We start from the raw sequence: 57,671 nt of genomic DNA on the forward strand, positions 1-57,671 counted from the left end.
TCGACGGGCCCTCGAAGCCGAAGACGTACGAGACACGGCCCGACGCGATGGAACCCGTGGCGCTGTTGTGGGCGTAGTCGTGGTACATCATCCCGGCGAATACGCCGGTCTTGCTGCCCTTCAACGTGGTGGGGTCGATGCCGGCCCGCTCGAACGCCTCCCAGGACGTCTCCAGCAGCAGCCGCTGCTGCGGGTCCATGGTCAGGGCCTCGTTCGGGCTGATACCGAAGAACGCCGGGTCGAACGTGTCTGCGGAGTGGAGGAATCCGCCCTTGTTGACGTAGCTGGTGTTCTGTCGCGCGCCGTCCGGATCGTAGAGGTCACCGAGGTTCCAGCCGCGGTTCCCCGGAAACTCGGATATGGCGTCCACGCCGTCGTTCACCAGCTGCCACAGGGCCTCAGGCGATTCGACACCACCGGGAAAGCGGCAGCTCATCGCGACGATGGCGATGGGCTCGCGAGCCACGGACGACAGTTTTCGGTTGTGGGCCCGCAGACGGTCGTTCTCCTTGAGCGACGCCCGCAGCGCGGCGACCAGCTTCTCGTCAGAATTACTCATCGGGGCTCTCACATTCCCTGCGTCGCGTCGTCAAGGCCGGATCCGTCGAGCGCCATGCTGATCAGGCTCTCGGCATCCATCGAGTCGATGGAGTCGGCAGAGGGCTCATCCATGCTTTGCGCCTCGTTCGCCGGCTCGTCGTGAGCACCGGCGAGTTCGAAGAGGACTTCCATCAGTCCCGCGTCCCTGAGCCGGCTCAGGGGAATTCCCTGCAGAATGCGTCGGACCCGCTCCTCTCCGACGGCCTCCTCGTCGGTGGGAGAGTCGGGGCGCAGTTCCTCCGCGAGGTACTGCGCGAGCATGCGGGAGTTCGGGTAGTCGAAGACCAGCGTGGCCGAGGGGCGCAGTCCGGTGGCCTGGGCCAGGCCATTGCGGAACTCCACCGCAGCCAGCGAATCGAACCCGAGCTCCTTGAACGCCCGGTCCGGCTCGATGGCCGAGGGGCCCGCGTACCCGAGGATGGCGGCCGCGTGGGCGCGTACGAGGTCGAGCACCTGGTCCGCACGTTCGTCGTCGGTCAGTGAGGTCATCCGCCGGCGGAACGCCGCAGCACCGGACGCCGACGCGTCGGTGGGCCGGTGGCCACTGGGCCGTACCAGTCCTCGGAACAGATCGGGCAGGTCGTCCGGCTCCGGGGCCCCCGCCCCGGTGAGATCGACCCGCATGGTGACGAGTGCGGTTCTGCCGGAGGTCTCGGCCGCGTCGAAGAGGGCGGTTCCTTCCTCACCCGAGAGCGGTTCGATGCCGGTCCGGCGCATCCGCTGGGAGTCGGCGCTCTGCAGGGTGTCCGCCATGCCGCCGTCCGCCCAGGGTCCCCAGGCGAGGGACTGTGCGGGGAGCCCTTCGGCCCTGCGGTAGGTGGCCAGCGCATCCAGGAACGCGTTGGCAGCCGCGTAGTTGCCCTGCCCCGGGTTACCGAGCACTCCGGCAGCCGAGGAGAAGAGGACGAAGGCGGCGAGGTCCATGCCCCGCGTCAGCTCATGCAGGTTCAACGCCGCATCCACCTTCGGACGCAGCACCGCCCCCACCCGCTCCGACGTCAACGAACCGATCACCCCGTCATCCAGCACCCCCGCCAGATGCACCACCCCCACCAACGGCCGATCCACCGGAATCGCCCCCAACACCCCCGCCAACGCATCCCGATCAGCCACATCACACGCCTCGACCACCACCTCAGCACCCCAACCCGCCAACTCCTCAACCAACTCCCCCACACCCTCAGCCACACCACCACGACGACTCGTCAACACCAACCGCCGCACCCCACGCTCCATCACCAAATGACGCGCAAACACACGACCCAACATCCCCGTACCACCCGTCAACAACACCGTCCCCACCGAACCGAACTCCACCCCGCTCCGGTCTCCCGCGGAAGGCTCGACGCGTTCCAGCCTGCCGACGTGCGCACGGCTCTCCCGCACCACCACCTGCGACTCACCCAGTGCAACCGCCCGTGCCACACCGGCCAGACCGCCCACACCGTCCAACTCGCCGTCCAGCAATACGATCCGCCCCGGATTCTCCGACTGAGCCGACCGCACCAACCCCCACACAGCCGCCCCAGCCACATCACCCACACCTTCACCGGACAGCCCCACCGCACCAACCGTCCGCACCACCAACCGCGACCCACCAAACCGCTCATCACCCAGCCACTCCTGCACCACCCCCAACACCTCACACACCGCATCCCGCACACCACCCGCAGAACCAGAGCCAACCCCAACCCCGCCGCCACGCACCGAATCGAACACCACCACATCCGGCACCACACCCCGACCCGCATCCGACGAACCCACCACATCGCTCCAACGATCCACCGTCAGACCGTCAACAGCACCCGCACCTGCGCCCGGCCATGCCACCTCCGGCCACTCCACCCCGAACAACGACCCCCGCACACCCGACTCCGCAACCGCCCGCCGCTCCCCGACCACCGAACGCAACACCAACGACTCCACCGACGCCACCACACCACCACCCACATCGGCCAACACCACCGACACCCGACCCTCACCCACCACCGACACCCGAACCCGCACCACCGACACACCCACCACACCCAACGACACACCCGACCACGCAAACGGCAACGCAGCACCCCCACCCACCGCACCCGACAACGCCACCCCATGCAACGCCGCATCAAACAGCGCCGGATGAAGCTCGTAGGTTCCCGGCTCGGTGCCTTCGGGGAGGCCGACCTCCGCAAAGACGTGGTCGTCGGTTCGCCAGGCTCCGTTCAGTCCACGGAAGGCCGGCCCGTACCGCAGACCGGCTTCCGCCATCCCGTCGTAGAAGCCGTCCAGATCGACCGGCTCCGCACCGGCCGGAGGCCACTGCCCGGCGCTCCACGCCACGTCCTCTGCACGGAGGGCATCGGCCGCAACGGCGAGCGAACCGGTGGCGTGCCGCACCCACGGCAGGTTCGTCCCCTCGCCCCGCGAGTGAACGGTGACTGCTCGTCGGCCGGAGTCGTCGGGAGAGCCGACGACGACCTGGAGGGCTACGCCACCGTGCTCCGGGAGAATCAGAGGTGTTTCGAGGGTCAGCTCTTCCAGGGTGGTGCAGCCGACTTCGCGTGCCGCTCTCAGTGCCAGTTCCACGAAACCGGTACCGGAGAAGAGGATGGCGTCACCGACAGCGTGGTCCGCCAGCCAGAGGTGAGATCCGGTGGACAGCCGACCGGTCAGTACCACGCTGTCCGTATCGGGCGAGTTCACCACCGCGCTGAGAAGGGGGTGGCCGGCAGATTCCTGTCCGATGGATTCGAGGTCCGTACCGCGCTGCTCGCCGACGATCCAGTAGTTCTGGTGCTGGAAGGCGTAGGTCGGCAGATCGACGCGACGAGCGCCCGAGCCCTCGAAGTACCGGGCCCAGTCCACCGAGACACCGGCCACATGCAACTGCCCCAACGCCGCGACAGCCGCCGCCACCTCAGGACGCCCCTTACGCACCAGCGGCGCGAAGACAGCCGACTCCGCGTCCACCGACTGCTGCGCCATCCCACTCAGCACACCATCGGGGCCCACCTCAACAAACGACGTCACACCCCGCGACACGACGAACGACACTGCGTCCGCGAACCGCACCGCCTCCCGCACATGCCGCACCCAGTACTCCGCCGAACCCCAGCCCTCGGCCAGATCACCCGACACACCCGACACCACCGGAATCGACGCGGCGCCGAACGACAACCCGGCCACCACCGCCCCGAACTCCGCCAGCATCGGCTCCATCAACGGCGAATGAAACGCATGCGACACCCGCAACACACTCGTCCTACGCCCCTCACCAGCAAACTTCCCCACCAGATCAGCAACCGCCGACTCCACACCCGAAACCACCACAGAACGCGGCCCATTGACCGCCGCAATCCCCACCTCATCACTCAGCAACGGAAGCACCTCAGCCTCCGCCGCCTCCACCGCCACCATCGACCCACCAGCCGACAACCCCTGCATCAACCGACCACGCGCCACCACCAACTCAGCCGCATCCGACAGCGACAACGCACCCGACACATGCGCCGCCGCGATCTCACCCACCGAATGACCCACCAGGAAGTCCGCACGCACCCCCCACGACTCCACCAGCCGGAACAACGCCGTCTCCACCGCGAACAACCCGGCCTGCGCGAACATCGTCCCGTTCAGGACCTCGGCGTCCTCACCCCACACCACCTCACGCAACGAACGCCCCAACCGGGCATCCAGCTCAACCAACACAGCATCGAACGCCGCAGCAAACACCGGGAACGCCCCATACAACTCCCGGCCCATCCCAAGCCGCTGCGCACCCTGACCCGTAAACAGGAACGCAACCCTGCCCGCCGGCCGCACCGACCCCCGCACGACCGAAGGCATCAACTCTCTCTCGGTCAGCGCCGTCAGGCCCCGTACGAGCTCCTCACGGTCCGACGCCGTCACCACCGCACGATGCTCAAGCACCGCACGCGACACCACCGACGAAAAACCCACATCCAGCAGAGAGGAGGAAGCACCTATCTGCTCCAGCAACTTCCCGGCCTGCGCCGACAGCCCTACCTCGCTCCGCGCGGACAGCACAACCGGAACCACCGGCAGTTCAGCAGTAGCGGCCGTTTCCGACTCCTCCACCACCGGAGCCTGCTCCACGATCACATGCGCGTTCGTCCCACTCAGACCGAACGACGACACACCCACCCGGCGCGCACGATCCCGCTCGGGCCACGCCCGAGACTCCGTCAGCAGCTCCACCGCACCCGCCGACCAATCCACCTGCGGCGTCGGTACATCCACATGCAACGTCTTCGGCAACACACCATGCCGAATCGCCTGCACCGCCTTGATCACACCACCCACACCCGCAGCCGCCTGCGCATGACCCAAATTCGACTTCAACGACCCCAACCACAACGGATCACCCTCCGGACGCCCCTGCCCATACGTCGCCAACAGCGCCTGCGCCTCAATCGGATCACCCAACCGGGTCCCCGTCCCGTGCGCCTCCACCAGATCAACCTGATCCGACGAAATCTGCGCATCAGCCAACGCCGCCCGAATCACCCGCTGCTGCGACGGACCATTCGGAGCCGTCAGCCCATTACTCGCACCATCCTGATTCACCGCACTGCCCCGCACCACAGCCAGCACTTCGTGCCCGAGCCGCCGGGCATCCGACAAGCGCTCGACCAGCAGAACGCCGACACCTTCCGACCACGCGGCACCATCCGCGGCACCCGCGAACGACTTGCACCGACCATCCTTCGCCAACCCACGCTGACGGCTGAACTCGACGAAGACCTCGGGCTCCGACATGACCGCCACGCCGCCCGCCAGCGCGAGGGAGCACTCTCCGGAACGCAGCGCCTGGATCGCGAGGTGCAGCGCGACCAGCGACGACGAGCACGCGGTGTCCACCGTCATCGACGGCCCTTCCAGGCCGAGTACGTAGGAGATCCGGCCGGAGGCGATACCGCCCGTGCTCGCGTTGTGGGCGTAGTCGTGGTACATCATTCCGGCGAATACGCCGGTCCGGCTCTCCTTGAGGGAGAGCGGGTCGATGCCGGCCCGCTCGAACGCCTCCCAGGACGTCTCCAGCAGCAGCCGCTGCTGCGGGTCCATGATCAGGGCTTCGTTCGGGCTGATACCGAAGAAAGCCGGGTCGAATCCGGGGGCGTCGTCGAGGAACCCACCACGGGCGACGTAACTGGTGTCCGGCCGGATGCCTTCCGGGTCGTAGATCTTCCGCAGGTCCCAGCCCCGGTCGGACGGGAAGTCGGAGATGAGGTCGGCTCCCTCGGTCACGGCCTGCCAGAGGTCCTCGGGTGAGCCGACGTTGCCCGGGTACCGGCACGCCATGCCCACAATGACGATCGGGTCGTCCGTGTGCGCGGCGGAGTTCGGGCTCACCGCGGCCAGGGCCGCTGTCGCGGGGGCGCCCGCCACCTCGTTCAGCAGGTGGCGGGCCAGGGCCACCGGGGTGGGGTAGTCGAAGACGACGGTCGCGGGGAGACGGAGCGCGACGGCTTCGGCCAGCGCGTTACGGAACTCCACCGCCCGCAAGGAGTCGAAGCCGAGGTCCTTGAACGCCTTCTCCGGTTCGATGGCCTGGAGTGAGCTGTATCCGAGAACGGAGGCGACCTGTTCGAGGACGACCTCCAGCATCGCTCCTTCCCGCTCGGGCTCGGCGAGCCGCGCGAGCCGCTGCTGGAGACCGTTCGCCTCGACGCGGCCCGTGGCCTTGCGCCGGGTGACGACCGGAACCAGGGTGCGGAAGAGTTCGCGGCTGCTGTCGCCCTGGGCCCGTACGGCGGCAAGGTCGAGCTGCACCGGAACCGCCACCGGGGTGTCCATCCGCAGTGCGGCGTCGAAGAGGGCCACTCCTCGTTCCGAGGAGATCGGGAAGACGCCGCCGACGGAGGAGATACGGGAGCGCTCGGCACCGGACAGCTTTCCGGTCATGCCGCTGGCCTCGTCCCAGAAGCCCCAGGCGAGGGAGTGCGCGGGGAGCCCTTCGGCCCTGCGGTGCGTGGCCAGCGCGTCCAGGAACGCGTTGGCGGCCGCGTAGTTGCCCTGGCCCGCGTTGCCGAAGGTGCCGGCCACGGAGGAGAAGAGGACGAAGGCGGCGAGGTCCATGCCCCGCGTCAGCTCATGCAGGTTCAACGCCGCATCCACCTTCGGACGCAGCACCGCCCCCACCCGCTCCGACGTCAACGAACCAATCACCCCGTCATCCAGCACCCCCGCCAGATGCACCACCCCCACCAACGGCCGATCCACCGGAATCGCCCCCAACACCCTCGCCAACGCATCCCGATCAGCCACATCACACGCCTCGACCACCACCTCAGCACCCCAACCCGCCAACTCCTCAACCAACTCCCCCACACCCTCAGCCACACCACCACGACGACTCGTCAACACCAACCGCCGCACCCCACGCTCCATCACCAGATGACGCGCAAACACACGACCCAACGTCCCCGTACCACCCGTCAACAACACCGTCCCCACCGAACCGAACTCCACCCCGCCTGCACCCTCATCGGACGGCGGCACCGCACGCACCAACCGGCCCACATGCGCACGGCTCTCCCGCACCACCACCTGCGACTCACCCAACGCGACCACCCGTGCCACACCGGCCAGACCGCCCACGTCATCCAACTCGCCGTCCAACAACACGATCCGCCCCGGATTCTCCGACTGAGCCGACCGCACCAACCCCCACACAGCCGCCCCAGCCACATCACCCACACCCTCATCCACACCGGACAGCCCCACCGCACCAACCGTCCGCACCACCAACCGCGACCCACCAAACCGCTCATCACCCAGCCACTCCTGCACCACCCCCAACACCTCACACACCGCATCCCGCACACCACCCGCAGAACCGGAGCCAACCCCAACCCCAACCCCGCCGCCACGCACCGAATCGAACACCACCACATCCGGCACCACACCCCGGCCCGCATCCGACGAACCCACCACATCGCTCCAACGACCAACTACGACACCACCGACCTCCTCCCCACCGGGCAACGCCACCTCCGGCCACTCCACCCCGAACAACGACCCCCACACACCCGACTCCGCAACCGCCCGCCGCTCCCCGACCACCGAACGCAACACCAACGACTCCACCGACGCCACCACACCACCACCCACATCGGCCAACACCACCGACACCCGACCCTCACCCACCACCGACACCCGAACCCGCACCACCGACACACCCACCACACCCAACGACACACCCGACCACGCAAACGGCAACGCAGCACCCCCACCCACCGCACCCGACAACGCCACCCCATGCAACGCCGCATCAAACAGCGCCGGATGAAGCCGGAAGTCCGTCGTGGTCGTTCCGGTGGGGAGGGCGACCTCGGCATAGACGTCGCCGTCGGCGCGCCACGCCGCATTCAGTCCTCGGAAGACGGGCCCGTACCGCAGTCCCTCCTGCGCCATGCCCTCGTAGAAGCCGTCCAGGTCCACCGGCTCCGCACCGGCCGGAGGCCACTGCCCGGCGCTCCACGCCACGTCCTCCGCACCGGGCGTTCCCGCGCCCGATGTCGTGGTGGCGGGCGCGACGACACCGGTCGCGTGCCGTGTCCACGGCTGGTCGCCGTCCTCCGTGCGGGCGTGCACGGTCACCGGGCGCCGGCCGGCCGGGTCGGCGGTGCCGACCGTGACGCGTACCGCCACACCGCCCCGCTCGGGGACGATCAGCGGGGCCTCCAGCGTCAGTTCGTCGATCACCGGGCAGCCGACCTGGTCACCGGCGTAGCCGGCGAGTTCCAGCTGTCCGGTGCCGGGGAAGAACGCGGAGTCGCCCACGCGGTGGTCGCCGAGCCAGGGGTGGGCGCCGAGGGACAGGCGTCCCGTCAGGCTGAGGGCGTCCGTGTCCGGAGCCGAGACCCGGGCGCCGAACAGCGGGTGGCCGGCCGGTTCGAGGCCCGCGGTCAGCACGTCCCCGGCGCCGGTGGGCGCGGTGACCCAGTAGCGCTCGCGCTGGAAGGCGTACGTCGGCAGCTCGACGCGGTGGGTGGGCGCGGCATCGTGGAAGAGGCTCCAGTCGACCGGGGCGCCGTGCACGTAGGCCTCGGCCAGCGACAGGGCGAAGCGGTCCGGGCCGCCGCTGTGGCGGCGCAGCGAGCCGACCGCGGTGGCGTTGGCCGAGCCGGCGGCGACCGTCTCTCCGAGGGCGATGAAGAGGCCCGGGTGGGGGCTGGCCTCCACGAAGAGGGTGAACCCGTCGTCGAGCATGGCCCGGGTGGTGTCCTCGAAGCGCACGGTGCGGCGCAGGTTCTCGTACCAGTAGCCGGCGTCGAGTGCGGTGGTGTCGATCGGGCCGCCGGTCACCGTGGAGTAGAAGGTCGTGGTGGACGGGCGGGGGGTGACCTCGGCGATCTCGGCCAGCAGGCGGTCGCGTATCTCCTCGACGAACACCGAGTGCGAGGCGTAGTCCACCGGGATGCGGCGGGCCTGTACGCCCTGCGTCTCCAGGTGGGCGTACAGCTCGTCCAGGGCTTCCGTCTCGCCGCACACGACGGTGGAGGAGGGGCTGTTGACCACGGCGATCTGGAGCCGGTCGCCCCATCCGCTCATCATCGATTCGGCCTGTGCGGAGGGCAGCGCGACCGACATCATGCCGCCGCGTCCGGCGAGGTCCTGGCGGATGATCCTGCTGCGGAGTGCGACGACGCGGGCGCCGTCCTCCAACGAGAGGGCCCCGGCGACGCAGGCGGCCGCGATCTCTCCCTGGGAGTGGCCGACGACGGCGGCGGGCTCCACACCGCACGCGCGCCAGAGGCCCGCGAGGGAGACCATGACGGCCCACAGGACCGGCTGGACGACGTCGACCTCGTCGAAGGTGGGCGCTCCCGGGCGCTGGTGGACGACATCGAGGAGGTCCCAGTCGGTGAAGGGCGCCAGGGCGTCGGCGCACTCGCGCATCCGGTCGGCGAACACCGGTGAGGAGGCGAGGAGTTCGACGGCCATGCCGGCCCACTGGGAGCCCTGGCCGGGGAAGACGAAGGCGACCTGGGCGGGGCCGGTGGCGGTGCCGCGGATCACGTGCGGCGCCTTGGTTCCGTCCGCGAGTGCGTCCAGGCCGGTGAGCAGAGAGGTGGACAGGGAGGTGGGCAGAGGGGTGGGGTCGTTGTCGTTCCCGGCGGCCGGGAGGGTGCCGGTGCCGAGGACGACGGCGCGGTGCTCGAACGCGGTGCGGGTGGCGATGAGGGCGTGGCCGATGTCCTGGGGGCGGGCGGCGGCGCCGGCTCCGTCCCGTACGAAGGAGGCCAGCCGCGCCGCCTGGGCACGCAGGCCCGCGGCGCTGCGTCCCGAGACGAGGAACGGGGCGACGGGTGTGGTGAAGGGAAGGGCCCGGGTGTCCTTGCCCGGCTGTCCCTCGTCCGGCTGCGCGCTCTCGCCGTCGCTCGTTCCGGTGGTCGCACCGGTCGCGCTGTCGCGGCCCGTCGGGGCGGGTTCGGCGGCGGGTTCCGGCGCCGGGGCCTCCTGGAGGATCACGTGCGCGTTGGTGCCGCTGAGCCCGAACGCCGAGATGCCGGCGGTCCGCGGGTGACCGTTCTGCGCCCAGGGTTCGGCCTCGGTGAGCAGGCTGACGTGGCCGGAGCTCCAGTCGACGTGGGTGGAGGGCTGCTCGACGTGCAGGGTCCTGGGGAGCAGGCCGTTGCGCAGGGCCATCACCATCTTGATGACGCCGCCGACGCCGGCCGCCGCCTGGGCGTGGCCGATGTTGGCCTTGAGCGAGCCCAGCCGCAGCGGCTGTTCGGCGGTACGGTCCTGGCCGTAGGTGGCGAGCAGGGCCTGCGCCTCGATCGGGTCGCCGAGGGTGGTGCCGGTGCCGTGCGCCTCGACGACGTCGACGTGGGCGCCGGGTACGCGTGCGTTGGCGAGGGCCTGGCGGATGACGCGTTGCTGGGACGGGCCGCTGGGGGCGGTGAGGCCGTTGGAGGCCCCGTCGGAGTTGATGGCCGATCCGCGTACGACGGCGAGCACGGGGTGTCCGTTGCGGCGGGCGTCGGAGAGGCGCTCCAGCAGGACGATGCCCGCGCCCTCCGACCAGCCGGTGCCGTCGGCGGTGTCGGAGAACGCCTTGCAGCGCCCGTCGGGCGCGAGGCCGCGCTGCTTGCTGAAGGCGACGAAGGGCGCAGCTGTCGACATGACCATGACGCCGCCGGCCAGGGCGAGGCTGCATTCGTCCTGGCGCAGGGCCTGTGCGGCGAGGTGCAGGGCGACGAGCGACGACGAGCAGGCGGTGTCCACGGTGAAGGACGGGCCTTCGAGGCCGAGGGTGTAGGAGATGCGGCCGGAGATGACGGAGGCGGCCCGGGCGGTGGCCATGTAGGCCTCGACGGCCTCGGGTACGCCTTCGGGGAAGTCGCCGTAGTCCTGGATGCCGGATCCCATGTAGACGCCGACGCGGCCGCCGCGCAGGGTCTCCGGGTCGATTCCGGCCCGTTCGAAGGCCTCCCAGGCGACTTCGAGGGTGAGGCGCTGCTGCGGGTCGGTGGCCTCCGCCTCCATGGGGCCGATGCCGAAGAACCCGGCGTCGAAGTCGCCCGCGCCCTGCAGGAATCCGCCCTGGTGCACGTAGCTGGTGCCCGGCTGCGAGGCGTCCTCGCCCATCAGCTGGTCGAGGTCCCAGCCCCGGTCGTCCGGCATGCCCGATACGGCGTCGCGGCCCTCGGCGACCAGGTGCCACAGTTCCTCGGGGGTGGTCACCCCGCCGGGGAAGCGGCAGCCCATGGCCACGATGGCGATGGGCTCCTGCGCGGCGGCCTCGGCGTCCTGAAGGCGGCGCCGGGTGCGGTGCAGGTCGGCGGTCACCTTTTTGAGGTAGTCGAGGATCTTCTCGTCGTTGGCCATATCGGTCTCACCGAGTCCTTTGGGTCAGATGCCGGCAGCGTGCCCGTGTCAGGCGAGGCCGAGTTCCTGGTCGATGAAGGCGAGGACGTCGTCGGCGGAGGCCTCGTCGAGCGTGTCCCGCACGGCGGCCACCCCCGTTTCGCCGCTCTGGAGGGTGGTCAGGGTGTCGAGGAGGGTCTGCAGCCGTGAGGTGATGCGGCTGCTGCGGATCTCCTCGATGCCGAGCGCCCCGATCAGTTCCTCGAACCGGTCGACCTCCGCGAGGATCGGCGTCGCGGTGTCGTCGCTGTCGGGGAAGAGCCGGGTGTGCAGGTGCTCGGCGAGTGCGGTGGGGGTGGCGTAGTCGAAGATCAGCGTCGCGGGCAGTTGGGTGCCGGTGGCGGCGGTCAGGGCCTGGCGGAGTTCCACGGCGGCGACGGAGTCGAAGCCGAGGTCCTCGAAGGCGCGCTGCGGGTCGAGTTGGGAGGGCGCGTCGTAGCCGAGCAGGGTCGAGACGCGGGTGCGTACGAGGTCGAGCAGTGCCCGGCCGCGTTCGGCGGCGGAGAGGCCGGCGAGCCGCGTCATCAGGCTGTCCGCGTCGGAGGAGGCGGAGTCCGGCTCGGCGGACAGGATCCGCGTCACGTCGTCGAGGGCGTCGAGCAGTGGGCGCGGGCGGGCGAGCGTGTACGTGGGGGCGAAGCGGGACCAGTCGAACTCGGCGACGACGAGGTGGCTCTCGTCGTGCTCCAGGGCCTGCTTCAGTGCGCCGATGGCGAGTTGGGGGTCCATGGCGGGTGCGCCGATGCGTTCCATGACGGCGCTGAGTTCGGCGTCGACCATGCCGCCCTGCCAGGAGCTCCAGGCCACGGAGGTGGCGGTGCGTCCGCGGGCCCGGCGGCGGTGCGCGAGGGCGTCGAGGTGTGCGTTGGCTGCGGCGTAGGCGGCCTGCCCGGCGCTGCCCCAGACCGCGGCGCCGGAGGAGAAGAGCACGAAGGCGTCGAGGGGGTGGTCGCCGAGGAGGTCGTCGAGGTGCTGGGCCCCGGTGACCTTGGCGTGGCCGACGGCCGCGAACTCGTCCTCGGTCAGTTCGGTGAGCGGTGCCATGCGCTGCATGGCCCCGGCGGCGTGCACGACGGTGGTCAGGGGCAGTTCCGCGGGTACGTCGTCGAGGACCCGGGCCAGTGCGGCGCGGTCGGTGACGTCGCAGGCGGCGAGGGTCACCCGGGTGCCGGCCGTTTCCAGTTCGGCCGCGAGTTCGCGGGCGCCGGCGGCCGCGTCGCCGTGCCGGCTGAGGAGCAGCAGGTGCGGGATTCCGTCGGCGGCGAGCATCCGGGCGACGTGGGCGCCGAGTCCGCCGGTGCCGCCGGTGATGAGCGCGGTGCCGTGCGACGGGCGGGCCCGGCGCGGGGCGCGGTCGCCCAGGGGGGCGCGGACCAGGCGGCGGGCGAGGATGCCGTCGGCGCGCAGGGCCACCGCGTCCTCGCCGGTGGCTCCCGAGAGCACGTCGCAGAGGCGGTGCAGGTCGGCGGGGCCCGGTTCGGCGGGGAGGTCCACGGTGCCGCCCCAGGTGTCGGGGTGGTCGAGGGCGAGGCCGCCTCCGAGCCCCCAGAGCTGGCTCTGTGCCGGGGCGGTCAGCTCGGTGGAGCGGGAGGTGGCGACGGCCGACTGGGTGGCGCACCAGAGCCGGGGGGCGTCCGGGGTGCCGACGAGGGCCTGCACGAGGGTGACGGTTGCCGTGAGGCCTCGGGTGAGATGGGGGTGTGCGGGTTCGGGGCGGTCGTCGAGGGCGAGCAGGGACAGGACGCCGGCGGCGGGCTGTGCGGTGAGCCGGGTGGCGAGGTCGGCGCGGCTCTGTCCGGGGACCGCCTCGATGACGTGCGGGGAGGCGCCGCGTTCGATGAGTGCGGCCAGGATCGCGGTGACCGTGGGGGTGTCGGCCTGTCCTTCGGCGACGGCGACGAGCCAGGGGGCGTCGAGCGCGGTGGCGGAGGCGTCCGGTGTGGTGGCGGGCTGCCAGACGACGCGGTAGCGGAGGCTGTCGAGGGCGGCCCGCTCCTGGTGGAGTCTGCGCCAGTGGGCCATCGCTGGCAGGACCTCGCCGAGTGCGGTCTCGGTGACGGAGAGCCGGTCGGCGAGGTCGGCGACGTCCTGCCGGTCGACGGCCTCCCAGAACGCGGTTCCGGCGGGGTCGGCGGCCGGGTCGGGGCCGGCCTGGGCCTCGGGGCGCTCCAACCAGTGGCTGCGACGCTGGAAGGGGTAGGTGGGCAGGGGGACGCGGTGAGCGCCCCGGCCCGCGAAGAAGGCGTTCCAGTCGACGGCGCCGCCGTGCGCGTGGGCGTGGGCCACGGCGGTGACCAGGGTGCGTTCCTCGGCGCGGGCGCGGCGCAGGGCGGGGACGCAGAGGGTGCCGTCGGCCGGCGTCAGGCAGTCGGCCGCCATGGGGGTGAGTGCCGCGTCCGGACCGATCTCGATGAGGACCCGGGCCCCTTCGGCGTGCAGGGTGCGTACGCCGTCGCGGAACCGGACCGCCTCACGGACGTGGCGGACCCAGTACTCGGGAGTGGTCAGGTCATCGGGTCCGGCGAGCCGGCCCGTCACGTTGGAGACGACGGGCAGCCGGGGTGCGTGATACGTCATCCGGGCGGCGACTTCCCGGAAGGCGTCGAGCATGGGCTCCATGAGCGGCGAGTGGAAGGCGTGCGACACGCTCAGCCGCTTCGTCCGCCGTCCCAGCGCGGTGAAGTGCTCCGCGACGGCAAGCGTCTCCTTCTCCGCCCCCGACACCACCACGGCCGAGGCTCCGTTGACCGCGGCCAGCGCCACCTGGTCGCTCAGCAGCGCAAGCACCTCGTCCTCCGACGCGGCCACCGCCACCATCACCCCGCCCGCCGGCAACGCCTGCATCAACCGACCGCGCGCCACCACCAGTTCGGCCGCGTCCGCCAGCGACAGCACGCCCGAGACGTGCGCGGCCGCGATCTCACCGACCGAGTGGCCCACCAGGAAGTCCGCACGCACCCCCCACGACTCCACCAGCCGGAACAACGCCGTCTCGACCGCGAACAACCCGGCCTGCGCGAACATCGTCCCGTTCAGGCGATCGGCGTCCTCACCCCACACCACCTCACGCAACGAACGCCCCAACCGGGCATCCAGCTCAACCAGCACCGCGTCGAACGCCTCCGCGAACACCGGGAACGCCTCATACAGTTCCCGGCCCATCCCCAGCCGCTGCGCGCCCTGTCCCGTGAACAGAAACGCCGTCAGGCCCTCCGCGGACGCACCCGAAGAACCCGAAGAGCCGGTGGATCCCGCAGAAGCCGTGGAACCCGCCGATGTGACAGCGTCCGCGCTCTCCCGGCCCGCCACCAGATCGGACAACGCACGCACCGCAGCGTCACGATCCTCGGACACCACCACGGCACGGTGGTCGAGCACGGCACGCGTCGTGGCCAGCGAGTAGCCCAGATCCAGCAACGACGCGTCCGGGTGCGCCTCCACGTGGGCCAGGACACGGCCCGCCTGGTCGCGCAGGGCGTCGGGGGTCCTGGCGGAGAGCGGCAGCGGGATCAGCGTGGACGTCACGGTGGGCGGGGCCGCCGGTTCGTCCTCCTCGGCCGCCGGCGCCTCCTCGATGATGACGTGGGCGTTGGTGCCGCTGAGCCCGAAGGCGGAGACGGCGGCGCGGCGGGGGCGTCCGAGGTCGGGCCAGGCGATGGCTTCGGTGAGCAGGGAGATGTTGCCCGTGGACCAGTCGGCCTTCGGTGTCGGGCCGTCCACGTGGAGGGTGCGGGGCAGGATGCCGTGGCGCATGGCCTGCACCATCTTGATGATTCCGCCGACACCGGCGGCGGCCTGGGCGTGCCCAATGTTCGACTTGATCGAGCCCAGGTACAGCGGCCGGCCGGCGGGTCGGCCCTGGCCGTAGGTGGCGAGCAGGGCCTGCGCCTCGATCGGGTCGCCGAGGGTGGTGCCGGTGCCGTGGGCCTCGACCGCGTCGACCTGGTCGGCGGTGAGCTGGGCGGCGGCGAGGGCCTGGTGGATGAGCCGTTGCTGGGCCGGGCCGTTGGGCGCGGTGAGGCCGTTGCTGGCCCCGTCGGAGTTGACGGCGCTGCCCCGGACCACGGCGAGTACGCGGTGTCCCTTGCGCCGGGCTTCGCTGAGCCGTTCGACGACGAGCATGCCGACGCCTTCGCCCCAGCCGGTGCCGTCGGCGGCCGCCGCGAAGGATTTGCAGCGGCCGTCGGGGGCGAGGCCGCGTTCCTGGCTGAAGCCGACGAAGGAGGTGGGTGTGGCCATCACGGTGACGCCGCCGACCAGGGCCAGGTCGCACTCGCCGGTGCGCAGCGACTTGACCGCCCAGTCGAGGGCGACGAGGGAGGACGAGCAGGCCGTGTCGACGGTGACGGCCGGGCCCTGGAGCCCGAGGGTGTAGGAGACGCGTCCGGAGGCGACGCTGGCCAGGCCGCCGGTGCCGCCGTCGGTGGCGTAGTCGTGGTAGACGACGCCGGCGAACACGCCGGTGAGGGAGCCCTTCAGGGAGAGCGGGTCCACTCCGGCGTGCTCCAGCGCCTCCCATGACGTCTCCAGCAGCAGGCGCTGCTGGGGGTCGGTCTCGCGGGCGTCCTTGGGGCTCATCCTGAAGAAGTCGGCGTCGAACCGGTCGGCCTCGTGGAGGAAGCCGCCCTCGCGGGCGTAGGTGTGTCCGGGCGTGGCGGGTTCGGGGTCGTACAGCCCGTCGACGTCCCAGCCCCGGTTGACGGGAAAGGCCGTGATGCCGTCGCGGCCCTCGGCGACGAGTTCCCACAGCTGGTCGGGGGAGGTCACGCCGCCCGGGTAGCGGCAGCTCATGCCGACGATCGCCATCGGCTCGTGCTCCTTGGCCTCGGCCTCCCGCAGACGGCGCTTGACCTGCCGCAGGTCGGCCGTGGCCCGCTGGAGGTAGTCGCGGAGCTTGTCCTGGGTTGCCATCTGTTCCTCAACCAATCTCGGTGCGGGTGTCAGCCGTGCCGGGCGGAACCGGTGCCGTGACCGGCGGTGTGTGCGACGGGGCGAAGGCGTGTCGGTGGGCGTACTGGTCGGGGGCGTACTAGAGGAGTCCGATCTCCTGGTCCAGCACGTCGAACAGTTCGTCGTCGGTGACCGAGTCGAGGGCGTCGTCCTCGTGCCCGGCGCGGCTGCTGTCGTCGCCGTGGATGTCCTGCCAGTGGCGCAGCAGCGCTTCCAGCCGGGAGGTGATGCGCGGGCGGTCCCCGGCGTCGGGCTCTGCGGCGGTGAGGGTCGCGTCGAGCTGGTCGAGCATCCCCAACAGGGCCTTGGTGCCGTCCTGTTCGTCGGACTCGTCGTCGATCAGTCCGGTGAGGTGTGCCGCGACGGCGCGGGAGTCCGGGTGGTCGAAGACGAGGCTGGCGGGGAGGCTGAGGCCGGTGGCGCTGCCGAGCCGGCGGCGCAGTTCGACGGCGGCCAGTGAGTCGAAGCCGAGATCCTGGAAGGCCCGGTCGGCGCCGACCGCCTCGGGGGTGGGATGGCCGAGCAGGGTGGCGACGTGTGAGCGGACCAGTTCCAGCAGGATGCGGCCGCGTTCGTCCTGGCCCCGTCCGGCGAGGCGTCGGTGCAGGTCGGCGGCGGCGGAGAGGCCGGTGCCCGGACGGGTTGCGGGGCGGCCGGGGGTGCGGACCAGTGTTCCGAGTACGGGTGGCAGGTGGCCCGCCGGGGAGCGCAGGGCGCCCTGGTCGGGGTGGAGGGCGAGCAGGGAGGCGGTCCGGGTGCGCAGCGCCTCGTCGAGGAGTGCTGTGGTGCGCTCGGCGGTCAGCGGCCGGAGTCCGGTGCCGGACTCCGGCGAGCCGTGCTCGTCCGCGGGGCCCTCGGTGGTGCTGCCCGGGGCGAGCGCGACGGCGGTGGCGGGGAGGCCGAGGGTGTGCCGGTGCCGGGCGAGGGCGTCCAGGAAGGTGTGCGTGGCGGCGTGGTGGGCCGCTCCGGCTCCGTGGACGAGGCCATGGGTCGAGGTGAGCAGGACGAAGGCCGACAGGTCGAGGCCGGTGGTGAGTTCGTGCAGGTTCCAGGCGGCGTCGGCGTCGTGGCGCAGTGCTTCGTCGAGGAGGTGCGGGGTGCGTTCGCCGATCGGTGCGCTCTCCCCGGCGGCGCCCGTGTGGACGACCGCGGTGAGCGGCCGGCCGTCGGGGAGGCCGGACAGCAGGGCGGCGAGCGCGTCGCGGTCGGCGGGATCGCAGTCGCTGACGACCAGTTCGGCATCGGTGCCGTCCGTGAGCGTGTCCGCCGCCCCGGGTGCGGTGGCGCCGCCGGCGACGATCACGCGGCCGGCGCCGTGTGCGGTGACGAGGTGGCGGGCCAGTGCGGCGCCCGTCGCGGAGGGCCCGCCGGTGACGAGCACGGTGCCGCCGGGCGGGAGGGTGGTCGCGTTGCCGCCGGGCCGCGCCGGGACCAGCTTCGGGACGAGTACGGTTCCGCCCCGGACGGCGAGTTCGTCGGCGCCGGTGGCGAGCGCGTCCGGCAGCGCGGTCGCCGAGGCGTCCAGCCCGTCCACGTCGGCGAGGACGAACCGTCCGGGGTGTTCGCTCTGCGCCGCCCGGACGAGGCCCCACACGGCCGAGTGCCGGACGTCCGGTGCCTCGTCCCCCGCCCCGACGGCGTGCCGGGTGACGACGACCAGCCTGGCCGCTCCTCCGTCCGGTGCGTGGCGGAGGAACTCCCGCATGTGATGGAGGACTTGGGCGCTGTGCGTACGTACGGCCTCCGGCACCTCGCCGCCGTCGGCGGGCGCGGGCAGTGGCAGCAGGACGAAGTCGGGGGCGGGCCCGTCCCCGGGGCCGGCCGGGTCGAAGGCCGGGAAGGGGAGGCCGGTGCGCGGGTCGTCGAGGGGTCCGGCGGCGGCGAGCACGGCGGTCCTGGATCCGAGGTCGGCGATGTCGACGGGCGCGGGCGCCCACTCCAGCCGGTAGAGCGCGCCCACGGGTGCGCCGGTGGTCAGTTCGGCCCGGGTGACGGGCTTCCAGGCGACGTCGGTGGCCGTCAGTACGGGCTGCCCCTGGCCGTCCGCGATGTCGAACGACGCACGGTCCTGCCCGGTCGGCCGGACCCGTATCCGCAGCTCGGTGGCGCCGGTGCGGTGCATCTGCACGCCGGTCCAGGCCGCGGGACTCAGCGGCGCCCCGTCGGCCGGCTCCGCCGCGTCGGACATCGCTCCGAACCGGGCCAGCTGGACGGCGGCGTCGAGCAGGGCCGGGTGCAGCGCGCACTGCTCGCGAGCGGTGTTCTCGTCGAGTACGGCGTCGGCGAAGAGTTCGTCCCCGCGCCGCCAGGCGGCGTTGAGGGTACGGAAGGCCGGGCCGTGACCGTGGCCGAGGGCGAACAGCCGGTCGTAGAGGGTGTCAGGGTCCACCGGGGTGGCACCGGACGGCGGCCAGGTCGACGTTTCCGTGGCCGGGTCGGCGGCGAGCTGGGAGAGGACGCCCCGGGCGTGCCGGATCCAGGCCGCGTCGTCGTCCCCCGCCTCCGTGCCCTGGGCCCTGGAGTGGATGTCGACCGTGCGGCGGCCGTCGTCCGCGGGTGCTCCGACGGTGACCCGCAGGGCGGCGCCGGGACCGGCCGGCAGCGGCAGCTGCGCCGTCACGGTCAGCTCCTCCAGCCGGGGGCAGCCCGTCTGCGTTCCGGCACTCAGGGCGAGGTCGGCGAAGGCGGCGGAGGGCAGGACGGGGGTCCCCAGCAGATCGTGGTCGTCGAGCCAGGGCAGTTCGGAGCGGTTCAGCCGGCCGGTCAGCAGGGCGCCGCCGTCGGGGAGGGCCACGAACGCGCCGAGCAGCGGGTGTTCCGCAGCGCCCAGTCCAGCGGCGGTGAGGTCGGCAGCGGCCCGTTCGGGCAGCGCCCAGAACGGCTCACGGCGGAACGCGTACGTCGGCAGGTCGATACGGCTCGCCCCGCTGCCGGCGAAGAACTCCGCCCAGCCGACCGGGACATGGCGTACGTGGGCGAGCGCGAGGGCTCCCACCAGTTCCGCCGCCTCGTCGCGGTCGCGGCGGGAGAGCGGCAGGAACGCGGCGGTGGTCGTCCCGGGCAGGCAGCCGGGGCCGAGGGCGGACAGCGCCGCGTCCGGGCCGATCTCCAGGTACGTGGTGACACCCGCCTCGTCCAGGGTGCGTACGGCGTCGGCGAACCGTACGGCTTCCCGTACGTGCCTGACCCAGTGGCCGGGGTCGGCGAGGTCGGCGGCCGTCACGACGCGCCCGGTCAGGGTCGAGACGAGCGGGACGGACGGCTCGTTCACCGTCATCCCGGCGGCCGCGCGGGCGAAGTCGGCCAGCATGGGCTCCATGAGCGGCGAGTGGAAGGCGTGCGACACCCGCAGCGGTTTGGCCGAGCGGCCCAGCGCGGCGAAGTGGTCCGTCACGGCCCGCACCGCGGCGGCGGTGCCCGACACGACGACGGATTCGGGGCCGTTGACGGCGGCGACGGCGACCTCGCCGGTGAGGAGCGGTGCCACCTCGTCCTCGCTCGCCCGCAGCGCGGCCATGGCCCCGCCCTGGGGCAGCGCCTGCATCAGCATGCCGCGCGCGGCGACCAGCCGGGCGGCGTCCGGCAGCGACAGGGCCCCGCAGACATGGGCGGCGACCAGTTCCCCGATGGAGTGGCCGGCCAGGAAGTCCGGGTGGACGCCCCATGACTCCAGCAGCCGGAACTGGGCCACCTCGAAGGCGAACAGCGCTGCCTGCGTGTACCCGGTGCGGTTCAGCGCGGCTTCGTCCTCGCGGATGACGGCGGCGAGCGGCCGGTCGAGGTGGCGGTCGAGCGCGGCGACGGCCTCGTCGAAGGCCTGCGCGAAGACGGGGTGGGCGCGGTGGAGCCGCTCGCCCATGCCGAGGCGCTGGGAGCCCTGGCCGGAGAAGAGGAAGGCGGTCGGTCCGCCGGCCGGGCGTCCGGTGTCCCGCGCGGTCACGAGCGAGGCGGTGGAGCCGCCGTCCGCGAGGACGGCCAGATCGCGCAGGGCTTGCGCCCGGTCGGTGACCAGGAGCGCGGCACGCTGTTCCAGGGAGGTGCGGGTGGTGGCCAGGGAGTGGGCGACGTCGAGGGTGCTCGCGCCCGGCCGGGACTCCAGATGGGCCAGCAGCCGCCCGGCCTGGCGGGCCGTGCCCTCGGGGTCGCGGGCCGACAGCAGCCACGGCACGGGGGCGGTGCTCCCGGCGTCGCCGGGGGTGGCTTCGGCACCGGTGTCCGCAGGGGCTCCGGGATCGTCCGCGGGGGCCTCGATGATCACGTGGGCGTTGGTGCCGCTGATGCCGAACGACGAGATTCCGGCGCGGCGCGGACGGTCCAGTTCGGGCCACGGGCGCGGGGCCGTCAGCAGGGTGACGTCGCCCGTCTCCCAGTCGACCCGGGGCGAGGGCTCGTCCAGGTGGAGGGAGCTCGGCAGGACGCCGTGCCGCATCGCCTCGACCATCTTGATCACCCCGGCGATGCCGGCGGCGGCCTGGGCGTGCCCGATGTTCGACTTGACCGAGCCGAGGTACAGCGGCCTGCCCTCGGCCCGGTCCTGGCCGTAGGTGGCGAGCAGGGCCTGCGCCTCGATGGGGTCGCCCAGGGTGGTCCCGGTGCCATGGGCCTCGACGGCGTCCACGTCGGCGGTCCCGAGTCCCGCGTTCGCGAGGGCCTGCCGGATGACGCGCTGCTGGGAGGGGCCGTTGGGGGCCATGAGTCCGTTGCTGGCACCGTCCTGGTTGACGGCGCTGCCGCGCAGGACGGCCAGGACCGGATGCCCGTTGCGGCGGGCGTCGGAGAGCCGTTCGATGACGAGCATGCCCGCGCCCTCGGACCAGGCGGCGCCGTCGGCGGCCGACGAGAACGAGCGGCACCGGCCGTCGCGGGACAGTCCGCGCTGCCGGGCGAACTCGATGAACGTCTCGGGGGTCGACATGACGGTCACACCGCCGACCAGGGCCAGCCCGCATTCGCCCGACCGGACGGCCTGGGCGGCCAGGTGCAGTGCGACCAGGGACGACGAGCAGGCGGTGTCGACGGCCAACGAGGGCCCTTCGAGACCGAAGGTGTACGAGATCCGGCCGGGGCCCAGCGATCCGGCGGCGCTGTTGCCCGCGTAGTCGTGGTACATCGTGCCGGTGAAGACGCCGGTCGCGGTGCCCTTCAGCGCCGACGGATCGATCGTCGCCCGCTCCATCGCCTCCCACGCCACCTCCAGCAGCAGCCGGTGCTGCGGATCGGTGGTCAGGGCGTCGTTCGGGCTGATCCCGAAGAAACCGGGGTCGAAGTCGGCGGCGTCGTGCAGGAATCCACCGTGGCGTACGTAGCAGGTACCGGGCCGGGTGGACTCCGGGTCGTAGAGCCGCTCCAGGTCCCAGCCCCGGTTGCGGGGGAACTCGGTGATGGCGTCGACACCGTCGTCGACGAGCCGCCACAGGTCCTCGGGCGAGCGCACCCCGCCGGGATAGCGGCAGGCCATGGAGACGATGACCACGGGGTCGCCGTCGTCGGACGGTGCGGCGACCGCGGCGGCAGCGGCGGTGGCGACGTCGCCCGCGAGCAGGGTGTCCAGATGCCCGGCGACGGCGCGGGCGTTGGGGTGGTCGAAGACCAGGGTGGCGGGCAGCCGCAGCCCGGTCTCGGAGGCCAGCCGGTTGCGCAGCTCCATCGCGGTCAGGGAGTCGAACCCGATCTCGGTGAAGGCCCGGCCGGGCTCCACGTCGGCCGCCGACCCGTGGCCGAGCACGGAGGCCACCTGGGCCCGGACCAGGTCGAGCAGGGCGCGCGACCGCTCCTTCGGCGCCAGGGCGGCGAGGCCGGAGCGGGGCTGCGGAGCGGAGGCGGCGGAGGCGGCACGCGCCTTGCGGCGTACCAGGCCGGACAGGATCGGCGACGGCGGCTCCGCGGCACGCAGGGTCCTGAGGTCGAGCCGCACCGGGAGGAGCAGTGCCTCGTCCGACTGCCCGGCCTCGTCCAGCAGGGCGAGTGCGTGGACCGGGGCGAGGGGCTCCACTCCGGAGCGGCTCATACGTCGCAGATCGGTGTCGTCCAGCCCGCTCGCCATGCCGTCGCCGTCGGCCCACAGCCCCCACGCGAGTGACTGTCCGGGCAGGCCGAGTCCCTGCCGCAGGACGGCGAGGGCGTCCAGGAAGGCGTTGCCGGCGGCGTAGTTGGCCTGTCCCGGGTTGCCGAGGACGCCGGCGACGGACGAGAAGAGGACGAACGCGGACAGGTCCAGATGGGCCGTCAGTTCGTGCAGGTTCCACGCCGCGTCGATCTTCGGCCTCAGCACGCGGGCCAGCCGGTCGGTGGTGAGCGAGCCGACGGTGGCATCGTCCAGCACCCCCGCGCAGTGGACGACCGCTGTCGGCGGGTGCGCGGTCAGCAGGGCGAGGACGGCCTCCCGGTCGCCGAGGTCGCACGCGGCGACGGTGACCTCGGCGCCGAGGCCCGCCAGCTCGGAGCGCAGCTCGGCGGCCCCCGGCGCATCGGGTCCGCGGCGGCCGGTGAGCACCAGGCGCCGGACACCGTGCGCGGTGACGAGGTGGCGTGCGACGAGGGCGCCGAGGGTGCCCGTACCGCCGGTGACCAGCACGGTCGGGTCGTCGCCACCGAACGGGGAGCGCGACGGGGCATCGGCCGGGAAGGATCGGTCCATGCCGTCCACGGCGGGCGACGGCCGGTCCGCCGCGTCCCGTGCGGGCGGGACACGGACCAGCCGGGGCGCCCACAGGCCACTTTCCCGGACCACCACCTCGGGTTCGCCGGAGGCGGCCAACGCGGCAACGTCCACGCCCAGAGGTGCTTCGGTGTCGGTGTCGGTGTCGGTGTCGGTGTCGGTGTCGGTGAGCAGGATGCGGCCGGGGTTCTCCGTCTGGGCGGACCGCACCAGACCGGCGACGGCCGCCGCCGCCGGGTGCCTGAGCGTCTCGCCCGGCAGGGCGACCGCTCCCCGGGTCACCACGAGCAGCCTGCCGGCCGCGAACCGCTCGTCCGTCAGCCACTCCTGTACGACACCGAGGGCGCGGCCGGTCAGTTCGTGCGCCCCGGACACCGTGTCGCCGGCAGGCGGCGGGCATTCCCAGACGAGGACGGCGGCCTCGGGCACGGAGCCGTTGTTCCGGTCGTCCCAGTTCACGGCGACGGCCTCGGGTGCGGCCGGGGCGGGAGCCTGCGCGAGCGGCGTCCATCGCACGGAGTACAGGGAACCGCGCTGTGCCGTCCCGTCCGTCGCCGCGACGGCCACCGGCCGGGTGACGAGGGCGCCCACGGAGAACACGGGGCGCCCTTCCGTGTCCGAGCCGTCCACGGTGATGCTGTCGGGACCTGACGGTGCGATCCTCACCCGGAGCCGGGCCGCACCCGTGGCGTGGAGACGGACACCCTTCCACGCGAAGGGAAGCCGCGCCGTTCCCTCGTCGCCGGGCATCGCCTCGGACTCGTCGAGGAGTGAGGCGTGCAGCGCGGCGTCGAGCAGGGCGGGGTGCAGACCGTACTGCGCCGCGTCGGTGGCCGCCACCTCCGGCAGGGCCACCTCCGCGAAGATCTCGGCGTCGCGCCGCCAGGCCGCGTCGAGCCCTTGGAACGCGGGCCCGTAGCCGTACCCCTGCTCGGACAACTGGGCGTATACGTCACCCAGTTCCACCGGGGATGCGCCCTCCGGGGGCCAGTCGGCGGCGTCGCGGACCGGGGCCGGCGCGTCCGGGAGCAGCACACCGTCGGCGTGCAGGGTCCACGGTGTGTCGCCCGCCTCGTCGTCCTCGTCCCGCGCGTGCACGGTGACGGTCCTGGCGCCGGTGCCGTCGTCGTCCCCTACCCGGACCCGGACCTGGACGCCGCCGCGGGGCGGCAGCACCAGAGGCGCCTGGAGGGTCAGCTCGTCGAGCACGTCGCAGCCGACCTGCGCACCGGCACAGAGCGCCAATTCGACCAGGCCCGTGCCGGGGAACAGTACGGAAGCGCCCATGCGGTGGTCGGCAAGCCATGGCTGGCTGTCGAGAGAGAGCCGGCCTGTCAGTACGGGCCCGTCCGTGCCGGGAAGTGTGACGGCGGCGCCGAGGAGTGGGTGATCGGTAGTGCCCAGGCCGAACGAGCCGGGGTCGTTGCCACCGAGTTCCGCTTCCATCCAGTACCGCTCACGCTGGAAGGCATACGTCGGCAGATCGACACGACGAGCACCCGAGCCCTCGAAGAACCGGGCCCAGTCAACCGAAACACCAGCCACATGCAACTGCCCCAACGCCGCGACAGCCGTCGCCACCTCAGGACGCCCCTTACGCACCAACGAAACGAAGACAGCCGCGGACTCCGCGTCCACCGACTGCTGCGCCATCCCACTCAGCACACCATCGGGGCCCACCTCAACAAACGACGTCACACCCCGCGACACGACGAACGACACCGCATCCGCGAACCGCACCGCCTCCCGCACATGCCGCACCCAGTACTCCGCCGAACCCCAGCCCTCGGCCAGATCACCCGACACACCCGACACCACCGGAATCGACGCGGCACCGAACGACAACCCCGCCACCACCGCCCCGAACTCCGCCAACATCGGCTCCATCAACGGCGAATGAAACGCATGCGACACCCGCAACACACTCGTCCTACGCCCCTCACCAGCAAACTTCCCCACCAGATCAGCAACCGCCGACTCCACACCCGAAACCACCACAGAACGCGGACCATTGACCGCCGCAATCCCCACCTCACCACTCAGCAACGGAAGCACCTCGGCCTCCGCCGCCTCCACCGCCACCATCGACCCACCAGCCGGCAACCCCTGCATCAACCGACCACGCGCCACCACCAACTCAGCCGCATCCGACAGCGACAACACGCCGGACACATGCGCGGCAGCGATCTCACCGACCGAGTGGCCCACCAGGAAGTCCGCACGCACCCCCCACGACTCCACCAGCCGGAACAACGCCGTCTCGACCGCGAACAACCCGGCCTGCGCGAACATCGTCCCGTTCAGGACCTCGGGGTCCTCACCCCACACCACCTCACGCAACGAGCGGCCCAGCCGAGCGTCCAGCTCAACCAACACAGCATCGAACGCCTCAGCAAACACCGGGAACGCCCCATACAACTCCCGGCCCATCCCAAGCCGCTGCGCACCCTGACCCGTGAACAAGAAGGCCGTAGCACCAGCCGAACGCACAGCACCCCGCACCACCGAAGGCGACAACTCACCCTCGGCCAGAGCCGTCAGCCCCCGCACCAACTCCTCACGGTCCGACGCCGCCACCACCGCACAATGCTCCAGCACCGCACGCGACACCACCGACGAAAAACCCACATCCAACACAGAAGTCGAAGCATCCATCCGGGCCAGCAGCTTCCCCGCCTGCCCCGACAGACCCGCCTCACTCCGCGCCGACAACACCACCGGAACCACCGGCAGCCCCACCGAAGAAACCACCTCCGGCTCCACCACCACCGGAGCCTGCTCCACAATCACATGCGCATTCGTCCCACTCAGACCAAACGACGACACACCAGCACGCCTCGGACGATCCCGCTCCGGCCACACCCGCGACTCCGTCAACAACTCCACCGCACCCACAGACCAATCCACCTGCGGCGTCGGCACATCCACATGCAACGTCCTCGGCAACACACCATGCCGAATCGCCTGCACCGCCTTGATCACACCACCCACACCCGCAGCCGCCTGGGTGTGGCCGAGGTTCGACTTCAACGAGCCCAGCCACAGCGGATCGCCCTCCGGACGCCCCTGCCCATACGTCGCCAACAGCGCCTGCGCCTCGATCGGATCACCCAACCGGGTCCCCGTCCCGTGCGCCTCGACGAGGTCCACGTCCGTGGCGGTCAGCCCCGCGCCCTCCAGTGCCGCGCGGATCACCCGCTGCTGCGACGGGCCGTTCGGAGCCGTCATGCTGCTGGAGGCGCCGTCCTGGTTGATGGCGCTTCCGCGGATCACCGCAAGTACTGGGTGTCCGTTCCGCTGCGCGTCCGAGAGGCGTTCCAGCATGAGGACGCCGACGCCCTCCGAGCAGCCGGTGCCGTCGGCGTCGGCGGCGAACGACTTGCAACGGCCGTCCTTCGCCATGCCCCGCTGATGGCTGAAGTAGAGGAACATGTCCGGCGTCGTCATCACCGTCACGCCACCGACCAGCGCCATCGAGCACTCGTCGGACCGCAGCGCCTGGGCGCCCAGGTGCAGGGCCACCAGTGACGACGAGCACGCGGTGTCCACGGTGACCGACGGCCCTTCGAGGCCGAGGGTGTAGGAGACGCGACCTGAGACCAGGCTGCCGCCGGTCGTTGCGGCGGCCTCGGTGCCCAGCGCGTAGTCGTGGTACATCAGGCCGGCGAAGACGCCGGTCCGGCTGCCCTTCAGGGAGTGGGGATCGATCCCCGCACTCTCCACCGCCTCCCAGGACGCCTCCAACAGCAACCGCTGCTGCGGATCCATCCCGAGCGCCTCACGCGGCGAGATCCCGAACACCCCGGCATCAAAATCAGCCGCGTCATACAGGAAACCCCCCTCACGCGTCACCGTACGATTCGGCTTCCCCGGCTCCGGATCGTAAAGCCCCTCCACATCCCACCCACGGTCCACCGGAAACCCCGACACACCGTCCCGGCCCTCCACCACCAAATCCCACAACTCATCCGGAGAACCCACCCCACCCGGATAACGACACGCCATCCCCACGATCGCGATCGGCTCGCCACTGGACTTGCGTTCGGCGGCAGCGAGCCTCTTGCGCATGTCACGCAAGTCGGCTGTCGCCCGGCGCAGATACTCGAGAAGTTTTTCCTCGTTACTCACCGAGCATGCCCTCCTGTGTCATGACGTTCAGCGGACCGCGGACCCGCGCAGATGGCGGAATGCAGAGAAAGAGAAGAGTGGGGCCGCTCGAAAATTACGTGTCGGTGGACCTGTTGCCCACCCCTTAGTCGTGTCCGGGGTCCCCACAATCGGGCCCCTGCCGCACCCCGGCCACCCCAGAGCCGGGGTGGGATCGCCGGTCGGCTCCGGTGGGCGGCGCACGTCGGAGCGGGGTGCCACCCGACCCGTCCCACCTGCGGCGGAGGGTGTGTCCACGAACGGCTCGCGCCGTGCCCGCAGCCAGGAGCGCCCTTGGTGCGGCGCCTTCATAGGGGCGGGTAGGGGTACTGGTTCGGGCCCGCCGGGACTAGCGTCGGGGCCCGGTACCCCATCCTGCCGGGCACGTGGGCGGCCGGCTGTTCTCCCGTCTCCGTTCCGGCCCGTCCATTCGTTTCCGCACGGCCGGGCCTCGGCGGCCCCTTCGGCCCTTCCGTTGTTTTCCGCCGGCGGTTTCGTGCTGCGGAACCGGTGCGGTCCGGCGAGCCCGGAACAACCATCCACCCTTCGCGCCTGAAACCGGAGTCATCATGTGGGATGAGCAGTTCGACATTCTCCTTCGGAAGCAGTTGTCCTTTCTTCCGCCGGACGAGCCGATCGCCGGGGACATGAAACTGCGCGATTTCGGTCTCGACTCGCTGGGGATGATCGAGCTGCTCGCGGGCCTCGAATCCACGTATGACGTGCATTTCCGCGACGAGGCGCTCTCCCTGGAGATATTCGAGACCCCGGACGTTCTCTGGAACTCGCTGCAGCGTCTGCGCTGAGGACCGGACATGCGTAGCGTCCCGGCACTGCGTCTGCGCGAGGGCGACCGGGCCCGGCTGGAGGCGCTGACCCGTATGTCGACCGCGCCGGCCGGGCTCGTGCGGCGGGCGCGGATCGTGCTGCTCGCCGCAGGGGGTACCTCGAACACGGAGGTCGCCGCCCTGCTGCGGGTGTCCCGTCCGACCGTCCTCAAGTGGCGTTCGCGGTACGCGGAGTCGGGCATCGCGGCACTGGGTGATCTGCCCCGGCCGGGCCGCCCCGCGACGGTGGACGAGGTGGCGGTGCTCGTCGCCACGCTCTGCGACGGCGGTACGCCGCCGGCCCGGCTGCGGGCGCCGTACTGGTCGTCGCGGCTGCTCGCCGACGAGCTGGGGATCGCCCACTCCACGGTTTCGCGGGTGTGGCGGAGGTGGGGGGTGCAGCCGCATCGCCCCGAGACCTTCCAGCTGCCCGCCGTGCCGCCTCTGCCGCCCGGCGCGCATCGCGGTGTCGTCGGGGTCTGTCGCGTGTCGCCGTGGAACGCCGTGGTCCTGCGGGCGGACGGCCGGACCGGGCACAGGCCCGAGGAACGGCTCCGGCCCCTGCTGCTCGACCGGGCCCGCCCGGGGGCGGACAGGGCCTCCGCGCCGGCCACCTTCCTGAATCTCCTGGACGCGGTCGCCCAGGCCCATCCCTACCCGAGGCTGCACGTGCTCCTGGACGGGAAGGGAGCGGTGCGTTCCCGTGACGTACGCGAGTGGCTCGCGAGAAATCCGCGGGTCGCCCTGCACCACGCACCGGCCGGCCGCTCCTGGGCCGACCTCACCGAGGTCCTCCTGCGGATCGCGGGCCCGGCGCCGCGCCCCGGTGCGCCCGAGTCCGCCCCGGCATCCGGCCGGCCGTCGCGCGCCCCCGCCGAAGGCGGGCCCCTGCACCCCCTCGCCGAGATCCGCCGAGGTGCCCCGTACGACTCGTACGGCGCCCTGGTCTCCGGCGGGAGCCTCGCGGGCATCGAGCACCGCTCCACCTCATCCATCCACCGTCACCCGGGGAACACTCATGGACCAGACGTCGGCCCACGCCCTCTATGACCGTTTCCTGCGCGGGCTCGCGCGGTCCCCGCACGGGGTGGCGATCCGCGCCGGCGACGCCACGCTGACGTACCGGGAGCTGTACGACCGGGCGCTGACCTGGGCGGGCTCGCTGCTGGCCGCGCTCCCGGAGCGCCCGGCCGCGGTGGGCGTGCTCGCGGGCAAGGGCGTCGACGCCTACACGGGCATCCTGGCCTGCCTGTTCACCGGGGTGCCGATGGTGCCGCTGCAGCCCTCCTTCCCCGTGCTCCGCACCCTTCAGATGCTCGAAGCGGCGGGGGCCCAGGCGCTGATCGTGGACGCCGAGGCGGCCACGGTGCTGGAGAAGCTGCGTGCGGAGGGCGTCGGGCTTCCCGCCCTGCTGGACGGGGCGGCCGCGGACGGCGCCGAGGGGAGGATCGTCCCCGATCCGGCGTCCCGCCTGGCGCGCCCCCGCCCGGTCGCACCGGACGACACCGCCTATGTGCTCTTCACCTCGGGTTCCACGGGCCGGCCGAAGGGTGTGCCGGTCACGCACGCCAACGGCGCCCACTACTTCGGCCTGCTCGACGCGCGGTACGACTTCGGTCCGCACGATGTGTTCTCGCAGAACTTCGATCTGAACTTCGACTGCGCGATGTTCGACCTGTTCTGCGCGTGGGGCGCCGGCGCCGCGCTGGTGCCGGTTCCGGCGGGCGCCTACCGGGACCTCCCCGGTTTCGTCGCCGAACAGGGCATCACCGTCTGGTTCTCCACCCCCAGCGTGATCAGCCTGATCCGGCGCACCGGCCGGCTCGCCGACGGCGCCCTGCCCTCGCTGCGCTGGAGCTTCTTCGCGGGCGAGGCGGTGACCTGCCAGGACGTGACGGACTGGCAGCAGGCGGCGCCGGGGTCGGCCATCGAGAACCTCTACGGTCCCACCGAACTGACCATCACCATCACCCGGCACCGCTGGTCGCGTGAGACGTCGCCCCGGATCGCGGTCGCGGGTGTCGTCCCGATCGGACCGGTACACGCGGGGCACGCGTGGATGCTCCTCGGCGCCGACGGCGAACCGGACCCGTCGGAGGGCGAGTTGTGTGTCGCCGGGCCGCAGCTCACGGCCGGATATCTGGACCCGGCCGACGACGCGGGCCGGTTCCTCGACCGGGACGGGGTGCGCTACTACCGGACGGGCGACCGGGTCCGGCTGGGTGAGGAGGGGCAGTTGCTCTACCTCGGCCGGCTGGATCAGCAGGTTCAGGTGCGCGGGGTGCGGATCGAACTGGCGGAGATCGACGCGGCGTTGCGCCGGTGCCCGGGAGTGGAGGACGGCGTCGCGGTGCCGGTGCCGTCCGAGCAGGGCATCACGCTGGCCGCGTTCCACACCGGGGAGCGCGTGCCGCCCGTCGTCCTGGCCCGCGAGCTGAGCCGCACGCTCCCCCGGGCCGTACTCCCCCAGCATTTCTTCCACATCGCGGAATTCCCGCTCAACACCAACCGGAAGATCGACCGCCGGGCACTGCTGCGACGGGCGCAGGAACTGCTCGGCCGATCGCACTGAAACCGCTGCGGGGCGGGGCTCGGGAGCCTCACTCCATCGCCGATGGGTACGCGACACGCTTACGCGTACCTGATACGCTCAGCGTGTTACGTACTCAGGGTCATGACGCAGGAAGGCATGGACGTTTGCCATGACAGAAAACAAGCCCCGGGCGGGGCTCAAGGAATGGCTCGGCCTCGTGGTGATCGTCCTGGTCACTCTGCTGATCGCCATTGACATCTCGGTTCTCGGCTTCGCGATCACGCCCATCAGCGAATCGCTGAAGCCGAGCGCCACCCAGCTGTTGTGGATCATGGACATCTACAGCTTCGTGCTGGCCGGCGCGCTGATCACGATGGGCTGGGTGGGTGACCGTTTCGGGCGCCGGAAGCTCCTCATCATTGGCGCCCTGGTCTTCGGTGTGGCGTCCGCGCTCGCCGCGACGGCCGACAGTCCCGAGATGCTCATCGGCTCGCGCGCACTGCTCGGGCTCGGCGCCGCGACGCTGACGCCGACCTCCCTGGCCCTGATCCGCAACATGTTCCACGACTCCAAGCAGCGCAAGTCGGCCATCGCCGCCTGGAGCGGAACCCTCGCCACCGGCGCGGCCCTCGGCCCGGTCGTGGGCGGCCTGCTGCTGAACAACTTCTGGTGGGGCTCGGTCTTCATGATCAACACCCCGGTGATGGTGCTGGTGCTCATCCTGGCCCCGATCCTGCTGCCGGAGCGGCGCGACCCCTCGCGCGGCAAGCTGGACCTGCTCGGCGCGTTCCTGTCGGTCGCGGGCATCATGCCGTTCATCTACGGCCTCAAGGAGCTGGCCGTGGACGGCTGGGCCCGCGACCCCGCGATCTGGGCCGCCGTCGGCCTCGTGCTGCTCATCGCCTTCGTGCAGCGCCAGCGCATGACGGCCCACCCGCTCATCGACATCTCGCTGTTCCGCTACGGCGGCTTCACCGGGGCGATCCTGACCAACCTGATGGTGATGTTCTCGTTCATGGGCGTCAGCATCCTCACCAACCAGTACCTCCAGATGGTGCTGGGCATGACACCGTTCCGGGCGGCCCTGTGGTCCATGGCGGTGATGCCGGCGATCGGAATCGCGGTCGGCCTCGTCTCGGCCCTGTCCCGCAAGGTCAAGCCGGTCTACCTGGTGGCCAGCGGCATGCTGGTGATGGCCATCGGCTTCGGTGTGCTCAGCCGCCTCACGGTGGAATCGAACGTCGCCGTCCTGCTGGTGGGCGTGGGGCTGATGGCGGCCGGCATGACCGCCTCGAAGACGCTCACGGCGGAGATCGTCGTCACCTCGGCGCCGAAGGAGCACGCCGGCTCGTCCACGGCCACCTCGGAGACCTTCACCGAGTTCGGCAGCGCGTTCGGCTTCGCGGTCATCGGGAGCATCGGCTCCGCCATCTACCGGCATGACATGAACGCGGTGAACCCGGCCGGTCTCGGCGGCGAGGCGCTGGGCGCGGTCCGCAACACCATCGGCGGCGCCGCCACCGTCGCCTCCCAGCAGCCGGCCGCGATCGGTGCCGAACTGCTCTCCACCAGCCGTGAGGCCTTCACCCACGGCCTCCAGGTGGCCGCCCTCTCCGGGGCCGCCGCCATGGTCGTGGTGGCCCTGATCGTCGCCGTACTGCTGCGCAAGGTGCCGATCGAGACGGGCGAGCCGATCGACCCGTACGACCTCGACGCACCGGCGACCGTCCCCGCTCCGGGACGTATGGAGCCCGCCGCGAGCTGAGGCTCCGGACACCAAGGAAGGGGGCTGGTTCCCCACCCGGCCGGGTGGGGAACCAGCCCCCTTCCGCATGTCGTGCGTCCGGCCGGTCCCGCGGCCCGCCGGCCGGTGCCGCGTCGGGCCCGGCCGGTGGCCCCGTCAGGTGAGCGGCTTCTCGCCGTTGCGGATACGGACCAGCACCTCGACCCCGTCCAGGACCCGCTGGAGCCCGAAGGTGAAGTCGTCCTCGGGCTCGTCGAACGCCCCGGCCTCCAGCAGCTCGGCGAGTGCGGGGAACGACGCGGAGTCGGCGTACTTGGCCAGCGCGCGGCCGTAGTTGGCCATCAGGTCTTCCTCGCTGATGCCCTCGGTCACGACGCCGAGCGACATCTGCACGTTGTTGCGCACGTAGCCGATCATCAGCATCATCACGGAGAGCTTCTCGTCCGGCCTCAGCGCGGTGCCGCCCAGGGTGCGCAGGCCGCACTCCAGCCAGCTGAGCTGCCCCGGCTCCAGGGGAGGTCCGCTGACCGAGATCTGGAGCATCCAGGGGTGCCGGTGGAAGACCTCCTGGAAGGCGCGAGCCCACTGCTCCAGCCCGTCCCGCCAGTCCCCCTCCGCCGTTTCGATACGGGGCGGGGTGCCGTAGGCCATGTCCAGCATCAGCTGTCGCAGCTCGTCCTTGCTCGACACGTGGCGGTACAGCGACATGGTGCCGAAGTCGAGGCTCTTGGCGACCCGGGACATGGACAGCCCGGCGAGGCCGTCGGCGTCCGCCGACTCGATCGCGGCCGTCACGATGCGCTCGACGCTCAGGCCGGTGCGGGCTGTGCGCTGCTCCCTGTTCCGCAGTTCCCAGAGCACCGCGATGCTGTTCGGCAGGCCGACGCCTTCCGTGCTCTTTCCTTCGCCAGTAGTCATCTCGTGCCTGCCTTCATCGGAAGCCTTCCCATGCGTATCACGCACGCATAGAGCATCGTATACGCCTCGGGTCCGCGGTACGCGGAGCCGGTGTGACACCGAGGTGGGGAGACGGTACGACACCGCTCTCGGTGAGAGTGGAGGAGGGCCGGGCTCGTAAGCCGCCCCCTGGTTGCGGTGGTTCAGCCGTCAGACGGCCGCCGCCGTGGCGGCCGTCTCCGCCGACGGCCGGCCGAGCAGGAGCCGGCACTGCCGCAGACCGCGCGCGCTGTTCCAGCCCAGCCCGCCGACGAGGACTCCGTCGCGGTGGTACGCGGCGACGAACTCCCGGTCCGCGGTGGACCCGCTGATGATCTCCGTACGCGCGCCCGGAGGGCACCAGCCGATGGTCTGGATCTTCTCCCCGAACTGATGGGTCCAGCCGAAGGGCACGGGGGCGTACGGCTTCTCGCCCGCGTCACCGGCCAGCAGATTGGAGACGACCGCCATGGCCTGCTGGGCGGCGTTGGTCCGCTGTTCGAGCCTGACCCGCGCCCCGGCCATCATCGGGTGGGGCCAGTTGGCGACGTCCCCCGCCGCCCACACGCCAGGGGCGGCCCGGCAGTACTCGTCGCACAGGACCCCGTCCCCCAGGGGCAGTCCGGAACCGGCGAGCCAGTCCACGGCGGGCACCGAGCCGATCGCGACGACGACGAGATCGGCGTCAACGGTGGTGCCGTCCGCCAGCAGGACCCCGCGAACACCGCCGCCGCCGTCCTGGGCCATCCCCACGACATCGGCGCCGAGAACGAGCCGCACTCCGTGGTCACGGTGCATACCGGCCACGAGCTCGCCGATCCCGGCACCGACCTGGCGTTCAAGGGGCTGGGCGTTCGTGTCGATCAGCGTCACGTCGAGCCCGGCCCCGCGCGCCGTGGCGGCGATCTCCGCGCCGAGGAATCCGGCCCCGATCACCGCCACCCTGGGGCCTGCCGCGAGCGCCTCGCGCAGCCGGATTGCGTCGTCCAGTGAACGCAGGACATGGACGCCCCGGAGGCCGTCCCCGTACGGCAGCCTGCGCGGCCGGAGTCCCGTCGCGATGATCGCCGCGTCATAGGGCAGCCGCTCGCCGGTGGAGAGGCTGACGGTCCGGGCGGCCTGGTCGAGGCCGGTGGCCCGGCAGCCGAGACGCAGATCGACGTCCACGGCGGCGAGCACGTCCTCCTTGCGCAACCAGGCGCTCGGGGGTTCCCAGCCCTCGCTCAGCAACTCCTTGGAGAGGGGCGGCCGGTCGTAGGGCGGATGGACCTCGTCGCCGACGAGCGTCAGCCCGCCTTCGTAGCCCTTGGCGCGCAGCGTCTCCACCGCGGTCAGTCCTGCGGCCGCCGCGCCCACGACGACTATCCGGTTCAGCACACTCGCTCCTCGTCTCCGGTCGGTGCTCGTACGAACCCCTTGTGCCATGACCGGCAGGGCCTGCCGGGAGGGGGTACTACGCTTCGCCGCCGAGGATGTCGCCGTCGAGAATGTCGAACAGCTCGTCCGCGGTGGCCGCGCTGAGGTCATCTGCGGGGGTGTCCTCGCCGAAGAGCGTCTGCCGCAGGTGCGTGGCGAGCTCGGCGGCCGAGGGGTAGTCGAAGATCAGGGTCGGCGCCAGCCGGCAGCCGGTCACCCCGCCCAGGCGGTTCCTGAGTTCCAAAGCCGTCAGCGAGTCGAATCCGATGTCGAGGAATCCGCGCTCGGCCGGGACCGCTTCGGCGCCCGAGTGCCCCAGAACAGCGGCGGCGTGACCGCGTACCAGGTCCAGCAGGGCCCGTTCGCGCTCCTCGGTGCTCAGCCCGGAGAGACGGGCGGTCAGCGCGGCGGGGTCGGCCCCCTTCGTGCGGCTCCGGACCACGGGGCCGGCCTCGGTGAGGACCATGTCCCGCAGGAGGGAGTGCGGTGCGCCGGGCTGCGCCTTCAGGGTCGGTACGTCGACGGCGAGCGGCACCAGCGCCGCCCGGCCGGAGCGCAGGCCCGCGTCGAAGAGGCGGAGCGCGTCGGCCGGGGCGAGGGCGGGCAGGCCACGTGCCGCCATGAGACGGGCGTCGTCGTCGATGGCCTCGGTCAGGCCAGTGGCCACGTCCCACAGCCCGTACGCGAGTGAGGTGGCCGGCAACCCCTCCGCCCGGCGATACGCCGCCAACGCGTCCAGGAACACATTCGCCGCCGCGTAATTCGCCTGACCCGCAGCCAGCACCGAACCACCCGCCGACGAAAACAACACAAAGAACGCCAACCCGTGATCCCGCGTCAACTCATGCAGGTACCAGGCACCGTCAGCCTTCGCACCCAGGACTCTGTCCAGGCGGGCTCGGTCCATCGACCCGACCAGACCGTTGTCACCCGCACCAGCCGCATGCACCACACCCACCAACCCGGCACCCACACCCTCCACCAGCGACGCCACCGCACCACGATCCGACACATCACACGCCACCACAGAAACCTCAGCACCCAGCCCCTCCAACTCCCCCACCAACACATCAACCCCAGGAGCACTCAGCCCCCGGCGCCCGGCCAGCACCAGACGCCGCACCCCGTGCACCTCCACCAGATGCCGGGCCACCAAACCACCCAGACCACCCGTACCACCCGTCACCAACACCACACCATCCGGCACCACCGATGCCACAGGAGCGACACCGGCAGCCACCTCAACCAGACGCGGCACCAACACCTCACCCCCACGCACCGCAACCTCAGGCTCACCCGACCCCAACACCACACCCGCAACATCACCGAACACCCCACCCGAGGACTCCACATCCACCAGCACAAACCGGCCCGGATTCTCCGCCTGCGCCGCCCTCACCAACCCCCACACCGGCGCCACACACACATCCACCCCATCCTCAGCACCCACCGACACACCGCCACGCGTCACCACCACCAACGGCCCACCACCACCCTCCTCATCCGCCAGCCACCCCTGCACCCTCTCCAACACCCCACCCAACACCGACCGCACACCCACCACCGGACCCACACCCACACCAACCGACGGCACCTCAAACACCACCGGAGAACCCAAGTCAGCACCATCCACCACACCAGCCGACACCAACGGCCGCCACACCACCTCATGCAACCCACCACCCACACCCGACCCACCCAACTGCTCCACCGAGACAGGACGGAACATGAGTCCGCCGACCGTGGCCACAGGGGCACCGTCCTGGTCCGCCAGGCTCAGCGAGAAACTGCTGGCGCCCTGGGGAGACAGCCGTACCCGCAGCGAGCGTGCGCCGGCGGCGTGCAGAGAGATGTTCGTCCAGGAGAAGGGAAGCTCGGTCGGCTCGTCGCCCGTGACGTCCTCGCCGACTCCCAGGGCGTGCATGGTCGCGTCGAGCAGGGCGGGGTGCAGGCCAAAGCGTTCGGCGTCTCCATGCGCCTGCTCGGGCAACGCGACCTCGGCGAAGACATCGTCCCCGCGGCGCCACACGGCTTTGAGGCCCCGGAAGACAGGGCCGTAGTCATAACCCTGCTTGTGGAGCAGCTCGTAGGCGTCGTCCGTCCGCACAGCGACTGCGCCGGGCGGGGGCCATGCGGTGAGGTCGAAGTCCGGCACCGACTCACCCGCGCCATCACCCAGCACACCATCCGCGTGCAACACCCACTCCGCACCCGCACCCTCCCGACGCGAATGCACCCGCACCGAACGACACCCCACCTCATCCACACCACCCACCACCACCTGCAACGCCACCCCACCACGCTCCGGAACAACCAACGGAGCCCGCAACGTCAACTCCTCCACCACCCCACAACCCACCTCATCAGCACCCCGCACCACCAACTCCACAAACGCCGCCCCCGGCAACAACACCGACCCCAACACCTCATGATCCGCCAACCACCCCAACCCCTCCAACGACAACCGCCCCGTCAACACCACACCACCCGAATCCGGCAACGCCACCACCGCACCCAACACCGGATGATCAACCACCACCTGACCCAAACCACCAGCATCACCACCACCCACACACTCCAACCAAAACCGCTCACGCTGAAACGCATACGTCGGCAGATCAACACGACGAGCACCCGAACCCTCAAAGAACCGGGCCCAATCCACCGAAACACCAGCCACATGCAACTGCCCCAACGCCCCGACAGCCGCCGCCACCTCCGGACGCCCCTTACGCACCAACGGAACGAAGAGAGCTGAGTCCGAGCGTGCGGACTGTTGCGCCATCCCACTCAGCACACCATCCGGACCCACCTCAACAAACGACGTCACACCCCGCGACACAACAAACGACACCGCATCCGCGAACCGCACCGCCTCCCGCACATGCCGGACCCAATACTCAGCCGAACCCCAGTCCTCAGCCACATCACCCGACACACCCGACACCACCGGAATCGACGGGGCACCGAAGGACAGCCCGGCCACCACCGCACCGAACTCCGCCAACATCGGCTCCATCAACGGCGAATGAAACGCATGGGACACCCGCAACACACTCGTCCTACGCCCCTCACCAGCAAACTTCCCCACCAGATCAGCAACCGCCGACTCCACACCCGAAACCACCACAGAACGCGGACCATTGACCGCCGCAATCCCCACCTCACCATTCAGCAACGGAAGCACCTCGACCTCCGCCGCCTCCACCGCCACCATCGACCCACCAGCCGGCAACCCCTGCATCAACCGACCACGCGCCACCACCAACTCAGCCGCATCCGACAGCGACAACACACCGGACACATGCGCGGCAGCGATCTCACCCACCGAATGACCCACCAAGAAGTCCGCACGCACCCCCCACGACTCCACCAGCCGGAACAACGCCGTCTCGACCGCGAACAACCCGGCCTGCGCGAACATCGTCCCGTTCAGGACCTCGGGGTCCTCACCCCACACCACCTCACGCAACGAGCGGCCCAGCCGAGCGTCCAGCTCAACCAACACAGCATCGAACGCCTCAGCAAACACCGGGAACGCCCCATACAACTCCCGGCCCATCCCAAGCCGCTGCGCACCCTGACCCGTGAACAAGAAGGCCGTAGCACCAGCCGAACGCACAGCACCCCGCACCACCGAAGGCGACAACTCACCCTCGGCCAGAGCCGTCAGACCCCGCACCAACTCCTCACGGTCCGACGCCGCCACCACCGCACAATGCTCCAGCACCGCACGCGACACCACCGACGAAAAACCCACATCCAACACAGAAGTCGAAGCATCCATCCGGGCCAGCAGCTTCCCCGCCTGCCCCGACAGACCCGCCTCACTCCGCGCCGACAACACCACCGGAACCACCGGCAGCCCCACCGAAGAAACCACCTCCGGCTCCACCACCACCGGAGCCTGCTCCACAATCACATGCGCATTCGTCCCACTCAGACCAAACGACGACACACCCACCCGCCTCGGACGATCCCGCTCCGGCCACACCCGCGACTCCGTCAACAACTCCACCGCACCGGAGTCCCAGTCCACGTGCGGGGAACGTGTCTGCGAGTGGAGGGACTTCGGCAGTACCCCGTGCCGGATCGCCTGTACCGCCTTGATCACACCACCCACACCGGCGGCTGCCTGGGTGTGGCCCAGGTTCGACTTCAGCGAGCCCAGCCAGAGCGGATCGCCCTCCGGGCGCCCCTTCCCATACGTCGCGAGCAGCGCCTGCGCCTCGATCGGATCTCCCAGCCGGGTCCCCGTACCGTGCGCCTCCACCAAGTCCACGTCGGTGGTCGTGAGGCCGGCGTTCTCCAGCGCCGCACGGATCACCCGCTGCTGCGACGGACCGTTGGGGGTGGTCATCCCGCTCGACGCGCCGTCCTGGTTGATGGCGCTCCCACGGATCACCGCAAGTACCGGGTGTCCGTTCCGCTGCGCGTCCGAGAGGCGTTCGACCATGAGGACGCCGACGCCCTCCGAGCAGCCGGTGCCGTCGGCGTCGGCGGCGAACGACTTGCAACGGCCGTCCTTCGCCATGCCCCGCTGATGGCTGAAGTAGAGGAACATGTCCGGCGTCGTCATCACCGTCACGCCACCGACCAGCGCCATCGAGCAGTCGCCCCGGCGCAGCGCCTGTCCTGCCCAGTGGAGGGCGACGAGCGATGACGAGCATGCGGTGTCGATGGTGACGGCGGGGCCTTCGAGGCCGAGGGTGAAGGCTATGCGGCCGGTGACGAGGCTGCCGTCGCTCGTGCCGGGCCCGTAGTCGTGGTACATGACGCCGGCGAAGACGCCGGTCCGGCTGCCCTTCAGGGAGTGGGGATCGATCCCCGCACTCTCCACCGCCTCCCAGGACGCCTCCAACAGCAACCGCTGCTGCGGATCCATCCCGAGCGCCTCACGCGGCGAGATCCCGAACACCCCGGCATCAAAATCAGCCGCGTCATACAGGAAACCCCCCTCACGCGTCACCGTACGATTCGGCTTCCCCGGCTCCGGATCGTAAAGCCCCTCCACATCCCACCCACGATCCACCGGAAACCCCGACACACCGTCCCGGCCCTCCACCACCAAATCCCACAACTCATCCGGAGAACCCACCCCACCCGGATAACGACACGCCATCCCCACGATCGCGATCGGCTCGGTGGCGTCGTCGGTGAGGCGGTCGTTGGCCGAGCGGAGGCGTTCGTTCTCGACCATCGTCGCGCGGAGGGCCGCGACCAGCTGCTCTACAGATGTTTCCATGATGTCCTCAGCCCTCGCTCGGGTTCCGGGTCGGGTCGGTGGACGCGAGCGCGGCGCGCACCAGGTCGTCGATGTCCATGGTCCTGATCGCTTCGCCGGCCTGTGCGGCCTCGCCCGGCTGGGCGCTCGTGCGGGATTCGGTGGCGGGTGCCGCGGGTCGGGGGGCGAGCTTCAGCAGTGCGTCCAGCAGGCCGGACTCCCGGAGCGCGGCGACCGGGATGTCCGCGAGGGTCTGCCGGATGGCGGCGTCGGACTCCGCGGTCCCTGGCCCGTTCTGTGCGGGTGCGGGTCCGGCGGAGGCGTCCGGTGTGTTCTCGTCGATGCCCGGCGGGAGTTCGTCGAGGAGGAAGTCGGCCAGCACCATCGGGCTGGGGTAGTCGAACATGAGTGTCGCCGGGAGCCGGAGGCCGGTGGCCTTCTGGAGCCGGTTGCGGAGATCGATCGCGGCGAGCGAGTCGAGGCCGAGCTCGGTGAAGCCCTTGGAGACGTCGATGGTGGCCGGGACGCTGTGGCTGACTCCGGCGACCTGCTCGCGCACGACGTCCAGCACGGTGCGTTTGCGTTCGGCCGCCTTCATGCCGGACAGCCGCTGTTCCAGGGTCTGTTGGGTGGCGGGGGCGGTCATCGCGGCGACGGCGGGTGCTCGTACCTCCTTGCGGGCAGCGGGCCGTTCCGGCGCGCCGAGCACGTCCTTGAGCAGGTGCGGCGGTTCGCCCGTGGCGTGGTGATCGCGCTCCACCCGGATCGGTACGAGCACCGGCCGGTCGAGTTCCAGGGCTTCGTCGAGAAGGGCGAGGCCCTCGGCGGTCGGCAGGGCCGGCATGCCCATGATGCGCATGCGCCGCAGGTCGGCGTGGGTGACTCCGCCCCCGAGGCCGGTCTTGGTCTCCCAGAGCCCGAACGCCAGTGCCGTACCGGGGAGTCCGGCGGCCCGGCGGTGAGCGGAGAGGGCGTCCAGGAAGCGGTTGGCGGCGGCGTAGTTGCCCTGGCCGATGCCGACGACCAGTCCGGCGCAGGAGGAGAAGAGGATGAACGCCTTCAGGTCCAGGCCCCGGGTCGCCTCGTGCAGGTTCCAGGCGGCGTCCACCTTGGGTCGCATCACCGTGTCGACCTGGGCGGGGGTGAGGGCGGCGAGCAGCGCGTTGTCCATGACCGCGGCCGCGTGGACCACCGCCGTCAGCGGGTGCGCGGCCGGTATCGCGGTCAGCAGTCCGTCGACGGCCGCCCGGTCGGAGGTGTCGCAGGCCGCGAGGGTGACGCGGGCGCCGAGTCCGTGCAGTGCGTCGCGGAGTTCGGTGGCGCCGGGTGCGTCCTGGCCGCGCCGTCCGGCGAGCAGGAGGTGGCGTACGCCGTGCTGTTCCACCAGGTGGCGGGCGACGACGGCGCCGAGCCCGCTGGTCCCCCCGGTGATCAGTACGGTCCCCTCGGCGTCCCACGGCAGGGGCTTGGTGGGCGCTGCCGCTGCCACCCGGGCCAGTCGGGGCACCCGTACCTCGGCGCCGCGCAGGATCGCCTCGGGTTCACCGGACGCGGCCACCGCGGGCAGCGACTCGCGGGCCGCGGCCGTGCCGTCGGAGTCGACGAGGACGAATCGGCCGGGGTACTCCTCCTGGGCGGAGCGCAGCAGGCCCCATGCCGGTGCGTGGACGAGGTCCACGGCGGCGGCGTCGCTCTCCTCGATGGGGAGGGCGTTACGGGTGACCACCATGAGGCGGGAGTGGGCGTACCGCTCGTCCGCGAGCCAGGACTGCAGCGTGGCGAGAAGCTGTCCGGTCATGGAGCGGACGGCCGCCGGGATGTCGTCGTGGTCCGTGGCGGGCGGTACGGGCAGGACGACGACATCGGGTACGGGGGCGCCGTCGGTCAGTGCGGCGCCGAGGGCGGGGAGGTCCCGGTAGGCGGTGCCGGGTCCGGCGGGGGTGCCGTCGGGGCCCGCACCGAGCACCGCCCAGCGGTCCGTGGCGGCGGCGACGGCCGCGCCGAGGGGCAGTTGTTGGGTGACCAGCTGGAACACGGCCTCGTGCTCACCGCCGCCCGCGGCGGCGGCAGCGTTGACCTTGGCCGCGGTGACGGGGCGGACCACGAGGGAGTCGATGGTGGCGACCGGGGAGCCCGCGGGGTCGGTCAGTTCGAGGCGTACCGCGTCCGAACCCTGTGACCGGTGGGATTCGACGGCGGTGATGCGGACGCGCAGCCGGGAGGAGCCGGCGGCGTGCAGGGTGACGCCGGACCAGGCGAACGGCAGCTGGGTGCCGCCGACGTCCTGGGGGCGGCGGCCGTCCATGAAGTCGGTCGCGCTGAGCGCCGCGTCGAGGATGGACGGGTGGAGGCGGAAGTCCTTGCCGACGTCCAGGGAGTCCTCGGGCAGGGACACCTCCGCGAAGGTCTCCCCGCCCCGGGACCAGATGCCGCGCAGGCCCCGGAACATGGGTCCGTAGCCGTAGCCCTGGCCGGTGAGGTAGTCGTACACACCGGAGATGTCGACCTCGGTCGCACCCGTGGGCGGCCAGTCGGCCGGGGCGGGGGCGAAGGTGCCGGCGGGCGGGGCCTGTCCGCTTCCCGGGGCGAGCACACCGCTGGCGTGCTTGCTCCAGGGCGCGCCTGCCGGGGCGTCGTCGGCGCGGGAGTAGACGGCGAGTGAGCAGCGTCCGCCCGCGTCGGGTGCGTCGACGACGACCTGGACGGCGAGTCCGCCGTGGGGCGGGAGCGGCATCAGCGCCTCGATGGTGAGTTCCTCCACCACCTCGCAGCCGACTTCCTCACCGGCGCGGATGGCCAGTTCGATGTAGCCGGTGCCGGGCAGCAGCACGGTCCCCAGGACGTCGTGGTCGGCGAGCCAGGGGTGGGTGCGCACGGAGAGGCGGCCGGTGAGCACCACGCCGCCGGCCTCCGGGGAGGCGACCACGGCGCTGAGCAGCGGGTGCGCGGCGGCCCTCTGGCCGAGGCCGGTCACATCGCCGCCGAGGGGGACGGGGGCGTCCAGCCAGTACGTGGTCCGGTCGAAGGCGTACGTGGGCAGTTCTACCGTGCGACCGCCGCGGCCGTCGAGGACGTCGGCCCAGCGGACGACGGGGCCGGCGACGTGCAGCCGGGCAACGGCGGCGAGCAGGGTGGCGACCTCGGGGCGGCCCTTGCGCAGGGCGGGCACGGTGAGGGTGCCGGGGGTGTGGTGTGCGGTGGCCTCGGTGAGTGCGGTGAGCACCGCGTCGGGCCCGAGTTCCACGAAGCGGGTGACGCCCTGGCCGCAGAGGTGGGCGATGCCGTCGGCGAACCGGACGGCCTCGCGCACATGGCGGACCCAGTACTCGGGCGAGGTGAGCTGTTCGGCGGTCGCTTCGGTCCCGGTCACATGGGACACGACGCGCAGCGTGGGGGCGGTGTAGGTGAGTTTCTCGGCGACCTTCCGGAACGCGTCGAGCATGGGCTCCATGAGCGGCGAGTGGAAGGCGTGCGACACGCTCAGCCGCTTGGTGCGCCGTCCCAGCGCGGTGAAGTGCTCCGCCACCGCGAGCGTCGCCTCCCGCGCCCCCGATATCACCACGGACGACGGACCGTTCACGGCCGCCAGTCCCACCTCGTCCGTCAGCAGCGGAAGCACGTCCGCCTCCGGCGCGGCCACCGCCACCATCACCCCACCGGCCGGCAGCGCCTGCATCAACCGGCCGCGTGCCGCGACCAGTTCGGCCGCGTCCGTCAGCGACAGCACGCCGGCGACGTGCGCCGCGGTGATCTCACCGATCGAATGCCCCGCCACCACATCGGCCCGGACGCCCCACGACTCCACCAACCGGAACAGAGCCGTCTCGACGGCGAACAACCCGGCCTGCGCGAACATCGTCCCGTTCAGCAGAGCGGCGTCCTCACCCCACACCACCTCACGCAGCGCTCGCCCCAGCCGCGCGTCCAGCTCGACCAGCACCGCGTCGAACGCCTCCGCGAACACGGGGAACGTGCCGTACAGCTCCCGGCCCATCCCCAGCCGCTGCGCGCCCTGCCCCGTGAAGAGGAAGGCCGTCAGCCCCTCGACGGAGGAGCCGGCCCGCGTGACCACATCCGCGCTCTCCCGGCCCGCCGCCAGATCGGACAGCGCGCGCACCGCCGCGTCACGGTCCGCGGACATCACCACCGCACGGAGATCCAGCACGGCCCGCGTCATGGCCAACGAGCGGCCGACGTCCACCAGCGACTCATCCGGGTGCGCCTCCATATGGGCCAGGAGGCGCCCCGCCTGCGCGGTGAGGGCCGTGGCACTGCGCGCGGACAGCGCAAGCGGTACGACGGTCAGCGGTTCGGCGGGCTCGGCGTCGTCCAGGGGCGCTTCCTCGATCTGGGGTGCTTCCTCGATGATGACGTGGGCGTTGGTGCCGCTGAGCCCGAACGAGGAGACCCCCGCCCGCCGGGGCCGGTCCTGTGCTGCCCAGGTGACCGGCTCGGTCAGCAGTCGTACGCCGCCGGCCGCCCAGTCCACCTGAGGTGACGGCTCGTCGACGTGCAGGGTCCGGGGCAGCAGCCCGTTGCGCAGGGCCATCACCATCTTGATGACTCCGCTGACGCCGGCGGCGGCCTGGGCGTGCCCGATGTTCGACTTGACCGAGCCGAGCCACAGCGGGCGGTCGGCGGGGCGGTCCTGGCCGTACGTGGCGAGCAGGGCCTGTGCCTCGATCGGGTCGCCGAGACGGGTGCCGGTGCCGTGTCCCTCCACCGCGTCCACCTCGGCCGGGGTGAGTCCGGCGGCCGACAGGGCCTTGCGGATGACGCGCTGCTGGGAGGGGCCGTTGGGGGCGGTCAGGCCGTTGGAGGCGCCGTCCTGGTTGATGGCGCTGCCCCGGACCACCGCGAGGACGGGGTGCCCGTTGCGGCGGGCGTCGGAGAGGCGCTCCACCAGCAGGAGTCCGACGCCCTCGGCCCAGCTCGTGCCGTCGGCGGCGCCGGCGAACGCCTTGGAGCGTCCGTCGGCGGCGAGACCGCGCTGCCGGCTGAAGTCGACGAAGATCTCCGGGGTCGGCATGACGGTGACACCGCCCGCCAGGGCGAGGTCGATCTCGCCGGTGCGCAGCGCCTGGCAGGCCATGTGAAGGCCGACCAGAGAGGAGGAGCAGGCGGTGTCGACGGTGACGGCGGGCCCTTCGAGGCCCAGCGCGTAGGCGACGCGGCCGGAGGCGATGCTGCCCGCGCTGCCGTTGCCGAGGTAGCCGGCCAGGTCGTCGGGGACGTCGGTGACCCGGCTGCCGTACTCGTGGTACATCACACCGGCGTACACACCGGTCTGGCTGCCGCGCAGTGTCTCCGGGTCGATTCCGGCGCGCTCGAAGGTCTCCCACGCGGACTGGAGCAGCAGCCGTTGCTGCGGGTCCATCGCGAGGGCCTCGCGCGGCATGATGCCGAAGAACTCCGGGTCGAACTCGGCCGCGTCGTAGAGGAATCCGCCTTCGCGCACGTAGGTGCGGCCGGGGAGACCGGGTTCGGGGTCGTAGAGGGCGTCGGCGTCCCAGCCACGGTCTGCGGGGAAGTCGCCGATGGCGTCGATGCCGGCCGCGACGAGGTCCCACAGGTCCTCGGGTGAGCGGACGCCGCCGGGGAAGCGGCAGCTGATGGCCACCACCGCGATCGGGTCGTCGTCGACGGCCGCGAGCGGGGCGGCGGTGGGAGCGGTGGTGGTCGTGCCGGTGAGCAGGGTGTCGAGATGACCGGCCACGGCCCGGGAGTTGGGGTAGTCGAAGACCAGCGTCGCGGGAAGCCGCAGCCCCGTGGAGCCGACCAGCAGGTTGCGCAGTTCCACGGCGGCGAGGGAGTCGAACCCCTGGTCGCGGAAGGCCGTGTCGGGTCCGACCGCCTCGGGCGACGGCTGGCCGAGGACGGCGGCGACCTGGGTGCGGACCGTGTCGAGCAGGATGCGGGCCCGCTCGTCGGGGGTCGCACCGGCCAGGCGGCGTTCCAGCGCGGAGCCGGTGGCGGTCGTCCGGACGGTGCGGCGCGCGGGGGTACGGACCCGGCCGCGCAGCAGTGCGGGCAGTTCGTCGCCGCGGGCGGCGAGCGCCGCCGGGTCGATGGTGAGGGGGACGACGACGGCGTCCCCGGCGACGAGGGCGGCGTCGAAGAGCGCCAGGCCCCGGTCGGCGGGGAGGGCGGGCAGGCCGAGCCGGCGCATCCGGTCCAGATCGGCTTCGGTGAGGTCGCCGCCGAGGCCGGTGCTGACCTCCCACATGCCGAACGCGAGGGAGGTCGCGGGCAGTCCGGCCGCCGCGCGGTGGGTGGCGAGCGCGTCCAGGAAGACGTTGGCCGCCGCGTAGTCGGCCTGGCCGGCGGCGAGAACGAGGCCGCCTGCCGAGGAGAACATGACGAACGCGGTGAGGTCGGTGTCCCGGGTCAGTTCGTGCAGGTGCCAGGCGCCCTCGGCCTTGGGGCGCAGGACGGCGTCGAACCGCTCGGGCGTGAGGCCGGCGACCAGTCCGCCGTCGGCGACCGCCGCCGCGTGCACGACGGCGCGCAGCGGGTGTTCGGTGCCGATCCCGGCGAGCAGGGCGGCCAGCCCGTCGCGGTCGGCCACATCGCACGCGGCGATCTGGACCTGGGCGCCGAGGCCGGTGAGTTCGGCGGCGAGCGCCTGCGCACCGGGTGCGTCCATGCCGCGCCGGCCGGCCAGGAGGAGATGCCGAATTCCGTGCTCGGTGACGAGGTGACGCGCGACGAGTGCGCCGAGGCCGCTGGTGCCTCCGGTGATCAGCACCGTGCCCCCGGTGTCCCACGGGGCGGGCCGGGCGGGCTCGGGCGCGATGACGGGGCCCAGCCGAGGCACCCACACCTCACGCTCGCGCAGGGCGGATTCGGGTTCCGCGGAGGCGACGGCGGCGGCGAGGGCCGCGTCGGTCGCCTCGGACTCGGCCTCGACGTCGACCAGTTGGAACCGGCCCGGGTTCTCGGCCTGCGCGGCACGCACCAGACCCCATACGGGGGCCTGTACCGGGTCCACGTCCTCGCCGGGCCGTACGGGCACGGCGCGCCGGGTGACCACGACGAGGGTGCGGTCGCCCGCCTCGGGGTCGGCGAGCCGGTCGCGTATCTCACCGAGCACGTGGTGGGTGAGGGCGCGCACGGCGTCCGGGACGTCCATGCCCCCGGGCGACGCCGGGCAGTGCAGGACGGTGTACGCGGGGGTGGCGCCGGCCGTCGCGGTGGCCGGGTCCGTGCGCTGCCAGCCGATCCGGTGGAGGGAGGCGGACGGTGCGCCCGAGGCCGCCGCGATCTGCTCCGGCGAGACCGGGCGGGAGACGAGTGACTCCACGGTCGCCACCGGCGCACCGCTCTCGTCGGCGACCATGATGGCGGACACCTCGTCGCCGCGTATCCGCTGGATGTGGACGCGCAGCGAGGGGGTTCCGGCGGCGTGCAGGGTGACGCCGTTCCAGGAGAAGGGCAGCAGGGTCGCCGCGTCGGCGGCCGGGTCCGTCAGCAGATCGGCGTGCATCGCCGCGTCGAGGAGCGCGGGGTGCAGTCCGTAGGCCGGTGCCTCCACGCGGGCGGGGCCGTCGAGGGCGACCTCGGCGAACACGTCGTCGCCGCGTCGCCAGGCCGCACGCAGGCCCTGGAAGGCGGGGCCGTAGGCGTAGCCGCGCTCGCGCAGCCGCTCGTAGGCGGACTCGATGTCGACCGGGGCGGCGCCGGCCGGCGGCCACTGGGTCAGGTCGAAGGCGGGGGCAGGCGCTTCGCGGGTCAGGGTGCCGTAGGCGTGCCTGGTCCACGGGGCGTCGGGGTCGGTGGAGCCGCGTGAGTGGATGCTGACCGAGCAGGCACCGGAGGGGTCCGGTGCGCCGACGACGACGCGCAGGGCGACGCCTGACCGGGCCGGCAGTGTCAGTGGTGCTTCGAGCAGGAGTTCCTCGATCCGGCCGCAGCCGACGTGGTCGCCCGCCCGGATCGCCAGCTCGACGAATCCGGTGCCCGGCAGCAGCACGCTGCCCAGCACACCATGGTCCGCGAGCCACGGCTGGGTGCCGGTGGCGAGCCGTCCCGTGAGGACGACACCGCCGTCGTCCGGCGTCGCCACGGCGGCGCTGAGCAGGGGGTGGGTGACCGCTTCGAGGCCGACCGCGTCCAGATCGCCGGGGGCGGTGGCCAGGTCGAGCCAGTAGCGCTGGTGCTGGAAGGCGTAGGTGGGCAGGTCCGGGCCCTGTCCGATGCCGCGCAGACCGAAGAAGGTGTCCCAGTCGACGGTGACGCCGCGCGCGTGGGCACGGCCGACGGCCGCCAGGAGTTCGCGGACCTCGGGCCGGTTCCGTCGCAGCGACGGGACGAACGCGGCCCCCTCCGCGTCCTGGACACAGTTCTGGCCCATGCCGCTGAGCACGGCGTCGGGGCCGATCTCGATGTACGAGCTGACGCCACGGTCCTCCAGGAACCGGACCGCGTCCGCGAACCGCACCGCCTCGCGCACGTGCCGGACCCAATACTCGGCCGAACCCCAGTCCTCAGCCACATCACCCGATACACCCGACACCACCGGAATCGACGGGGCACCGAACTCCAGCCCGGCCACCACCGCACCGAACTCCGCCAGCATCGCCTCCATCAACGGCGAATGGAACGCATGCGACACCCGCAACGCATTCGTCCTGCGGCCGCGCTCCTCGAACGTCGCGACCAGCCCACGAACGGCCGCCTCCGTACCCGAAACGACAACGGAACGCGGCCCGTTGACCGCCGCGATCCCCACATCCCCGTTCAGCAACGGAAGCACCTCGGCCTCCGTCGCCTCCACCGCCACCATCGACCCACCAGCCGGCAACCCCTGCATCAACCGACCACGCGCCACCACCAATTCAGCCGCATCGGCCAGCGACAGCACGCCCGAGACGTGCGCGGCCGCGATCTCACCGACCGAGTGGCCCACCAGGAAGTCCGGACGCACCCCCCACGACTCCACCAGCCGGAAGAGAGCAGTCTCGACCGCGAACAACCCGGCCTGCGCGAACATCGTCCCGTTCAACAGAGCGGCGTCCTCACCCCACACCACCTCACGCAACGAACGCCCCAACCGGGCATCCAACTCACCCACCACCGCGTCGAACGCCTCCGCGAACACCGGGAACGCCCCATACAACTCCCGGCCCATCCCCAACCGCTGCGCACCCTGACCCGTGAACAGGAACGCGACCCTGCCCTCGCTGACGGTTTCCCGAACCGGCCCCGCGCCGGAGGCCAACGCCTCCAGGGACGCGGCGAGTTCCGTACGGTCGGCTCCGAGTGCGACGGCGCGGTGGTCCAGGGCGGCGCGGGTCGTCGCGAGAGCGTGGCCCGTCGCGGCGAGCGCGTCGTCGGGGACGGTCGCGAGGTGGCTGAGCAGGCGCGCCGCCTGGGCGCTCAGCGCGTCCGGAGTCCTCGCCGACAGCGGCCAGGCGACCGGGCCGGACGTGGTCCCGGCCGGCTCGGGCGCGTCCTGCGGCGTGGCGGCGGGCGGCTCCTCGATGATCACGTGGGCGTTGGTGCCGCTGATACCGAACGACGACACCCCCGCGCGGCGCGGGCGGCCGTGCGCGGGCCAGGCGGTGGGGCCGGTCAGCAGGGCGACGGCGCCGGAGTCCCAGTCCACCTGGGGTGACGGCTCGTCGGCGTGCAGGGTCGCGGGCAGGGTGCCGTGGCGCATCGCCTGGACCATCTTGATGATGCCCGCCACTCCGGCGGCCGCCTGGGTGTGGCCCATGTTGGACTTGATGGAGCCGAGCAGCAGCGGGCTGCCGTCCGCGGGGCGCTCCTGGCCGTAGGTCTCCAGCAGTGCCTGGGCCTCGATCGGGTCACCCAGGACGGTTCCGGTGCCATGGCCCTCGACGGCGTCGACGTCGGCGGGGGTGAGGCCGGCGACGCTCAACGCACGTCGGATGACGCGCTGTTGGGCCGGGCCGTTCGGCGCCGTGAGGCCGTTGGAGGCGCCGTCGGAGTTGACGGCGGAGCCCCGGACGATGCCGAGCACGCGGTGGCCGTTGCGTTCGGCGTCGGAGAGCCGCTCCAGCAGGAGCATGCCGACGCCCTCGCCCCAGCCGGTGCCGTCGGCGCCGCTGCCGAACGACTTGCACCGTCCGTCGGCGGCCAGGCCGCGCTGCCGGCTCATGTCGACGAAGGTGTCGGGGGTGGACATGACGGTGACGCCGCCCGCGAGGGCGAGCGCGCAGTCGCCCCGGCGCAGGGCCTGGGCCGCCCAGTGCAGGGCGACCAGGGAGGACGAGCAGGCGGTGTCGACGGTGACGGCGGGGCCTTCGACGCCGAGCGTGTAGGCGACCCGGCCGGACACCACGCTGGCGAGGCTGCCGTTGCCGTGGTACCCCGCCACGTGCTCGGGCAGCGGGCCGAGCCGCAGCCCCCAGTCGTGGTACATCACACCGGCGAACACACCGGTGTCGCTGCCGCGCAGGGCGTGCGGGTCGATGCCCGCGCGCTCGACGGTCTCCCAGGCGATCTCCAGCAGCAGCCGCTGCTGGGGGTCCATGGCCTGGGCCTCGCGGGGGCTGATGCCGAAGAACTCGGCGTCGAAGTCGGCGGCCTCGTGGAGGAATCCGCCCTGGTCGGTGAGGCTCTTGCCCGGCGCGCCGGGCTCCGGGTCGTGGATGTCGGCAGCCCAGCCGCGGTCGGTGGGGAACGCCGAGACGACGTCGCGTCCCTCCTCGACGAGCTGCCACAGCTCCTCGGGCGAGGACACGCCGCCGGGGTAGCGGCAGGCCATGGAGACGATGGCGATGGGGTCGTCGTCGGAGACGGTGGCGGCGGCCGGAACGGGCCGTCCGGCCCGCTGTTCCGCGTCGCCGCCGAGCCGGGAGGCCAGGTGGTCGGCGAGGGCGGCGGGCGAGGGGTAGTCGAAGACGAGCGTGGCCGTCAGCGGCAGGCCGGTGGCGGAGCCGAGCCGGTTGCGGAGTTCGACGGCCGCGAGGGAGTCGAAGCCCATCTCGTTGAACGCTCTTGTGGTGACGACGCGTTCGGGCCCGTCGTGGCCGAGGACGGCGGCCACCTGGGTACGGACCAGGTCGAGGAGGGCCTCGCCGCGCTCCGGGCGGGTCAGCCCGCCCAGGCTGCGTGCGAGGGACTGTTCGACGCTGACCCCGCCGCCCCCCACGGCGCGGCGCGGCGGACGGACCAGGGCCCGCAGGAGGGCCGGGGCCTCGTCGGCGCGGGCGTTGAGCGTGCGCAGGTTCAGCCGTACGGGAACGACGGCCGGGTGGGCCTCGGTGGTGATCGCGCGGTCCAGGAGGGCGAGATTCTCCGCGACGGACAGGGGCTGGAGGCCGAGGCGCTCGATGCGCCGCAGCGCGGCCTCGTCGAGGGCGCCGCCCATACCGCCGGTGCCGGTCCACAGCCCCCAGGCGAGCGAGGTCGCGGGGAGGCCGAGGGCGGCGCGGTGGGTGGCCAGGGCGTCGAGGAAGACGTTGGCGGCGGCGTAGTTGCCCTGCCCCGCACCGTCCAGGAGGGTGGCGGTGGAGGAGAACAGGACGAACGCCGACAGGTCGCTGTCACGGGTGAGCTCGTGGAGGTTCCAGGCTCCGTCGGCCTTGGGCCGCAGGACGGTGTCCAGGCGGGTGTCGTCGAGGGAGTCGACGAGGGCGTCGTCGAGCACCCCGGCCGCGTGCACCACCGCGCTCAGCGGCAGCCGCTCCGGTACGGCGGCCAGGACCTCGGCCAGTGCGTCGCGGTCGGCGGCGTCGCAGGCGGTGATCGTGACCTCGGCGCCGAGTGCGGTCAGCTCGGACCGCAGCTCCTGGGCGCCGGGGGCGTCCGCGCCCCGGCGGCCGGTGAGCAGCAGTCCGCGTACGCCGTGCGCGGTGACCAGGTGCCGGGCGAGCGTGGCGCCGACGCCGCCGGTCCCGCCGGTGATCAGTACGGTGCCGTCGGTGCGCCAGGGGGTGGCGTCGGGGTTCGGTGCCTGGGTGGTGCGGGTCAGCCGGGGGGCGTGCAACCGGCCGTCGCGCAGGGCGATTTCGGGTTCGTCGGAATCGGCGGTGAGGCGCAGCAGTTCGTCGGTGCCGAGGGAGCCGTCGGTGTCGAGGAGGAGGAAGCGGCCGGGGTGTTCGGCCTGGGCCGAGCGCACCAGTCCCCAGACGGGTGCCTGGGCGAGTACGGCCTGTTCGCCGGGGGCGGCGGCGACCGCGCCCCGGGTGAGTACGGTCAGCCGCCGGGTGGCGGAGCGTTCGTCGGCGAGCCAGTCCCGTACGGCCGTGAGTGTGGTGCCCAGGACGGTGCGGACATCGGCGGCGATGTCGGCTCCGGTGGGGGCGGGGCAGGTGTGGACGGCGTCGGTGTCCGGGTTCGACGGGGTGGTGGCGGGGGCCGGCAGCGGGGTCCACCGGACGTGGTGGAGCGCGTCGGGGTGCGCCGTGGCGGCCAGTCCGCCGGCGGTGAGGGGGCGGACCAGGAAGGAGTCGACGGAGGCCACCGGGGCGCCGGTGGCGTCGGCCAGTTCGAGGGCGACCTCGTCGGTGCCGGTGGCGGTGACGCGTACCCGCAGCGTGGTGGCGCCCGCCGCGTGGAGGGTGACCCCGGTCCAGGCGAAGGGCAGCAGGATGCGGCCGTCCTGGCTGTCGGCGTGGGGCGCCGCGGCGAAGTCGGTGGCGTGCAGGACCGCGTCGAGCAGTGCGGGGTGGAGTCCGTAGGCGGAGGCCGGGTCGCCGGTCGTCGCGGGCAGCCGTACCTCGGCGAACACCTCGCCCTCGCCGGCCTTCCAGACCGCTTGCAGGCCGTGGAAGGCGGGGCCGTATCCGTAGCCCTGCGTGGCCAGGTCTGCGTAGAGGCCGGTGATGTCGAGGGGTTCGGCGCCGGGTGGCGGCCAGGTACCCGAGGCGAAGTCCGCGGTCTGCCGACCGGACGGGTCCCGGGGGGCCAGGCGGCCGGTGGCGTGCCGGGTCCAGGGGGCGTCGGCGGGGGCGTCCTCGTCGCGCGAGTAGAAGGCGACGGGGCGCCGGCCGGTGGCATCGGGGGCGTCGACGACGATCTGGAGGGCGACGCCGCCCGTGCCGGGCAGGATCAGCGGGGCCGCCATGACCAGTTCGTCGAGGCGTTCGCAGCCGGTCTGTTCGCCGGCCCGGACCGCGAGGTCGACGAACGCGGTGCCGGGCAGCAGGACATGGCCGTCGATCACGTGGTCGGCGAGCCAGGGGTGCGAGCGCAGCGAGACCCGCCCGGTGAGGACGGCGCCTCCGGTGTCCGCGAGGCCCACCACCGCGCCCAGCAGGGGGTGCCCGGCGGCGACCTGGCCGAGCGCGGTCGCGTCCTGGGCGGCGTCGGGGGCGCTGAGCCAGAACCGTTCGCGCTGGAAGGCGTAGGTGGGCAGTTCGACGCGGTGGGCGCCGGCGCCGGCGAAGAAGGCGTGCCAGTCGACGCGGGTGCCGCGTGTATGGGCGACGGCCAGGGCGCTGAGCAGTTGGTGCGGCTCGTCGTGTCCGCGCCGCAGGAGCGGGGTGAACACCGCTGCCGGGTCGGCGCCGGTGCGGCCCATGGCGCAGAGCACCGGGTCGGGTCCCAGTTCGAGGAAGGTGGCGACGCCCCGGTCCGTGAGGGAGGCGACGGCGTCGTGGAAGCGCACGGGCGCGCAGATGTGCCGTACCCAGTACTCGGGGTCGGTGAGTTCCCCGGCGGTGGCGAGCCGGCCGGTGAGGGCGGAGACGACGGGGAGCTTGGGTGCGGTGTAGCTGAGGATCCGGGCGATCTGGCGGAAGTCGTCGAGCATGGGTGCCATGAGCGGCGAGTGGAACGCGTGGCTGACCCGGAGCCGCTTGGTGCGGTGCCCGTCGGCCTCCAGCCGGGCGGCTACGGCGGTGACCGTCTCCTCGTCCCCGGACAGGACGACGGAGCGGGGGCCGTTGACGGCGGCGATGCTCACCGTGTCGCGGCAGTGCGCGAGGAGCGGCTCCACCGTCTCCTCGGCGGCCTCCACGGCGATCATGGCGCCGCCCTCGGGCAGTGCCTGCATCAGCCGGCCGCGTGCCGCGACGAGGGTGGCGGCGTCGTCGAGCGAGAGGACACCGGCGACGTGGGCGGCGGTCAGCTCGCCGATGGAGTGCCCGGCCACGTAGTCGGGGTGGACGCCCCAGGACTCCAGGAGCCTGAACAGGGCGACCTCGACGGCGAAGAGGGCCGCCTGCGCGTACATGGTGCCGTCCAGCAGGGCCGCTTCGGGGGTGTCCTCGTCGGCGAACAGGACGTCCCACAGGGAGCGGTCGAGCTGGAGGTCGAGGTAGCCGATGGCGTTGTCGAGGGCCTTGGCGTAGGCCGGGTGGGCCTCGTACAGCCGGCGTCCCATGGCGAGGCGTTGGCTGCCCTGGCCGGTGAAGAGGAACGCGGTGCCGCCGCCGGTGACCGAGGTGAACACGCCGGGGGCGTCGCGGCCCTCCGCCACGGCGCGCAGTCCGTCGAGGAGGCCCGCGCGGTCGCCGGCGAGCACCACGGCGCGGTGGGGCAGCGCGGAGCGGGTGGTCGCCAGCGAGTGGGCGAGGTCGAGCGGGCGGGCGTCGGGGGTGTTCTCGATGTGTGTCAGCAGGCGTCCGGCCTGGTCGCGCAGGGCGGCCTCGGTCCTGGCGGAGAGCGTCGCCGGCAGGGGCCGTCCGTCGTCGGCCGCGGTGCCGTCGCCCTCGGCGGCGGCGCTCCGCGCGGTCTCGGCCGGGGGCTCCTCGACGACGATGTGGGCGTTGGTGCCGCTGACGCCGAAGGAGGAGACGGCGGCCCGGCGGGGGCGCTCGCCGGGCGCCCACGGCACGGGTTCGGTCAGCAGCCGGACCTCCCCCGCCGACCAGTCGACGTTGGGTGAGGGGGCGTCCACGTGCAGCGTCGCGGGCAGCACACCATGACGCATCGCCATGATCATCTTGATCAGGCCGGCCGAGCCCGCCGCCGCCTGGGTGTGCCCGATGTTCGACTTCACCGAACCGAGCCAGACCGGACCGTCGGTGCGCTCCTGCCCGTAGGTGGCGATCAGTGCCTGGGCCTCGATGGGGTCGCCGAGCGTGGTGCCGGTGCCGTGCGCCTCGACGGCGTCGACCTCGCCGGCGGTGAGTCCGGCGTCCGCGAGTGCCTGGCGGATGACCTGGCGCTGGGCGCGGCCGCTCGGCGCGGTCAGGCCGTTGGACGCGCCGTCCTGATTGATGGCCGTACCGCGCAGGACGGCGAGGACCGGGTGGTTGTTGGCCCGTGCGTCGGAGAGGCGTTCCAGGACGAAGACACCGGCGCCCTCGGCGAACGCCGTACCGTCCGCGGCGGCGGCGAACGCCTTGACCGTGCCGTCGGCCGCGAGTCCGCGCTGCCGGCTGAACGCGGTGAACACGCCGGGGCTGCCCATGACGGCGACCCCGCCCGCCAGCGCGAGGGTGCACTCGCCGCGCCGCAGGGACTGGACGGCGAGGTGGAGGCCGACCAGCGAACCCGAGCAGGCGGTGTCGACGGTCAGCGCGGGGCCCTCCAGACCGAGCGTGTACGCGACCCGGCCGGAGACCACACTGGGGGCGTTGCCGCTGAGCAGGTATCCGTCCAGGCCGTCCGGCGCCTCGTGCAGGCGCATCGCGTACTCCTGCGGCTCGGCGGCGACGAAGACGCCGGTCCGGCTGGAGCGCAGGGTCCGCGCGTCGATCCCGGCCCGCTCCACGGCCTCCCACACGGTCTCCAGCACGAGGCGCTGCTGCGGGTCCATCGCGAGGGCTTCACGGGGGCTGATGGAGAAGAAGTCCGCGTCGAACTCGGCCGCACCGGACAGGAATCCGCCGTGCCGGGCGTAGGTGGTGCCGGGGGTCGCGGGGTCGTCGTCGAAGAGCCGGTCGAGGTCCCAGCCCCGGTCGGTGGGGAACTCGTCGCGGATGTGGGTGCCGTCGGCGACCAGCCGCCACAGGTCCTCGGGGGACGACACGTCGCCGGGGTAGCGGCAGCCGATGCCGACGACGGCGATCGGGTCGTCGGTGGCGATGCCCGGTGCGACGACCGGGTCGGGCAGATCGGGCAGGCCCAGGGCCTCGGTGCGCAGATGTGCGGCGAGCGCGGCCGGTGAGGGGTGGTCGAAGGCGACCGTAGGGGGCAGCGGGAGGCCGGTGGCCGCGGTCAGCCGGGCGTGCAGGGCCACCAGCGCCACGGAGTCGAGCCCCAGTTCGCGGAAGGCGCGGGCCGGGTCCACGGTCTGCGTGGTGTCCGGCCGGGTCTGCCGCAGTACGGCCTCGGTGCTCTCCCGCACCAGGTCGAGCAGCACCCGGGTCTGCTCCGAGGTGGGGAGGGATTCCAGCTCACGCACGAGTGCGGACCGCTGCACCGTGCCCCCGTCCGGCACACCGTCGGTGCCAGAGACGAAGTTTTCCGACTCAGTCATCTGCACTCCACACAATTGTCGCCCGTCGCCGGACGGAAATCACCAAGGAACCGCACCACTGCGGGTCACGCTATGAAGGCGAAAGGCCGCGCACAGCCCCTAGAGCCCCCCTAAGACCTGAGATCTCTCCCGCTATTCACCGGGGGAGAGCGACCGGTGTCCGACCGGTGCGATGTCCGCACCTTCGCGGTTCGGGGCACGGCCGGATTCCATCGCCGCCCGGTCGAACGCCCTTTGTACGTAGGAGAGATCGGCGATCAGTCCCGACGATGTGACGTCCCGGCCACGGGCCCGGCCGGCGAGCCCGGCCAGCGGCAGCCGCCCGATGCCGGCCCACCGGAGCCGGCCGTCGCCGTCGATATAGCTGCGGGCCCGGCCGTGATTGTCCGGGTGCAGGCAGTAGGGGATGTCCAGAGCGCCCTGTCTGAAGGCGAGTACGAGTGCGTGCCCGATGTCCGGGGCCAGTTCGAGTACACCCTCGATCAGGGCTCTGGCCTCCAGGTATGTCTGCGAGTCGGCCTCGGTGCAGGCCGGGCCGCCGGCCGGCGCCGTCCTGGCGGTCCGGGCCGCGGACTCCAGCGCCGCGATGTTCTCCGCGACGGTCGGGATACGGCGGGACTCCGCCACCGTCTTCACGATGAGCCGCTCCGAGCCGGAGTCGACGGCGAGGCGCGTCGCCTGGTCGAGCAGCAGATAGGCGCCTTCGTCCGTGGTCGGGTACACGCCCATGTAGGCGTAGATGACCACGTGCCAGTTGGGCGTCGGAAGCAATTCGCCGCAGAGCCGCCGCAGAGCCGCGACCGCTTCCCGGTCCTGCTCCGGGTGGGTCTGCTGGGCATAACTGAGCGACACACTGCGTATTCCGTGCCCGCAGAAGAAAAGCGCTTCGAGCACACTGATCGCCACCAGCTGGCTGGGTGGGCACAATTGCCCGAGCATGCAGCCGCCGAACGTCTCCAGATGCGGTTCCACTCCCGATTCCCGCAGTTGTGCGAAATCCTCGGCGCAGCGGGACCAGTTCCGTACGGACTCGTCCAGCGGAGTCCTTCCGTAGGGCAGGCAGTAGGAGACGGGGCCGCCCTCGGTGGCGTTGATCAGTGTCCTGCGCAGCGCGGCGAAGATGTCCCCGGGGACGGCCGATCCGTGCCGGACCTGGACCGGGAACGCCTCGTCCCTGATGCCCGCGAGGACCTGCCCGGTCACGGCCCGGTCGTAGCTGACGATGGGGTAGCCGTTGAGATCGGCCCCGGCGCGCAACGCGCTCTCCACGGAGTCGAGTTCGCCGACCCTCGTGTAGCTGTCGAGGGTGATGGTGCCGACCGTCGCGGCGTCGGCGGCGCGGGTCGCGGCCAGCCCCGCGCGCATGGTGGCGGGGTCGCTGAACCCCATCCGGGGCTGCACCACCAGGTCACCG

Annotated in this window: 13 protein-coding genes (2 of these 13 only partly in view); 4 read left to right on the top strand and 9 right to left on the bottom strand. The window is 72.0% G+C overall.

Annotated features, from left to right (window positions below):
* The 4 genes from OG322_RS09705 to OG322_RS09720 form a co-directional block, all read right to left on the bottom strand.
* Positions 1-571: the beginning of an SDR family NAD(P)-dependent oxidoreductase gene (locus OG322_RS09705; RefSeq protein ID WP_443066537.1), read on the bottom strand. Its footprint begins 10,661 nt before the window's first position; the window shows 571 of its 11,232 coding nt (coding positions 1-571); the start codon lies at positions 569-571; its stop codon lies beyond the left edge, outside the window.
* Positions 568-11,445: a type I polyketide synthase gene (locus OG322_RS09710; RefSeq protein ID WP_329306298.1), complete on the bottom strand. Its 10,878-nt coding sequence runs from the start codon at positions 11,443-11,445 to the stop codon at positions 568-570. Before OG322_RS09710 ends, OG322_RS09705 begins: the two co-directional genes overlap by 4 nt.
* Positions 11,446-11,493: 48 nt before the next feature.
* Positions 11,494-16,395 carry a type I polyketide synthase gene (locus OG322_RS09715; protein ID WP_329306299.1) on the bottom strand — a complete coding sequence of 1,634 codons (4,902 nt, stop codon included), beginning with the start codon at positions 16,393-16,395 and terminating at the stop codon, positions 11,494-11,496.
* A gap of 118 nt (positions 16,396-16,513) precedes the next feature.
* Positions 16,514-27,220, bottom strand: coding sequence for a type I polyketide synthase (locus tag OG322_RS09720; RefSeq protein WP_329306300.1), 10,707 nt, complete (start codon positions 27,218-27,220; stop codon positions 16,514-16,516).
* Between the two features lie 587 nt (positions 27,221-27,807).
* Here OG322_RS09720 and OG322_RS09725 point away from each other — a divergent pair.
* The 4 genes from OG322_RS09725 to OG322_RS09740 all read left to right on the top strand — a co-directional run bounded on the left by OG322_RS09725 (position 27,808) and on the right by OG322_RS09740 (position 32,363).
* Entirely contained in the window at positions 27,808-28,044 is a 237-nt protein-coding gene (locus tag OG322_RS09725; RefSeq protein WP_123461767.1) for a phosphopantetheine-binding protein, read from the top strand.
* 9 nt (positions 28,045-28,053) lie between these two features.
* Positions 28,054-29,115, top strand: coding sequence for a helix-turn-helix domain-containing protein (locus OG322_RS09730; protein ID WP_260146815.1), 1,062 nt, complete (start codon positions 28,054-28,056; stop codon positions 29,113-29,115).
* Entirely contained in the window at positions 29,084-30,637 is a 1,554-nt protein-coding gene (locus tag OG322_RS09735; protein WP_123461766.1) for an AMP-binding protein, read from the top strand. The genes OG322_RS09730 and OG322_RS09735 overlap by 32 nt, the downstream gene beginning before the upstream one ends.
* Before the next feature lie 130 nt (positions 30,638-30,767).
* Positions 30,768-32,363: an MFS transporter gene (locus OG322_RS09740; RefSeq protein ID WP_123461765.1), complete on the top strand. Its 1,596-nt coding sequence runs from the start codon at positions 30,768-30,770 to the stop codon at positions 32,361-32,363.
* 135 nt (positions 32,364-32,498) lie between these two features.
* Here OG322_RS09740 and OG322_RS09745 read toward each other — a convergent pair whose 3' ends face one another.
* From OG322_RS09745 to OG322_RS09765, 5 genes are all read right to left on the bottom strand, one after another.
* Entirely contained in the window at positions 32,499-33,260 is a 762-nt protein-coding gene (locus tag OG322_RS09745; protein WP_241200152.1) for a TetR/AcrR family transcriptional regulator, read from the bottom strand.
* Positions 33,261-33,449: 189 nt separating this feature from the next.
* Entirely contained in the window at positions 33,450-34,655 is a 1,206-nt protein-coding gene (locus tag OG322_RS09750) for an NAD(P)/FAD-dependent oxidoreductase (protein WP_329306301.1), read from the bottom strand.
* A 76-nt stretch (positions 34,656-34,731) separates the two neighbouring features.
* Positions 34,732-39,942, bottom strand: coding sequence for a type I polyketide synthase (locus tag OG322_RS09755; RefSeq protein WP_443066590.1), 5,211 nt, complete (start codon positions 39,940-39,942; stop codon positions 34,732-34,734).
* A gap of 4 nt (positions 39,943-39,946) precedes the next feature.
* Positions 39,947-56,257: a type I polyketide synthase gene (locus tag OG322_RS09760; RefSeq protein ID WP_329306303.1), complete on the bottom strand. Its 16,311-nt coding sequence runs from the start codon at positions 56,255-56,257 to the stop codon at positions 39,947-39,949.
* A 132-nt stretch (positions 56,258-56,389) separates the two neighbouring features.
* Positions 56,390-57,671: the 3' portion of a methylaspartate mutase gene (locus OG322_RS09765; protein WP_329306304.1), read on the bottom strand. It continues 89 nt past the right edge of the window; only the last 1,282 of its 1,371 coding nucleotides appear in the window; the start codon falls outside the window, past its right edge; it ends in the stop codon at positions 56,390-56,392.

Source organism: Streptomyces sp. NBC_01260 (assembly GCF_036226405.1).
Lineage (GTDB): Bacteria > Actinomycetota > Actinomycetes > Streptomycetales > Streptomycetaceae > Streptomyces > Streptomyces laculatispora.

Coding starts and splice junctions, on each gene's coding strand:
- OG322_RS09710 (WP_329306298.1), bottom strand. CDS start 11,445: ATGGCCAACGACGAGAAGATCCTCGACTACCTCAAAAAGGTGACCGCC.
- OG322_RS09715 (WP_329306299.1), bottom strand. CDS start 16,395: ATGGCAACCCAGGACAAGCTCCGCGACTACCTCCAGCGGGCCACGGCC.
- OG322_RS09725 (WP_123461767.1), top strand. CDS start 27,808: ATGTGGGATGAGCAGTTCGACATTCTCCTTCGGAAGCAGTTGTCCTTT.
- OG322_RS09730 (WP_260146815.1), top strand. CDS start 28,054: ATGCGTAGCGTCCCGGCACTGCGTCTGCGCGAGGGCGACCGGGCCCGG.
- OG322_RS09735 (WP_123461766.1), top strand. CDS start 29,084: ATGGACCAGACGTCGGCCCACGCCCTCTATGACCGTTTCCTGCGCGGG.
- OG322_RS09740 (WP_123461765.1), top strand. CDS start 30,768: ATGACAGAAAACAAGCCCCGGGCGGGGCTCAAGGAATGGCTCGGCCTC.
- OG322_RS09745 (WP_241200152.1), bottom strand. CDS start 33,260: ATGACTACTGGCGAAGGAAAGAGCACGGAAGGCGTCGGCCTGCCGAAC.
- OG322_RS09760 (WP_329306303.1), bottom strand. CDS start 56,257: ATGACTGAGTCGGAAAACTTCGTCTCTGGCACCGACGGTGTGCCGGAC.